Here is a 55,406-nt window from a genome sequence, read left to right on the forward strand (position 1 = left end):
GGTTCGCCCTGCTGCTCGCGCTGATCCGCAGGTGGGAGACGGCCGACGCGCCGGAGCCCGTGCGGCAAGGAGGTGTCCCGTGAGCACGTACCTGGTGGCACTGGTCGGCAGCCTGCTGGTGCTGGCGGGCATCGTGGAGCTGCTGCGCAGGCGCCAGCTCGGCGAGAAGTACGCCGTGCTGTGGCTCGTCGTCGGTGTGTTCCTGCTGGTGTTCACCGCCATCCCGGGCCTCGCGATCTGGCTCGCGCGTGCGCTGGGCGTCGCGGTGCCCACGAACCTGTTGTTCTTCGTGGGCATCCTGTTCCTGGTCGGCGTGGTGCTGCACCTGTCGTGGGAGGTGTCCCGGTTGGAGAACGAGACCCGCAAGCTCGCCGAGGACCAGGCGATCCTGCGCCTGGAGGTCGAGCGGATGCGGGAGGAACGCGAGCAGTCGTGAGCACCGTCGACATCATGATGCCGTTCTACGGAGACGCCGCGATGATGCGCGCGTCGGTGCGGAGCGTGCTGGAGCAGGACGACCCGCGCTGGCGGCTGACCGTCGTGGACGACAACCCCGCCGACGACCCCGCCGTCGCGGAGTGGTTCGCCGGACTCGGCGACGACCGCGTCCGGTACCTGCGAAACCCGGAGAACCTCGGGCTGACCGGCAACTTCAACCGGTGCCTCGAACTGGTCGAGCACGAGCTGGCCGTGCTGATCGGCTGCGACGACCTCATGCTGCCGAACTACGTCGGTGTCGTGCGGGGCGTGCACGTCGACCACCCGGACGCGGGCATCATCCAGCCGGGTGTGCGGGTGATCGACAGCGCGGGCGACGAGACGAAAACGCTCGTCGACGAGGCCAAGCGCCTTCTCTACACGCCGAGGTTCGACCGGCGCCTGACACTCGCGGGCGAGGAGCTGGCGGTCAGCCTGCTGCGTGGTGACTGGCTGTACTTCCCCGCGATCTGCTGGCGCTCCTCGGCGCTCAAGGAGCTGCGGTTCCGCTCCGACCTGCGGGTGATCCAGGACCTGGCGCTGCTGATGGAGCTGGTGGTGCGCGGCGAGCGGCTGGTCGCGGACCGGACCGTGTGCTTCTCCTACCGCAGGCACGACGCGAGCGAGTCGTCGTCGACCGCCTTCGACGGGTCGCGGTTCACCGAGGCGGGCGCGTTCTTCGCGGACGTGGCCGAGACGATGGCCGCCCACGGCTGGCACCGCGCCGCCCGGGTCGCGCGGCTGCACCTGTCGTCGCGGATCTTCGCGCTGACCAACCTGCCGCAGGCGCTGCGGGCGCGGAACGGGGTCAGGCCGCTGGTCCGGCACGCCTTCGGCCGGTGATCAGCCGGTCGTGCCGCGCTCGCCACAAGCGGTGATGCGGTACAGCTTGTTGGCGCCGTCGCTGTCGACCAGCTCGAAGCCCGGTGCCGGACCGGGGTCGGCCAGGCCGCGGTAGTAGCGCCAGTACCCGTCGTACTTGCGGAACGCGGCGGCGCCGACCAGCAGGTAGTCCGCGCCGAGGTGCCGGACCGCCTCGCACACCACCGGCTCGGTGGTGGCCTCGTTCAGGTGCGCCGCGATGATCCGCTGTTCCCTGCTGTGCTCGGTGCGGAAGTGCGGGAAGAGCACCTCGCGGTCGGCCAGCGCCCACAGCATCGCGCTGCCGTTGAACGGGTTGCCCGCGACCACCGCGTCCTCGGGGATCTCCTCGGCGACCCGCTGGTAGAACCGCGCCATGTCCGTGGTCACGAGCTTGCTGCTGTCGGACACGACGTAACCCGCGGCGACCCGTTTCTGCCGGTCGCCGGGGTAGAGCCCGGCGGTGACGACCAGCAGCAGCACGGTCAGGCCGACAGCGACGGTCGTGCCCGGCACCCGGCGCAGACGCGTCGGCGACTCGCTGATCCTGGCCGCCAGCAACAGGATGCCGCCGACCGCGAGCGGGACCGCGGTGATCGGCACCATGGCGGCGAGGCGGTGCGAGTCGTTGTACCAGAAACCGGTGAACATCCTGGTGTCCGGCCGGTTGATCGACGCGGCGAGCACGTAGAGGAACGCGGTGGCCGCGTGGCCGGCGACGACCAGCCAGAGCACCCTGTACCGCCGCGCGGCGACGATGCCCGCGATGACGACCGCGGACAGGATCCACAGCGCGTCGCGCTGGTTGGTGGCGTTCAACGCGACGTCACCCACCGCGTTGGCGGGGGTCTCGTACGGCGGCCAGTAGGTCTGCCGGACGTCGGCGAACGCGGGGGTCGTGGCCGCCCAGTACCAGCCGGCCGCGAACACCAGCACGAACGCCGCGAACTCGGCGACACCGCGCCACGTGCGGCCGTCGCGGTGCAGCCGCCAGCCGCGCGCGCCGATGGCGGCGGCGATCGGGATCAGCGACAGGACGCCGACGGAGAACAGCACGTTGGGGTGCGTCAGCCCGGTCGCGACGAGCACCACCGGCAGCGTCAGCCAGGCACGGCCGCGGCCGACGGCGTCGTCCTTCGTCCAGCCGGTGATCGTGAAGACGAGTGCGAGCACGGCCGGTGCCATCGCCATGCCGAGGAGGTTCGGCCACAGGACGCCGAACCCGAGCAGGTCCCACGGGAACGCGGCGAACCCCATGCTCAGCACACCGGTGACGGCGAGCGCGGCGGTGTTGCGGCCGAACAGCTGGCGGACGAGCAGGAGGCAGGACAGCGGCCACAGCACGATCGCGGCCACCACGCTCACGAGGTTCGCGGCCACGGGGACGCCCGCGCCGGTCGTCATGACGAGCAGCGAGCCGAGGTCGTGCCACGCGGCGGGGTAGAACACGCTGGGCACGTCCGGGTTGCCGAACGTGGCGATGGTCAGCGACGACGCCTGGTGCGAGTCCAGGATGTAGGCGAGGGCGTTGTAGTGGAACAGCGCGTCGTAGGTCTGTGACAGCGCGTCCGGGGCGGGGATCGACCGGACGATCGTGAACGCGCCGAGCGCGAGGGCCGGCGCCAGCCCGGCGAACCCGGCGATCGTGACGGGCCGGGGGTCCGCGTCGGCCGCGAAGATCGCTCTTCGGCGCAACGGGATGGCGACCGCGGCGACGACCGCGATGGCCACCGCGCACACGATGAGCACAATCCCGGGCGACCAGCCGACGCCGATCATCTCGACCAGGATGGCGGTGCCCCCGACCAACGCGATGCTGGTGACGGGTGCGATCGCCCACGCGGCGATGCCGCGCAACCCCGTCAGGTAGCTGATCGCCGCACCGGGCAAGAGCAGCCACGCGACCGTGACCAGGGCGTACGGCACGGCTTCGAACCAGTTCATCGCGGTGCGACCTCTATTTCCTCGCTGGGGATCCAGCCCTCGGGCGCCGCCGATTCTAGGAAGGCACCACCCCGTGCCCCTCAGGACGTTCGGCAGAGCGCCGCGGTTCGCATGAACCTTTCCCGCACTTTTGCACTTGGATCACGTTCGGGTGAAACGCCGTAACGCATTGGGGCGATAGGGGGCACGAATGGATGAAATCGGCCCTGTGGTCGATGCATGAATGGGGGCGTCCATGGCGAAGACGCTGCGCGGTGTCACGTTGTTCTCCGTCCTGGCGGCGGTCGCGGCCACGCTGACCGTGCTTCCCGCCACCCCCGCCGCGGCGGCCACCCTGCCGAGGGACTTCGTGCTCCGCGACATCGCCACCGGCCTCGCCGGCATCTCCGCGGGCGGTCTCGGCGACGGGCTCACCGACTTCGCCTACCTGCCGGACGAGAGCATCATGGCGGTGGGCAAGTACGGCAAGGTCATGCACGTGCCCCGCTCGGGCGCCCCGCACCAGATCGCGATGATCCCGACCAACGGCACCGGCGACCTCGGCCTCGCGGGCTTCGCCATCGCACCCGACTACGCGACGAGCAGGACCGTCTACACGGCACGCGCCGTGCACAAGACCGGCCCGGGCACCGGCGCGAACGGTGTGCTGCGGGTCAGCCGGTGGACCGTCACCACCGACCAGGCGGGCACACCGACCGGGCTGACCGGCGAGCAGATAGTCGTCGAGACGTTCGCGGACGCCACGATCCACGGCATCTCCGGCCTCGTCGCGGCGTCCGACGGCACCCTGTGGGTGACCATCGGCGACAGCGCCAAGATCGGTTCGCCGCTGGGCCTGCGCTCGCAGAACCTCGACGGCCTGCACGGCAAGGTGCTCCATGTCCACCCGGACGGCACCGGCGTGCCGTCCAACCCGTACTACAACCCGGCCGATCCCGGCAGCGTCCGCAGCCAGATCTACGCGAGCGGGTTCCGCAGCCCGTTCCGGCTCTCCCTCGACCCGGTCTCCGGTCAGCCGGTGGTCGGCGACGTCGGCAACGGCACGTACGAGGAGATCAACTTCATCAAGTCCGGCAACAACTACGGCTGGCCGTGCTGGGAGGGCGGGGTCAAGACCGGGTTGAACTCGGCCCCGGAGTGCGCGGGCGTCACCACGGCGATGCCCATGCACGCCTACCGGCACAGCACGTCGCCGTACGGCATCAACGCGAGCGTCACCGGCGGCGTCGTCTACACGGGACAGTCCTATCCGGAGCAGTACCGGGGCGCCTACTTCTTCGGCGACTACTCCGACCGCCTGCTGTGGTCCCTGAAGTTCGACGAGAAGGGCGTGGTGACGAGGGCGGCCGAGGCGGGCGGTCTCGGCGTCGAGATCGGCGCGCCGGTCAAGTTCGCCACCGTGCCCACCGGCGGCGACATCGTCTACGCCGACATCCACTCCGGGAAGCTGCGCAGGCTCGTGTACTCGCCGGGCAACGTGGCGCCGGCACCCGAGATCACCGCGACGGTCGACGCGGCCACCCGCACGGTCGCCTTCGACGCGAGCAGGTCGACCGACCCCAACGGCGACCCGCTCACCTACACGTGGGCCTTCGGCGACGGGGGGACCGGCACGGGCGAACGCGTCAGCCACACCTACGCGGCGGGGGAGAGCTTCGAGGTCACGCTGACCGCGAGCGACGGCACCGCGACCGGTGCCACGACCAGGACCGTGTACCCGGGCAACCACCCGCCGACGCTCACCGTGCAGGCGCCGGACCCGTCGCGGACCTTCGCCGTCGGCGACCTCGTCCAGGCGCAGGGCACGGCGACGGACCCCGAGGACGGGGCGCTGACCGTGGTGTGGGCGATCCAGATCGTGCACTGCTCCTCACCCGCCGAGTGCCACCAGCACCCGGGCGCCCGCCAGGAAGGGCCGAACTTCGGCATGGAGTTCGAGGGGCATCCCGGTGACAGCAGGCTCGAGGTCACCGCCGTCGCCACCGACTCGAAGGGCGCGGCGACCGAGCGGACGTTCGTCGTGCACCCGAAGCAACGGCGCGTGACGCTGCGCAGCACCGCGGCCGCCGACTTCACCATCAACGAGGAGCACACCAGTTCCGGGCTGTTCACCGTCGGCACCCCGCTGACGATCGTCGCACCCGAACTCGCGCAGGACGGCTTCTCGACGTTCAGCCAGTGGGCGGAAGGCCGGACAGAGCGGGTGCGCGAGGTGACGTTGCCCGACGCGGACCAGGTGTACGAGGTCATCTACTTCTCGCCGATCGACCGCCGGTACAACACCGACGCGGCGATCAGGACGATCCTCGGCACCCCCACCGGGCCGGAGCAGGGGGACGCGAACGTGCGCTGGCGGACCTACACCAGGGGCCGCATGTACTGGTCGCCGTCGACCGGCGCGCACGCCGTGAACGGCGCGATCCTGTCCAAGTTCCTCTCCGTCGGCGGGCACCTGGTGCTGGGACTGCCGACCACCGACGAGACCGCGGGCAGGGACGGCGGGCGGTACAACCTGTTCAGCGGGAACCGGGGCGTCTACTGGCACCCGAACACGGGCGCGCACTTCGTCGTCGGCGCGATCCACACGCGGTACCGGGCGCTCGGCGCGGAGGCGTACCTCGGCTACCCGACCACCGACGAGGGCGACACCGCGAGCAGGACCGGCCGCTACAACCACTTCCAGCGCGGCACGATCCTGTGGTCGTCCGCCACGGGCGCGTTCGCCGTGAAGGGCGCGATCCGGGCCAGGTACGCCGCACTGGGCTACGAGCGGTCCTACCTCGGCTACCCGAGGTCGAACGAGTACTCCGTGACCGGCGGACGTCGCAACGACTTCCAGCACGGCTACATCTTCTGGAACCGCACCACCGGCCAGGTAACCGACCGCCGGTACTGACCATCGAAGGGGTAATTCGTTGGGGCGTAAGAGAAACACAGTACTGATCGGGGTGGCGGCAGTCATCCTGCTCGGCTCGCAGGGCACCGCTTCGGCCGAGCCCGCCGCACCCGTGGAACACGCACCGGTCGCGGCGAGCACGGACGGCATGACCCCCATGACGATCGCCGACGCTCGGAAGAGCTTCCGGCAGGAGGCCGCCACGACGGCCGCGCCGCGGGCGAGGACCGCCTCCGTCGCACCGACAGCGGTCGGTTCCGGCGGTTCGGCGTTCACGTCGATGACGCCGACCCGGGTGCTGGACACCCGCAACGGCACTGGAGTCCCGGCGGGTGCGGTGCCAGGCGGCGGGGTCATCACGGTCGACCTGTCTTCGCGGGTGCCCGCGAACGCGACCGCCGTCGTGCTGAACGTGACCGGTGTGCAGCCGACACTGTCCACTGTGATCACCGTGTGGCCGTCCGGGGAGACGCGGCCGACCACGTCGACGCTCAACCTGCGCGCCAAGGAGATCCGCGCCAACGCGGCCACGGTCGCGCTCGGCCCGGACCGGAAGATCCAGCTGCGCAACAACTCCGGCAGCGTCCACCTCGTGGCCGACCTCGCCGGGTACTACGCGCCAGCGACCGGTTCGCGGTTCACCTCGATGGCGCCGACCCGCGTGCTCGACACCCGCGTGTCGGGCGGGGCAATCGGTCCAGGGCAGACGCGGACCATCAACCTGTCCACGCGGGTGCCCGCGACGGCGACGGCCGTCACGTTCAACCTCACCGGTGCGAGCGCGACGCTGAGCACCTTCGTCACGGCGTACCCGGCGGGACAGTCGCGGCCGCTCGCGTCGAGCCTGAACCTGGTGCCGGGGCAGATCACCCCGAACCTGGTGACGGTCGCGCTGGGCACCAACCGCAGCGTCACGCTGCACAACAACTCCGGCAACACGCACCTGGTGGCCGACCTCGCCGGCTACTACGCCACGGACCGGGGCAACCCCTTCTACCAGATGTCCCCGTTCCGGGTGTACGACACGAGGTACGGCGAGCCCCTGTACCAGGGCGAAACCGCCATCTTCGAGTTCACGACCGAGGTGCCGCCGTCGGCGACGTCGCTCGTGTTCAACCTGACCGGCACCGCCCCGTCCGCCTCGACGTTCGTCACGGCGTACCCGGGTGGTGGCAGCAGGCCCAACGCGTCGAACATCAACCTCGCCAAGGGACAGACCGCGGCCAACATGGCGGTGGTGGCGTTCGGCCCCGGCCGTGAGATCTGGATGTACAACAACACCGGTGTCGTCGACGTGATCGTCGACGTGGCGGGCTACTTCGCGCCGCCACCCGCCGCGTGCACGACCGACTGCGTCCACTCGTGGGGCAACAACTCCGACGCCCAGCTGGGTGTCGGCACGACCGGCGGCTACTCCGGCGAGCCCGGCAGGGTCGACGGCAACAGCGGGTTCACCGCCGTCAGCGGTGGGATCTACAACGGCTACGGTCTGCGCGGCGACGGGACCGTGTGGTCGTGGGGCTCGAACAGCCTGCAGCAGCTCGGCAACGGCACCCAGTGGGGCCTGTCGAGCGTGCCCGTGCGGGTCGGGTCGCTGACGAACATCCGCCAGATCTCGGCGGGCGGGTACAGCACCTACGCGGTCGACAACAACAACAAGCTGTGGGCGTGGGGCTACAACGGCAACGGCGAGCTCGGCGACGGCACCGTGAACCAGCGCAACGCGCCGGTGGCGGTGAACATCCCGAGTGACGTCCAGCAGGTCGCGGCGGGGCACCTCACGGCGTACGCGCTGCGGGCGAACGGCACCGTGTGGGCGTGGGGCGCCAACGGCGGCTCGCTGGGCAACGGCGCGTACGGCACCGGGTGCAACACCATGCCGGTCGGCCCGGGATGTCGTGCGGTGACACCGATCCAGGTGCCCGGCCTGAGCGGTGTCGTCTCGATCGCCACCAGCTACAACGCGGCGTTCGCGGTGAAGTCGGACGGCACGGTGTGGACGTGGGGCTTCAACGCCGAGGGTGAGCTGGGCATCGGCACCGCCGGTGGTCCGGCCTGCTACAACGACCACCTCGCCACGAACTGCATGGAGATGTCGCCGGTCCAGATCCCGGGCCTCACCGGGGTCAGCGAGATCGTGACCGGTGGCACGACGGCGACGTACGCGCTGATGGCCGACGGCACCGTGCAGTCGTGGGGCTTCAACGCCTCGGGTCAGCTCGGCAACGGCACGACCGGTGGCGAGTGCATGGACGCCACGCAGCCCAACTGCGTGCGCACCACGCCGGGGCCGGTCACCGGCCTGACCGACGTGGTCGACGTCGCCGCGGGTGACGCGTTCGCCATGGCACGCCGCTCCGACGGTTCCCTGTGGACCTGGGGCGTGCACGACCGTGGCCAGCTCGGCGGTGCCTGGTCCCCGACCGACGTGCCGACGCAGGTGCCCGGCGTGACCGGAACACAGGCGATCGGCGCGGGCCTGTCGACCGGCTACGCGGTTATCTGACGCGACAACAGCTGAAAGGCGCGCCCGGCGACGGGCGCGCCTTTCCACGTTTCTGGGGTGGTTCAGCAGGCCGTGATGCGGTACAGCCGCGCCCGGAGCCCCTCGTGGTCCACCTCGTCGACGCCCGGGTTGGTGAACAGCGAGTCCAGCCCGTCGAACTGGACGTTCCGGTCGTGCACCTGCCTGCCCTCGAAGTCCAGGACCCAGTACGCGCGCAGGTCGCGGACGATCGAGCACACCTCCGGGTCGTCCTCGACCTCGTCGAGGTTGTCCATCACGTACTTGACGTCCGGCGGGATGGTGCCGCCGACGTGCGGCGTGAGCATCCGCCTGCCGGAGAACGCGTACGCGAGCGCGGTGCCGGTGAACGGGTTGCCGATGATCGACTCGCCGTCCGGGATCGTGTCGTCGAGGCGTTCCATCAGCGCAAGCTCGTCGGTCGCGACCACGATCGAGTCGTCGTGCAGCGAGTACGTCGACTGCCCGCGCGCCACCTCGTAGTTCACCGAGCTGTACTGGCCGGCGACCGCCATCACCGCGGCCACGACGAACGCCACCGCGGCGGCGACGGGATTGGCCGCGGGCGTGCTGCGCACCCGCTCGAACGACGGCTTGCGCGCGGCCAGCCAGTCGACCGCGACGGTGTACAGCCACACGGCGGCGACCGTGGAGACCACCACGGTGATCACCGGCAGCTGCCCGGCGAGCCGGAACGGGTCGTTGTACCAGACCCCGGTGATGAAGTTGCGCAACCTGCCGCCGGGCGCCGCCGCGACGACCACGTACAGCCCGGCGGCGATCACGTACATGCCGAGCAGCCACCAGGTGATCTGCCGCCGCATGACCAGCCCGATCGCGACCAGCGTCAGCAGCAGCACGATCCACGTGGGGCCCTGGAAGGAGAACCCGGCCGCGATCACCTTGCCGATCGCCTGCGGGATGGTCTCGATGGGCGGCCACCAGCCGCCGTTGGCGCTCGGCCGCGCGCGCATCCAGATCACGATGCCGACGGCGACGTAACCCACCATGAGCACGACGCCGGCCCAGTACCGCAGCTCGGCCGCCTTGCCGATGGCCTTGACGCGGCGGCGGTACCGCACGAGCGTCACGACGAGAATGGGGATCGCGAGCAGCAGGAGCACCAGGAGCGTGCTCGGATGGGCGAGCGCGATGCCGGGCACCGCCAGCGCGAGCATCAGCATGGCGAGCCAGCGGGGCGTGCCGCCGCGCACGCCGACGCCGGTGGCCATCGCGACCAGCGCCAGCCCCGCCGGCAGCAGCGCGATGGACATGAAGAACGGGTACAGCACCCCGAAGTCGACCATCAGGTACGGGAACGCGCCGAACACCGACGACAGCGCGCCGGCGAACAGCACCGCCACCGGGCGCATGCCGGTCACGCGCGTGGTGAGGAAGATGGCGCCGATCGGCCAGACCAGCGCGCCGAACACCAGGGTCACCGCGTTCACGGCCTCGGGCAGCGAAGCGCCGGTGAGCTGCGCGACGAGGCTGACCAGGTCGTGCCACGCGGCGGGGTACATGGACGGCCGGGCGCCGTTGCTGTACATCCCGCCGAGCGTGAGGCTCGACGCGGAACCGCTTTCGAGAATGAAGCGGACCGCGTTCAGGTGGAAGATGTTGTCGTAGGTCTGCGAGAAGTTCCCCGGCGCGCCGATCATCTTCGTGAGGCCGCGCGTGATGACCACCGCGGGGATCAGCAGGGCGCCGAGGTGCACCAGCAACTGCCACCGGCTCCGCACCGGCTTGCGCTGGTGGTGCTTGCGGTGCCCGGGAAGGAGCGGACGCAGTAGCAGCCCGACGCCCGCGAGGACGACCGCTGCCACGGCCACGAGCAGTACGTTCCACCGCAGGCCGACCATGTTCGCGAAGACGGCCACGACCGCCACGATGCTGATCGACACCGGCGCGGCGACCCCGACGGCGACGAGCCCGGTGACCCGCCAGCAGCGCGCCACCAGGTAGCCGGGCAGGAAGACGACAGCGGCGGTGACGATCACGGCTGGGGCCAGCTGCCACCAACTCATGTGTGTCTGCTCCTTAGCACGCTCACGGGACCAGGACTCCAGCCCGGAGCCGCGCGCAGATTAGCAATCGTCCTTACCAGCCCGGACGCTCGGTACGAGAAGCCCGGGAACGGTGCGGTACCACCGTCCGGACCGGTACGGCCGGGAATGCGAAAGAAAGAGCACTCGCCATTAGGACAATGGGGTGGGTGCCTGTTCTCACTATCTGGGGCGCCGCGCGTTCTCCGTGATCCAGGCGGCTGCCCGCCGACCGCTGTTCGCCATGGAGGCGTTCTCGTGGACCCACTTCACGAGGCGCTCGCCCTCCGGCCGGTCGCCCTCCAGCATCGCGATCATCTGTTCCGCGACCGACTCCGGCGTGTAGTCGGCGACGAGCCCGAGCCCGTTGTCCCTGATCAGAGTCGCGCTGGCGCCCACACCGGCGAAGATCGACGGTGTGCCGCACGCGGCCGCGGCGTAGAGCTTGGTGGCGATGGCGAAGTCGTAGCCACGGTCGGGCACGATGCTCGCCAGCGCGCCGACCGCGCCGCTGATCCAGCGCCGCACCTCGGCGGGGGGCACCACGCCACCGAACGTCACGGCGTCCGGCGCGAGCTCCGCGGCGAGCTCGCGCAGCATCGGTTCCTCGTTGCCCTGCCCGAAGAACCAGAGCCGTGCCTTCGGGTACTTGTCCAGGACGATGGCCATGGCGCGCACGAAGACACCGGCACCGAGCAGGTCCGACATGGTGCCGGTGTAGACGAAGTACGGGACGTCCGGTGCGGGTGTGTCGTCCGTCGGGTGGAACAGGTCGGTGTCCACGCCGTGGGGCACGACCTCGACGTCGCGGGCACCGAGGTCGCGGGCTCGCCCGGCGACCTGTTCCGACACCGCGACCACGCCGCGTGCGCGCCGCATCGCGAACCGCTCGAAGGCACGCATCACGCCCGCGACGAGTTTCGGGGCCCCGATGGCGACGAGCGCGTCCGACCAGACATCCGCCGCGTAGTAGTACAGCGGCTTGCGCCGCACCAGGCAGACCAGCGCGGCGAGGGCACCCGTGGTCGGCGGCGGCTCGGACACCACCACGTCCGCCGACCGGAACAGCAGCCGGGGCACCATCGGGAAGTCGTAGCTCGCGTACTGGACGTAGCCGCGGACGTTGCCGCCCGCGTCGCGCAGCACGGGCCACCGCACGACCCGGTAGTCCGGGAACTCCTGGGTGCCCGCGTTCGCCGGTGGCTTGGTCGTGAGCACCGTGACCTGGTGGCCCGCCGCGGCCAGGCCGTCGGCCAGGGCCTTGAGCCGGAACGCGGCCGCGGCCACCTCCGGGGCGAACAACCGGGTCACGATGACGACCTTCATGCGAGGACCGCCGCCGAGCTGGTGAGCAGCTGCTCCGCCGTGCGCAGCGTGTTCTGCCCCTCCTGCAGCGTCACGATCTCCATGGCGTGGCCGAGCACCGCGTCGCGGAACTTCTCGTGCTCCACGCGCAGCGGCTCCCGCTTCTGGATCGCGAACCGGGTCACGTCGCCCTCGGACACGCCGCGGAAGTTCGCGACCGAGTCCCACTCGGTGTTGACCACGCCGTTGGCGTAGAAGGTGAGGTCGGCGGTCAGGGTGTCCGCGACGAACGCGCCCTTCTCGCCGGTCACGACGGTGAGCCGCTCCTTCATCGGGGACAGCCAGTTCACCAGGTGGTTGGTGACGGTCCCGTTGGCGAGCCGGCCGGTGGCGGCCACCAGGTCCTCGTGCGGGCGGCCGGACCGCAGCGCGACCTGCGCGGAGACGGTCAGGTATTCCGACTGCGCGAGCCACGCGGTCAGGTCGATGTCGTGGGTCGCGAGGTCCTTGACCACGCCGACGTCCGCGATGCGCGCCGGGAACGGGCCCTGGCGGCGGGTGGCGATCTGGTAGATGTCGCCGAGGTCGCCGTTCGCCATCCTGGTGCGCAGCGACTGCAGTGCCGGGTTGTACCGCTCGATGTGCCCGACCGCGCCGACCACACCACCGTCCGCGAAGGCCTTCACCAGGCGCTCACCGGCCTCCACGCTGTGCGCGATCGGCTTCTCGATCAGCGTGTGCACCCCGGCCTCGGCCAGCGCGAGACCGACTTCCTCGTGCATGCCGGTGGGCACCGCGACCACGGCGGTGTCGATACCGGCCCTGATCAGCTCGTGCACGTCGTGCAGCACGGGCAGGCCGCCCGCCACGCCGTGCGGGTCGCCGGTGGCGTCCGCGACCGCGACCAGTTCCAGCCCGTCGACCTCGCGGACGACACGGGCGTGGTGGCGGCCCATCATGCCGAGGCCGATGAGGCCAACGCGAAGATCGGTCATCTCAGGCACCTGCCTTGGCGAGGGTGTTCACCGCGTGCACGATCCGGTCCCGGTCCTCGTCGTCCAGCGACGGGTGCACCGGCAGCGAGACGACGGTCTTCGCCGCACGCTCGGTGTTCGGCAGCTCCTCGGTGCGCCGGAAGGACTCCAGGCGGTGGTTCGGGATGGGGTAGTAGACGCCGGACCCGATCTGGTGTTCTTCCCTGAGCGCCGCGACGAAGCCGTCGCGGTCGTCGGCCACCGTGATCGTGTACTGGTGGTAGACGTGCACGGCGCCGTCCGCGACGGCGGGCACGCCCACGCCGGACATGTGCGTGTCGAAGTGCCGCGCGTTGGCCTGGCGCTGCTCGGTCCAGCCGCCGACCTTCGTCAGCTGCACACGGCCGATGGCGGCGTGCAGGTTGGTCATGCGGGCGTTGAAGCCGACGATCTCGTTCTCGTACTGCTTGAGCATGCCCTGGTTGCGCAGGAGCCGGAGCGTGCGCTCGCGGTCGGCGTCACCGGTGGAGATCATGCCGCCCTCACCGGACGTCATGTTCTTGGTCGGGTAGAGGCTGAACATCGCGAAGGCGCCGAACGTGCCGACCTTCTTGCCGCCGAGGCTCGCGCCGTGGGCCTGCGCGGCGTCCTCGTAGACGGCGAGGCCGTGCTCGTCGGCGATCGCCTGGAGCGCGGACATGTTCGCGGGGTGGCCGTACAGGTGCACCGGCATGATGCCCTTGGTGCGCTCGGTGACCTTGCTCGCCACACTCGCCGGGTCGAGGCAGTAGTGCTCGAGCTCGATGTCGGCGAACACCGGGGTGGCACCGGTCAGCGCGACCGAGTTGGCGGTGGCCGCGAAGGTGAACGACGGCACGATGACCTCGTCACCGGGTCCGACGCCCGCGGCCACGAGGCCCAGGTGCAGGCCGGCCGTGCCCGAGTTGACCGCGACCACGGGGCGGCCGTCGAGCAGCTCGGCGCCGAACTCCTTCTCGAACTCGGCGACCTCGGCACCCTGTGCCAGCATGCCGGACCGGAGCACAGCGTCGACCGCCGCCCGCTCCTCGTCGCCGATGATCGGCTTGGCGGCCGGAATGAACTCCTTGCTCACGACTCTCCCGTTGTCGGTCCGCGGAACGGTCGAAGCCACTGTATTTGGCGACGGATTCGATCTGTCGCCAGGGGGTTTCCATCTGGTATGTGGAGCCGGCCAGGCCGATAGGGCGGCGGGCCGCCGATCCCGTTAGGCTGCCGAGCCATGTCCGAAGGTACGGGGCGGCCGCGCATCCTGTGTGTCTCGTTCTCCGACATCAACCGCGACGCACGGGTGCTGCGCCAGATCGAGGTCCTCGCCGAGCTGGGCGACGTGACCACCGCCGCCTACGGTGCGAAGCCGCCGGGGGCCGCCGACCACCTCGAGGTGGACGAACGCCTGCCGTCCCTGCCGCAGACGCCCGCTGGGGTGGCGTTGCTCGCACTGCGCCGCTTCGACGACGTCGAGCTGGCCGCGCCCGCGCTGCGTGACCTGATCCGCGTGGTCGGTGACCGGACGTTCGACCTGGTGGTGGCCAACGAGGCGCGCGCCATGGCCGTCTCCCACCACGTCGCGAAGGGTGCGCCCGTGCTCGCGGACATGCACGAGTGGGCGCCGGAAGAGCGTGCGCACGTGCGGGTCTGGCGGCTGCTGGTCAAGCCGTTCATGACGCACCAGTGCGCCAAGTACCTGCCGAAGATGGCCGGTGGTCTCGTGGTGAACGACTCCATCGGCAAGCTCTACCGCGAGCGGTTCGGCGTGGACCTGCGCACGGTCCGCAACACCGGCGCCTACCGCGACAAGCAGCCGACCGAGGTGCTGGACGGGCGCATCCGCCTGGTGCACAGCGGTGGCGCGGTTCCCGGCCGCAACATCGAGACGCTCATCGAGGCCGTCCGCGCGCTGCCGGAGAAGTTCACCCTCGACCTGTACCTGGTGCCGGCCCGCGACGACGGGAAGTACCTCGACACCATCCGCGCGTCGATCGTGGACGAGCCGCGGATCACGCTGCACCCGCCGGTGCGGCCGGACGAGCTGGTGGACACGCTGAACGCGTATGACGTCGGCATCTTCAGCCTGCCGCCGCTCACCCCGAACCACCGGTTCATGCTGCCCAACAAGATCTTCGACTTCGTGCAGGCACGGCTGGCCGTGGTGTTCAGCACGTCGCCGGAGACCGACCGGCTGATCGACGAGCACGAGATGGGCGCCATCGCCCCCGGGTTCGACGCCGCGGCCATGCGCGACACGCTGGCCGGGCTCACCGAGGAGAAGGTCCGCGAGTACAAGCAGAACGCCCACACGGCGGCGAAGGTGCTGAACTCGGCCGAGGACTCCGCGGTGGTCCGCGAGGTCGTCGGCGAGCTGCTGGGGACGCGGTGACCGTGCCCGCGAGAGAACCGGCACAGCCGTCGGTTCTGCACGTCAACGACGCCGCGTTCACCGCGCGGCGCATGATCGGCGAGGCGGTCCGGCGCGGCTACGAGTGGCACTTCATGCCCAAGGCCGCGCCCGCGCAGGAGTGGCGCGGCATCGCGGGCACGGCGCGGCGCGCGGCGATCGGCGGTGTGTGGGTGGCGCGGTTGCGCGTGCGGGCGCTTCGCCACGACGTCGTCCACGTCCACTCCGCGTCCACGCTCGCCCACTCCCGGCTCGGTGCGCCGCGGTACGTACTGCACTGCCATGGCACCGACGTGCGGACCACGCAGTACGACCCCGCACGGCAGGCGGGCATCCGAGGTGGCCTGCGCGACGCCGAGGCCGTGTTCTTCTCCACTCCCGACCTCGCCGAGCACGTGCTGCCGCACCGCGCCGACGCCGTGTACCTGCCGGTACCGATCGACGTGTCCGCGGTCGCGCAGTGGTCGCCGGCCGACGGCCGCCCCCAGGTCGTGTTCGCCTCGCGGTGGACACGGGACAAGGACAGCTCGGATCCGGACGCGAGCCAGGTCGCGGTGGCCAGGGCGGTCGTGGCCGCGGTCGGGGACATCGCCGACGTGGTCGGCCTGGACTGGGGTGACCAGGCCGCCGACGCCGCGGCCGCCGGCGTGCACCTGGTGCCACGCGGTGACCACGCGGCCTACCTGGCGCTGCTGTCCGGCGCGCACGTGGTGATCGGGCAGACGGCCGGGATTCTCGCGGCGAGCGAACTGGAGGCTCTCGCGGCGGGTGCGCCGCTGGTGACGCCCGTCCCGCTGCCGCTCTACGACGACGTCCACCCGCCGGTCTACGGCGGCAGCGTCGCCGAGGCGGCCGACGCGGTGCGCGCGCTGCTGACCGGCGGTGAGAAGCACGACCCGGACGCGGCCCGCGCGTGGGTGCGGGACGTCCACGGTGTCGAGCAGGCCGTCGACACCGTCGCCCGCGTCCACCGCGACGTGGTGGCGGCCCGCCGGTGACCGTGGTCGACGAGAAGCAGGGCCCCCTGCACCGGATGCTGCGCCCGGTCCGCCTGGACCGGCCTGTCAGCACGTCGCTCGCCCGCGGTGGCGTCTACAGCACGGCCGGGCTGATCGCGCAGGGCCTCCTGCGGTTCGCCACATCGCTCCTGGTGGGGCACCTCGCAGGCAAGACCGTTCTCGGTGAGGTCGCGTCCGCGATCGCCATGTCGCTCACGCTCGCGCTCCTCTGGCCGACCACGACCGGCAGCGCGGCCTCGATGTTCCTGGCACGGGCCCGCGGTGCCGACAAGCCGGAGGAACTGCGGTCCACGGCCGCTCACCTGCGGATGCGCACCATGCAGACCGGGCTGCTGCTCGGCGCGGTCGCCATCCCGCTGTGGGTGCTGGTCGACGGCGGCTCGTGGCAGGGCGCGCTCAGCGTGGCCGCCCTGACCATCGCCTACTCCGGCTACAGCTTCACCCGCGGTGTCCAGTTCGGTGCCGGACAGGTGCTCCGGGCGACCATGTGGGACCTCACGAGCGTGGTCCTGGGCCTCGGCTGCCTCGTGATCCTGCTGCTCGCCGGGGTGCGCAGTACCGCGCTGGTGATACCGCTCGTCATCACGTACGGCCTCTACACGCTGGCCGGCTGGCCGTACGGCGCCGGGGGCAGGGCGGGCCGTGCGCGGCGACGCGAGCTGGACGGCTTCGTGGTGCTGGGGGCCATCGGGTCGCTCGCCAGCACCGGGTTCCTGCAGCTGTCGCAGGTGACGGCGAAGCTGGCGGCCGGTGACGCGGAGGCCGGTCAGTACGCGTCGGCCATCGCACTGGCCACCCCGGCCTCGCTGCTGGCGGCGTCGCTGACGCTGGTGCTGTTGCCGTCGCTGTCGGAGGCGTTCGGGCGCGGTGACATGGCGGCCTTCCGTGCGCGGACGAACACGGCCACCCGCGGCCTGGCGGTCACCATGGTCGCGATCTTCTGCTCGATCATGGTGTGCAGCAGGCTGATCGTCAGCGTCGTGTGGGGCTCGGAGTTCGCGGGCGCGCAGAAGCTGCTGCCTGTGCTCGTGATGGCCGTGCTCGCCACGAACCTGTGCGTGGCGTCGGTGAACGCGCTGAACACCCGGTCGCGGCGGGGCATGCTGATCAACACGGCGTCGAGCCTCGTCGGCATGACCGTCGGCGTGGTCGTGTGGCTGGTCCTCGCGCCCCGCCTCGGTACGTACGGCGTGGCGATCGGCTACCTGTGCGGCACGGTGACCATCGCGGCGGTGCCCATCACGTGGGTGTGGCGCAAGGACGGCCACCGGTGGAGCCTCGTGTTCGTCAAGGTGGCGCTGGGTGTGGCCGTCGCGACCGGGATGGTCGTCGCCCAGCACGTTGCCGGGCTGCCGCTCTACCTCGACCCCGTGTTCGCGCTCGGCTTCCTCGCGATCTGGTGGCTCCTCAACCGGGCCGACGTCGCCAGGCTGCCGATCCCGGGCCTGCGCCGCTGACAACGAAAAAGGCCCGCCGAGCGGCGGGCCTTTCCGGTTCGTGAGCGTCAGAGGTCCTTCTTCTTGTAGAGGAAGAACGACGACTGCAGGTTCACGTCCGACGGCGGGTCGACACGGCGGTCGAGCACCCATTCAGGACGGTTCTCCTCGACCCACTTGGTGAAGTCGCGGTGCCGCTCGTGGGAGACCTGCTCGTCGTCCACCGTGGCGTTGCTGCAGATGATCACGTAGCGCTCGGCGCTCTCGAAGACCCGCGTCATGTAGTTCTCGAAGAGGGCGTCCTCCACCAGGTGGAAGATGACCTCCATCGACAGCGCGAGGTCGCCGCGCAGCCAGCCGGCCGGGTCGGCCAGCGCCGACGGGTCGTAGGCGATGAAGCTCTTCGTCGGGTCGTCGCGGAAGCGCTCCATGCACAGGCGCACCGCGGTGGCCGACGGGTCGAGACCCAGGTAGCGGGGGTACTTGGCGAGCCCCAGCTGGTTGCCGTCGCCGCAGCCGAGGTCGACGACCGAGGTCACGCCCAACTCGGCGACCCAGTCGTTGACGATCTCCGCCTTCCACTCGGCCTCGCGCCCGTAGGAACCGGCACCGGAGGTACCGCCCTTGGCGTAGCGGTCCTCCCAGTACGTGGTGGTCCCCTTGAAGGTGCGTTTGCGCACCTGGAGCACCAGCGGGTTCTTGCTCAACGTGCTCAGAACGGAACGAAGGCTGCTCACGACGGGGAACCCTAGTGCAGACGCCAGAAGATCATCCCTCGGCGTCGGGCGTCAGCACTCCGTCACGCTCGGTGTACGTGGCGCCGGTCAGCGGGCACACCCAGTGCTCGCCCTCCTGCCGCAGCGGCGCACCGGCCTTGCCGACCCAGCCGATCCGCCGGGCTGGCACCCCGACCACCAGCGCGAACGCGGCCACGTCCTTCGTCACGACGGCACCGGCCGCCACGGTCGCCCACGCACCGACCGTCACCGGCGCTACGCACACCGCGCGGGCCCCGATGGCGGCGCCCTCCTCGACGGTGACGCCGACCGCGTCCCAGTCAGACGCGCTCTTGAGGCTGCCGTCCGGGTTGACCGCACGCGGGTAGGTGTCGTTGGTGAACACCACGGCCGGGCCGACGAACACACCGTCCGCCAGCCGCGCGGGCTCGTACACCTGCGCGAAGTTCTGGATCTTGCAGTTGTCGCCCATCCGCACGCCGGTGCCGATGTAGGCGCCCCTGGCGACGATGCAGTTGGCGCCGAGCGTGGCGTCCTCCCGCACCTGCGCCAGGTGCCAGACCTTCGTGCCCTCGCCGAGCTTCGCGCTGTCCGCGACGTCGGCGCTGTCCGCGACGAACGCCATGGCTCAGGCCTTCCCGATGACGCGGTAGGTGACGCCCGGCCAGGCGTCCGCGGAACTCACCCGGCGGCCGTCGACGAACGTCGTGACGCCGGGCAGGTCGGCGGGGGTCAGCGTCCTGTACTCGGCGTGGTCGGCCTGCACGACGGCGGCGTCGACCTTCTCGCCGAGGTGGTAGGCCTCGAAGCCGAGCTTGGCCAGCTCCTCGTCGGTGTACATCGGGTCGTGCACCAGCACGGTCGCGCCCCGGTCCTTCAGCGCCCGCACGGTCGCGAAGACTCCGGAGAACGCGGTCTCCTTCACCCCGCCGCGGTAGGCGGCGCCGAGGACGGCCACCCGCTGGCCGGACAGGTCGCCGTGCGCGCCCTCCAGCAGGCCGACCGTGTAGTCCGGCATGCCCGCGTTGGCCTCGCGGGCCGCGCGGACGACCGTGGCCTCCGGGTCGTTCCACAGGTACAGCCGCGGGTACACCGGGATGCAGTGCCCGCCGACGGCGATGCCCGGCCGGTGGATGTGGCTGTACGGCTGGGAGTTGGACGCCTCGATCACCTGGTAGATGTCGATGCCCGCGGTGGCGGCGAACCGGGCGAACTGGTTCGCGAGGCCGATGTTCACGTCGCGGTACGTCGTCTCCGCCAGCTTCGCCAGCTCGCTCGCCTCGGCGGAGCCCAGGTCCCACACGCCGTTGCCGCGCTCGAGGTCGGGCCGGTCGTCGAAGTCGAGGACGGCCTCGTAGAACTCGCGGGCCCTGGCGGCACCCGCCTCGGACAGGCCACCGACCAGCTTCGGGTACTTCCGCAGGTCGGCGAACACGCGGCCGGTGAGCACGCGCTCGGGGGAGAACACGAGGTGGAAGTCGGTGCCCTCGGTCAGCCCGGAGCCCTCCTCCAGCATCGGCTTCCAGCGGTTGCGGGTGGTGCCGACGGGCAGCGTGGTCTCGTAGGAGACGAGCGTGCCCTTCGTGAGGTGGCGGGCCAGCTCCCTGGTGGCCGCGTCCATCCAGCCGAAGTCCGGCCGGGCCTCGTCGTCGACGAACAGCGGCACGACGAGCACGACGGCGTCGGCGCCGGGCACCGCGTCGCCGTAGTCGGTGGTGGCGCGCAGCGCGCCGGAGGGGACCAGCTCCGAGAGCCTGTCCTGCAGCTCCGCTTCACCCGGGAACGGCTCGACGGCCTTGTTCACCAGGTCCACCACATCGGCGTTCACGTCGACACCGACGACCTCATGGCCCTTCGACGCGAACTGCACGGCGAGCGGCAGCCCGATCTTCCCGAGCGCGATGACAGCAATCTTCACCGAGACAGTCCCTTTTCGTGGATTCGCGGAGCTCGCGGAGCGAACATCCGGCACAGTCGCGAATGCTGTTGCAGCCTAACCTCACCCTGTGCTGTCGCTTCCCGGCCCGCCGGTAGTCTGGTTCGCGCGATCTGGCGGGCATCGGGAGGCGACGTGGCGGACCAGCGTGACGTGTGGCTGGTGGTACCCGTGTACAACGAGGGCCCCGTCGTCGCCGAGGTCATCAACGAGGCCCTGCGGGTGTTCCCGAACATCGTGTGCGTCGACGACGGCAGCAAGGACAACTCCGCGGAGCAGATCCGCCGCACCGGCGCGCATCTCGTGCGGCACCCGGTGAACCTGGGCCAGGGCGCGGCGATCCAGACCGGCGTCGAGTACGCCAGGGCCCAGCCAGGCGCCGCGTACTTCGCCACCTTCGACTCCGACGGCCAGCACCTCGTCTCCGACGTGGAGCGGATGGTGCAGCGCCTGCGTGACGAGCCGCTGGACATCCTGGTCGGCACCCGGTTCCACGGGAGCACCGAGCACATCCCGTTCCTCAAGCGGCTGGTGCTCAAGACCGTCGTCGCGCTGTCGCCGCGGCTGCGCAAGCTGCACCTGTCCGACGCGCACAACGGCCTTCGCGTGTTCAACAAGAAGGTCGCGGGCGACATGAACATCACGCTCAACGGCATGGGCCACGCGTCGCAGATCGTGGAGATGATCGTGCGTGAGCGCTGGCGGGTCGCGGAGGAGCGGGTGACCATCCAGTACACCGAGTACTCCATGGCCAAGGGCCAGTCCCTGATCAACGGCGTGAACATCATGTTCGACACCGTGCTGCGCACGAACGCCAGGAGGTGACGTGATGATCCAGTTCCTGCTCATCCTGGCCGTGCTCATCCTGCTGGTGACGTTCCTGCGGCACCACGGCACCACCCTCGCCGGCGCCGGTGTGAAGATCGGCTTCGCGTTGTTCATGTTGTTCGGCGTGCTGGCCGTGCTGCTGCCCGCGGAGGTCAGCCGCCTCGCCCAGGTGATCGGCGTCGGCCGTGGCACGGACCTCGTGCTGTACGGGATGGTGGTCGCCTTCGGGTTCGCCACCATCAACACCTACCTGCGGTTCAAGGAGCTGGAGCTGCGCTACGCGCGGCTCGCCAGGGCGATCGCCCTCCGCAGCGCGGAACCCCCGTCGCCCCACCCCACCGAGACCGGGGACGCCGACCAGCAGGTGTCCTGACGGTCAGAGCTGCTTGCGGAAGTAGTCGACCGTCCTGCGGATGCCCTCGTCGAGACTGACGTCCGGGCGCCACCCGAGCTCGGCCGTCGCGGCCTGCGCGTCGAGCGCGGAGGCACGCAGGTCACCGAGGCGGGCGGGGGCGAACACGGGCTTGTCGTCCGCGTTCGCCGCGCGGGCGACAAGCGTGTGCAGCTCACGGTCGCTGGTCTGCACACCGGTGCCGATGTTGTACCGCTTCCCGCCGCCGACCTCGCCGGACGCCGCCACGAACGCGGCCACCACGTCACCGACGTACACGTAGTCGCGGGTGTTGCCGCCGTCGCCGAACAGCGTCGTCGGGCGGCCGGTCAGCAGGGCGTTCGCGAAGATGGCGACGACACCGGCCTCGCCGTGCGGGTTCTGGCGGGGGCCGTACACGTTCGCGGGCGCCAGGTGGGTGCAGTCGAGGCCGTACAGCTCGCGGTAGGTGTTCAGGTACACCTCCGCGGCGATCTTGCTCGCGGCGTACGGGGCCTTCGGGTTCAACGCGGCGGTCTCGGCGACCGGCAGGTCCTCCGGCGTGCCGTAGATGGAGCCACCGGACGACGCCAGAACGACCTTGCGCACACCGGCCCCGCGGGCCGCCTCGGCCACCGCGATGGTGCCGAGCACGTTGCGGTTCGCGTCGTCGAACGGGTCGGCGACGCTGCTGCGAACGTCGATCTGGGCGGCGAGGTGGAACACGACCTCGGGGGCGGCCTCGGCGACGACGTCGGCCAGCGCGGGGTCGGTGATGCTCAGCTCACGCACCGTGAGCCTGCCGGTGTCGGCGGCGTCGGCCAGGTTCGCGGGGGTGCCGCGGGAGAGGTCGTCCACGACGGTCACGTCATGCCCGTCGGCGATCAGCCGGTCTACCAGGGTCGACCCAATGAAGCCGGCGCCGCCGGTGACGAGTGCGCGCACGGCGTCTCTCCTTCAGGAAGATCTTGGACGCCACATCATATCCGGCGGCCGGGCGCCACCGTCGTGACCTCAAGGTGATCGAATCGTGGTGGCAGGTACGCTGGCTCACCGACAGCCGCCGTGCCCCCTGTGGAGGTCTGGACTCGTATGCCCGGTAGCAGCCCGACAACCGGAGAAGCCGCCGCGACGGTCCAGCCGTCGGAACGGGCGGCGGCGGAACCCAGTCCGGCGGTTCGGGAACCGAGCAGCCGCCTCGTCGCCCAGCGCGGGTTGTTCCGCGGTCCCGACCCGGTGTGCCCGGACGACCTGTACCTCCAGGTCGAGCACGGCAGCGCGGTGCGGGAGCGGCAGCGGCTGCTCGTGCACGCCGGCTCCTCGGTCACCACCGACACCTACTTCGGCCGCTTCCCGGCGAGCTACTGGCAGCGCTGGACCGTCGTCGACCAGGTCGACGTCGAGCTGACACTGACCGGTTCGGGCCGCGTGTCGCTGGTCGCGTCCGACCCCGCCGGGGAGACCCGGGTGGTCGCCGCCCAGGAGCTGACCGGGCTGCGGAGCGAGTCGGTGACGCTGACCGTCGCGCTCGACAAGTTCGTCGACGGCGGCTTCCTGTGGGTCGAGATCACCACCGGTGACGACGAGTTGGACGTGGAGCGGCTGCGGTGGACCGTCGCCGCGCCCGAGCGGCTCCGCCAGACCTCCGTCGTGATCTGCACGTTCAACCGCGCGGACGACTGCACGAAGACGCTCCAGTCGCTGGGCCGCGACCCCGAGAGCCTCGCCGTCCTCGACGCGATCTACGTGGTCGACCAGGGCACGGACACGGTCTCCTCCCGGGACGCGTTCCCGGAGATCCAGCGGACGCTCGGCAACCGGCTCCGCTACCTCCAGCAGCCCAACCTCGGCGGCGCCGGCGGCTTCGGCCGCGGCATGTACGAGGTCACCGAGCGGGGCGCCGACGGCGCGAACGTGCTGCTCATGGACGACGACGTGCTGTGCGAGCCGGAGATCGCGATCCGGCTGAGCGCGTTCGCGAACCGCACCACGGAGCCCACGCTGGTCGGCGGCCAGATGCTGCGGCTGCTGCACCCGACGGTCCTGCTGGCGGGCGCCGAGTACGCCGACTTCGCGCAGCTCACCCCCGGCAAGGTCGTGCGGGGCGCGCTGGACGACGTCGACCTGCTCGCCGAGGAGGTCGACGACGACGGCGTGCCGACCGGCATGGTCAACCGCGGTGACCGCCGGGTCGACGCCGACTACAACGCCTGGTGGTCGTGCCTGATCCCGGCCGAGGTCGTCGCGGAGATCGGCCTGCCGCTGCCGTTGTTCTTCCAGTGGGACGACGTCGAGTACGGCTACCGGGCCCGGCACAACGGCTTCGCCACCGTGACCCTGCCGGGCGCGGGCCTGTGGCACGCGGACTTCGACTGGAAGGACGCGGACAAGTGGAACGAGTACTTCGCCGTCCGTAACGCCCTGATCGTGTCCACGCTGCACTCCGAGACCGACCCCAAGCAGTCCGCGCGGGTCCTGGTCGCGCGGATCACCCGCAACCTGCTGTCGATGGAGTACGGCCTCGCCGCCACCCTGATCAAGGCCGTCGAGGACTTCCTCCGGGGCCCGGAGTTCCTGCACGACGGCGGCCAGGCCGCGGCGAAGGAGATTCGCCGGATGCGTGCCGAGTACCCGGACACGGTCATGCACCCGGCGGGGGACGTGCCGGGCCTGAAGTCCGGCTCCGTGTCGATGGTGCAGGCGGGCCCGAAGCCCAGCAAGACCCGCCTGGTGATGCTGAAGCGCCTGATCTACCTGGCCATGGGCCGCACCGTGCACCAGCTCGGCGCGGTGAACCGCAAGGACGCCACCTGGTGGCACCTCTCGCAGTTCGACACGGCCATCGTCACCGACGGTTCCCAGGAGGGCGTGCGCCTGCGCAAGCGGGACCGGGAGATGACCATCAAGCTCGCCAAGGACGCGGCACGGGTCGTGCGCCGGCTGATGAACGAGCTCCCGCGCCTGCGTGCGGAGTACCGGGCCGCGGTGCCGGAGCTGGTCAGCCGGGACAACTGGCGTCGCCTTTACGACCTGTGAGTGGGACTGTCTATGGCCAACCCGGAATCGACCGAGGGCGAGGACTACACGGCTCGGCTCAAGCGACTGGAGCTGCCGCTGTGGAAGCGGGTGCTGGACGTCCAAGCGCCCTACCGGTGGAACGTCCGTCGCCTGTTCGGTGACCGCGAGGTGCTGGACGTCGGGTGCGGCATCGGCCGCTGCCTGGCCCACCTGGCACCGCGCGGCGTCGGTGTCGACCACAACAGGTCCTCGGTCGAGACGTGCCGTGAACGCGGTCTGACCGCGTTCACCACGGACGAGTTCGCCGCCACCGAGTACGCGACGCCGGGCCGGTTCCGCGGCCTGCTGGCCGCTCACCTGGTGGAGCACATGCCGAGGCCGGAGGCGGTCAAGATCCTCTCGGGCTACGTCGACTACCTGTCGGACGACGCGCGTCTGGTGCTGATCTGCCCGCAGGAGCGTGGTTACGCCAGCGACACCACGCACGTGGAGTTCACGGACTTCGACGCGCTCGGCGACGTGGCCCACCAGCTGGGCTTCAAGGAAACCCGCAGGCAGTCCTTCCCCCTTCCCCGTTTCGCCGGCAAGGCGTTCACCTACAACGAGTTCGTGCTGGTCGCCGACCGCGTGAACTAGCCATGTACCGAGGAGCAAGAACCGTGGCCGAGCAGGCGACCCCCGAGACCGACCGCGTGCTGCAGCGGGTGATCCTGCCCCGCGACCGCGATCCGCTCGACGTCCGACCGCTGTACCTCGACGAGCCCGAGAACGTGCACAGCCACGTCTCGTCCCGGCGCGAGGTGGTGATCCCGCCGTCGGCCAGGGTCTCGTTCGCGTCGTACTTCAACGCCTTCCCGGCGAGCTACTGGAAGCGCTGGACGACGGTCACCGACGTGACCCTGAAGGTGCGGATGAAGGGCGCGGGCCGGATCGAGCTGTACCGCTCGAAGCCGAACGGCGACATCGTCCACCTGACCGGTGCGCCCGTGCACGCCGAGCAGGACTGGGAGACCTTCGAGTTCCGCACCAGCCTCAAGCCGTTCGAGGACGGCGGCTGGCTGTGGTTCGACGTGTTCACCGAGAACGTCGAGCTGACCGTGTCCGAGGCGGTGTGGCTGTCCGACCAGCCGATCCCGATGAAGAGGCTCGCGGTCGGCACCACCACGTTCAACCGCCTCGACGACTGCGTCGTGTCGCTGCTGGCGCTGGCCGAGGACCCCGCGGTGCTCGACGTGATCGCCAAGGTCTTCGTCGCCGACCAGGGCCCGAAGAAGATCCGCGAGCACGAGCGGTACGAGGAGGTCAAGGCCGCGCTCGGCGAGCGCCTCTCGATCATCGAGCAGGGCAACCTCGGCGGTTCCGGCGGCTTCACCCGCGCGCTGTTCGAGTCGATCGAGCACACCAAGCCGGGCACGGTCGACCAGATCCTGCTGATGGACGACGACATCGCGCTCGAGCCGGACTCGATCCTGCGCTCCAACATGTTCGCCCGCGCGGCGGCCAAGCCGGTCATCGTCGGCAGCCAGATGCTGAACCTGCAGGCCAAGTCCCGTCTGCACACGATGGGCGAGGTCGTCGACCTGGCGTCGTGCGTGTGGCGGGCCGCGCCGGGCGCCATCACCGACCACGACTTCGGCACCGGCTCGCTGCGCGAGACCCGTGCGCTGCACAAGCGCATCGACGCCACCTACAACGGCTGGTGGATGTGCCTGTTCCCGCGTGAGGTCGTGGAGAAGGTCGGCCTGCCGCTGCCGCTGTTCATCAAGTGCGACGACGCGGAGTACTCGCTGCGCGCGCTGGCGCACGACATGCCGACGGTGACCCTGCCGGGCTCCGCGGTGTGGCACGAGCCGTGGACCGACAAGAACGACACCAAGGACTGGACGGTCTACTTCCACCTGCGCAACCGGCTGATCATGGCCGCGCTGCACAGCCCGTACGACATGCGCAAGACCCTGCTCAAGCAGGGCGCGCGGTCCGCGGTCCGGCGGCTGCTGTCGATGGAGTACTCGACCGCGGCGCTGGAGCTGAAGGCGCTCGAGGACTTCATGGCGGGCCCCGACCGGCTGTTCGACAAGCTCGGCACCGCGCTGCCCGAGGTCCAGGCCGTCCGCAAGCAGTACACCGACGCGCAGTTCCTGCCGTCCGCGCGGGAGTTCCCGCCGCCGAGCTTCGACATGGTGAAGGCGGAGCAGATGCTGCACCCGCCGGTCAACCCGGCGAAGATCGCGCTGCGGGCGGGCAAGGCGCTGGTCCACAACCTGCGCTCGCCGAACCCGGAGGCCGCGGACCGGCCGCAGGTCAACCTGCCCGCGAACAGCGCGCTGTGGTTCCTGCTCGGCAACCTGGACAGCGCGACCGTGTCCAACGCGGACGGCAGCGGGGTGGCGTTCCGCCGCCGCGACCCGAAGGTGTTCCGCGAGCTGGCGGTGCGCACCACGCAGACCTACCGGCGCCTGATCGCCGAATGGCCCGCGCTGGTCGAGCAGTACAAGGCCGCTCTGCCGGAGCTGACCTCGACGGTGTCGTGGCGGAAGGCCTTCGAGGACTGACCCCGGGCATGAGAAAGGCCGCCGGGTACCAGCCCCGGCGGCCTTTCAAATCGCAACTTGGCGAGATCAGACGGCGCGCACGCCGGTGGCCTGCGGGCCCTTCTGGCCCTGGCCGATCTCGAACTCCACGCGCTGGTTCTCGTCCAGGCTGCGGAAGCCGCTGCCCTGAATCTCCGAGTAGTGCACGAAGACGTCAGCGCTGCCGTCGTCCGGCGCGATGAAGCCGAAGCCCTTCTCGGAGTTGAACCACTTCACAGTTCCCTGTGCCACTACATATCTCCTGATACTGCTATGCAAGCCGCCGCGGTCGCGACAACCCTTGGCCGTTCAGACGGCGACTCGCCCCTCAGGAGCCAACTCGCGCGCCCGCAATCGTTCGCGAGCGTGATCGAACACGAACTCATTACGACCATGGACAGTGAACCACAGGAAGTGGAGAGAACGCACTAGAAGGGTTGCGGCTCTTCACTCCCTGGGAGACGCTCGTAGGGTGAGCGAGCTCGCTAGTGACCAGCCCCGATCGATTGCACTGAACCTGGACGACGCAGGCGTCTCCGTGGACCTCCCCAAGCCCTCTCACCAGGAGGATCAGGTCTACGGCGTGCCGTACCGGCCCGTCGAGTTCCGCGACGACGATCTGCCGACGGCCCTCGAACGTTCCGCCGCGTGGCTTCGGCGCACACAGGAATGGCTGGGCGAACCGGTGGACGTCATCGCCATCCACCTGGACTACGACGACAGTGGCGATTCCCCGTACTACGACGTGAAGCTCCTCTGCAACGAGGAAGACCTCGCTGGCGCACCGATCGCGCTGCGCGCCGCCAAGCAGCCCAAGTAAACCCGTTTCCCCTGGTCAGCCGCGCGGAGTCGCGTGGCTGACCAGGCTCGCGCCGCGTGCCCACACGTCCGGCCAGCCGCCGCGCCACGACACGACCGCGATCGCGGAGGTCTTCAGCTCCACCGGTTCGCCGGTCAGCACGCCGACCAGCTCGGACAGGCCCGGGTTGTGGCCCACCAGCGCGACCGTGCCCAGGTCGTCGGGCACCTCGTCCACCACGGACATCAGGTCCTGGTGACTGGCCGCGTACACCCGTTCGTCGTACCGCACCTCGCCCGTGGCCAGCCCGGAACGGGTGAACGTCTCCCGAGCCCGAACCGCCGTCGAGCAGAGCACGAGGTCGACGGCGCCGACGTGCTCGGCCACCCACTGACCGATCAGGGGCGCCTCCCGCCGCCCGCGCGGGTTCAACGGCCGCTGGTCGTCGGCCACGTCGTGACTCCAGTCCGACTTGGCGTGCCGGATGACGACCAGTGTCCTGTTCATGAGTTCATTAGAACCGGTCTTCTCGCGCTTTGTGCAACGTCCCGGCCGGGAGGCGGACTAGTACCAGCGTTCCAGGACCTGCGCCACGCCGTCCTCCGCGTTGGGGGCCGTGACCTCGTCGGCGACGGCCAGGAGGTCGTCGTGTGCGTTGGCCATGGCGACGCCGTGCCCGGCCCAGCTCAGCATCGGCACGTCGTTGGGCATGTCACCGAACGCGACCACCCGCTCCCGGTCGACGCCCAGCGCCTCGCACACCCACTCGAGGCCGGACGCCTTCGTCACGCCACGCTCGGAGATCTCGATCAGCCCGCTGTTCGACGAGTAGGTGACCTCGAGTGCCATGTCGGCGAGCACGGCCTCGACGACCCGCGCCATCTGGCCGCTGGTCATCCCCGGGTGCCGCACAAGCAGCTTCGTCGCCGGCTTGCCGATCACCTCGGCGCGCGGAGCCAGGTCCGGTGAGTCGGTCTCGCCGTTCGGGTTGCCCCACGGGTTGCGGAACCCGTGCTCGATCGCGAACGGCTCCGGCTGGTGGCGCCCGACCACGGTCCGTTCCGCCGCGATCCGGATGTCCGGCAGCGCCGCATCGACCGCCCGGACGATGTCCCGCAGCCGCAGCGGCGACAGGTCCCGCACGTGCAGCACCTCGTCGGCGCCGATGTCGTAGACCGACGCGCCGTTCGCGCACACCGCGTACCCGGACAGCCCCGCGGCCCGCGCCACCCTCGGGATCCAGCGCGGCGGCCGTCCGCTGACCAGCACGAACGGGGTACCGGACGCGAGGACACGCGAGATCACCCGCGCGGTGCGGTCGGTGACGTGCTCGGTCGGGTCGAGGAGGGTGCCGTCCACGTCGGAGGCGATGAGATCGGGTCGGTGCACAACCCCATCCTCCCTGGCCCGAATGGACTACGGTGCGTTTCGTGAGCTACCCACCACAGGGTTATGGACCACAGGGGTATCAGCCGTACGGGCCGCCCCCGCCTGGTTACGGTCCGTACGGGTACGGGCCGCCGAGCCCCGCGCTGGGCTACGTCACCGCGGTCGCGTTCGTGGTGCTCGGTCTGCTCTCGCTCATGCTGGCCATCAACGGGTGGGACGGCACCAGCGACAACGGCACGCTCCTGCTCGCGCTGGCCGGGGCCGCCTTCACCGAGGACGTGACCGGCAACGTCGACTTCGCGATCTCCGCGACGATGTCCGTCGCCTGCACGGCGCTGCTGTTCGGGCTGGTGATGTTCTCGCGGATGGAGTGGGTGCGCTGGGTCCTCGCCGTGGTGGGCGGCCTGGTGACGGTGTACTACCTGTACGCGGTCATCTGGATCCTCTCCGAGGATCTCGCCGAGTACGTCGCCATGGCCCTCGTGTCCTGGGTCCTGTGGCTCGCGGCGACCGTGGTCGCGGTGCTCCCGGCGACCGGCCGCGCCATGCGCGAACGCGCCGGTCCGCCGCCGGGCCCGGGTTATCCGCAGGCGTACTGACGGGGTCCTCGGCTACGGTGCACGGCGTGCGTGTCGGCATCGTGATCCTGCCCGAGTACCGCTGGCTGTTCGCCGAGCAGAGGTGGCGCGCGGCCGAGGCCTACGGCTTCGACCACGCGTGGACCTACGACCACGTCGGGTGGCGGTCGCTGGTCGACGGACCGTGGTTCGACGCCGTGCCGACTCTGACCGCCGCGGCCATGGCGACCAGCCGGATCCGGCTCGGCACGCTGGTCGCGTCGCCGAACTTCCGGCATCCGGTGCCGTTCGCCCGCGGCCTGCTCTCGCTCGACGACGTCTCCGCGGGCAGGCTGGTCGTCGGCCTCGGCGCGGGCACCATCTCGGGCTACGACAACGTGGTGATGGGCGGTGACAGCCTCGAAGGGCTGCCGCCGAGGCAGCGCGTCGACCGGTACGGCGAGTTCGTCGAGCAGCTCGACTCGCTGCTGACCGCCGAACGCACGTCGATCAGCGGCGAGTACTACACGTCGGTGGACGCCCGGTCCGCGCCCGGCTGCGTGCAGCGGCCGCGTGCCCCGTTCGTGCTGGCGGGCAACGGCCCGCGTTCGATGCGGATCGCCACCCGGTTCGGCCAGGGCTGGATCACCACGGGCAAGGGCGGCGACGACATCGAGGCGTGGTGGACGGGGGTCGCCGAACTGGCGGCGCGGTTCACCGACATCCCGGGCAGCGAGGGCATGGACCGCTACCTGAGCCTCGATTCGGCGCCGGTGCTCTCCCTGTCGAGCGTGGAGTACTTCCGCGAGGCCGCGGGGCGCGCCGCCGAGCTGGGCTTCACCGACATCGTCACGCACTGGCCGCGTGAGGAGGGCGTCTACGCGGCCCGCGTGAGCACGTTGGAGGCGGTCGTCTCCACCGTGCTGCCGGAACTGCGGGCCGCGGCCGGCTGAAGATCTTCTCGAAAGTGACCCAGCGCACGGGAACGTCTGGAGGCCCCACGGCGTCTCTACTAACGAGGCGAATGCCGGAGCTAGGGGAAACGCCAGGGGATGAAGGCCCTCGTACCAGGGGAGGTACGGGGGTCTTCGACATTTCTGGGTACCCGGTCGCCATGGACACCGTGCACGCACTGCTCGACAAGGCCGGCACGACCTACGCGGAACAGGCCGGCATCAAGCTCGCCGACAAGCCGTCCCCGCTCTACCGCCTGTTGGTGCTGAGCACGCTGCTCTCCACCCGCATCAAGGCGGACATCGCCGTCGCCGCGGCGAAGGAGCTGAAGGGCTACGGCACGCCGCGCAAGATGCTCGACGCGACCTGGCAGGACCGGGTCGACGCGCTCGGCCGCGCCCACTACGTCCGGTACGACGAGTCGACCGCGACCGCGCTCGGCGACGGCGCCCGGCTGCTGCTCGACGAGTACGGCGGCGACCTGCGGCGCGTCCGCGGCGACGACGTGGCGAAGCACCTGCGGCGGTTCCCGAGGATGGGGCCGGTCGGCGTCGACATCTTCTGCCGCGAGGCGCAGGTCGTGTGGCCCGAGCTGCGGCCCTACCTGGACCGCAAGACCCTCGACGGGGCGAAGAAGATCGGCTTGCCCGCCGACCAGGACGAGCTCGCCGGGATGGTCGGCGAGAACGACGTGCCGAAGCTCGCCGCCGCCCTGGTGCGGGTCAGCCTGGACAAGAAGCTCGCCGACGCCGTCAGGGGTGACCGATAGTCGGCATGTCGTGCCACGCAGGTAGCCTGAGTCGCCGTGAGCGCCCCAGCAGACAACTCTGACAACTACTCCGGCTACGACCTCGTCATCGTCGGCTCCGGGTTCTTCGGGCTGACGGTCGCCGAGCGGGTCGCGACACAGCTGAACAAGCGGGTCCTCGTGCTGGAGCGCAGGTCGCACATCGGCGGCAACGCGTACTCCGAGCCGGAGCCCGAGACGGGCATCGAGGTGCACAAGTACGGCGCGCACCTCTTCCACACCTCGAACAAGCGCGTGTGGGACTACGTGAACCAGTTCACCGAGTTCACGAACTACCAGCACCGCGTGTTCGCCCGCGTCAAGGACCAGGTCTACTCGTTCCCGATGAACCTGGGCCTCATCAACCAGTTCTTCGGCAGGTCGCACACCCCGGACGAGGCGCGTGAGCTGATCGCCAAGCAGGCGTCCGAGTACCGCACCGAGGACGCGCAGAACCTCGAGGAGAAGGCCATCTCGCTGGTCGGCCGGCCCCTCTACGAGGCGTTCATCAAGGGCTACACCGCCAAGCAGTGGGAGAACGACCCCAAGGAGCTCGGCGCCAACATCATCACGCGCCTCCCGGTCCGCTACACGTTCGACAACCGGTACTTCAACGACACCTACGAGGGTCTGCCGGTCAACGGCTACACCGCGTGGCTCGAGAAGATGGCCGAGCACGAGAACATCGAGGTCCGGCTGAACGTCGACTACTTCGACGTGCGCGACCGGATCCCGGCGGGCACCCCGACGGTCTACACGGGCCCGCTCGACCGGTACTTCGACTACTCGGCGGGCAGGTTCACCTGGCGGACCGTCGACTTCGAGTCCGAGGTCGTGCCGACGGGTGACTTCCAGGGCACCTCGGTCGTCAACTACAACGACGAAGAGGTCCCCTACACCCGGATCATCGAGTTCCGGCACTTCCACCCGGAGCGCAAGCACTACCCGGCCGACAAGACGGTCGTGTTCCGGGAGTTCTCGCGCTTCGCGAAGGACGACGACGAGCCGTACTACCCGATCAACACCCCCGAGAACCGCGAGAAGCTGGAGCAGTACCGCGAGCTGGCCAAGAAGGAGGCCAAGGAGCGGAACGTGATCTTCGGCGGTCGTCTCGGCACGTACAAGTACCTCGACATGCACATGGCCATCGGGTCGGCGCTGTCGGTGTTCGACAACAAGGTGGCGCCGCACCTTTCCGAGGGCGCGCCGCTCGACGGTTCCCTGGACGGCTGATGACCACCACCGCTCCGGCCCGGCAGCGTGCTGCCGAACCCGGCACCCCGCCCCCCGAGCCGGAGCGTTCGGCCGAGGTCCGGGCCCTCGCCGCGGTCCAGCGCACGATCGGCGGGAAGCCGGTCGTGCGCGCCGCGCGTGGCCTGTCGCTGTTCGGCGAGCACGCCGCGGGCTGGTTCGCGGTCGGCCTGGTCGGTGCGGCGGTCGACCGCGACCGCCGCAAGGACTGGCTGACGGGCGCCGCGGGCGTGGTCGCCGCGCACGCCGCGTCGATCGCGGTCAAGCGGGTCGTGCGCAGGCAGCGGCCGATCGACGAGTCGGTCGAGGTGCTGGTCAAGACGCCGTCGTCGCTGTCGTTCCCGTCGTCGCACGCGACGTCCACGACGGCCGCGGCGGTCGTGTACTCGGGCCTGACCGGGCGGAACCTGGTGCCCGCGCTGGTGCCGCCGATGCTGGTGTCACGGCTGGTGCTGGGCGTGCACTACCCGAGCGACGTGCTGGCGGGCGCGACGCTGGGCGCGGTCGTCGGCGGGGTGGTCCGCCGCGTGCTCCGGAAGCGCGCCAGATGAGTAGCACGGCGGAGGACGCGCAGGTGCGCTCCGCCGACGCCCCCCGCGGCGGGCTCGTGCGGGGCGTGATCCGCACGGCCCGGCCGCGCCAGTGGGTGAAGAACGTCCTGGTGCTGGCGGCGCCGTTCGCCGCGTACGCCGCGAACCCGGTGTTCCGGATGGACGTGGTCGTCGACGCCGCGATCGCGTTCGTGGCGTTCTGCCTGGTCGCGTCGGCCGTGTACCTGGTGAACGACGCGATCGACGTCGAGGCCGACCGCGCCCACCCGACCAAGCGCAACCGCCCGATCGCGGCGGGTATCGTGCCGGTGCGGGTGGCGTACGGGCTCGCGGTGTTCCTGTTCCTGGCGTCGTTCGCGGTGTCGCTGGTGTCGAGCTGGCGGCTCCTGGTCGTGATCGGCGTCTACGCGGCCGTGCAGATCGGCTACTGCCTCGGGCTCAAGCACCAGCCGGTGATCGACCTGTGCATCGTCGCGTCGGGCTTCCTGCTGCGCGCCATCGCGGGCGGCGCCGCGGCCGGGCTGCCGTTGTCGCAGTGGTTCCTGCTGGTCACGGCGTTCGGTTCGCTGTTCATGGTGGCCGGCAAGAGGTACGCGGAGATCGTTCTGTACGAGCGCACGGGGGCCAAGATCCGCGCGTCCCTGTCCAAGTACTCGGCGAGCTACCTGCGCTTCGTGTGGGCCACGTCCGCGGCCATCATGATCATGACGTACGCGCTGTGGGCGTTCGAGATCCGCCAGCGCACCGGCACCAACTCGGTGTGGGCGGTCATCTCGATCGTCCCGATGGTGGTCGCGGTCCTGCGCTACGCGGTCGACGTGGACGGCGGCAACGCGGGTGAGCCGGAGGAGATCGCGCTGCGGGACCGGGTGCTGCAGGTCCTCGGCGCGTCGTGGGTCGTGTGCGTGGCCCTGTCCGCGTTCCTGTAACCCGCTACCGGCATCGGTGGTCAGGCCACGCCCGGTGTCACCACCGGCATACCCGCCAGCAGGGCGGCGTCCCGCAGGCGTTTGTCGTAGGTGACGAACGAGGTCAGCAGGTCGCCGACCGAGAACGCGGCCGCCAGGTGCAGCGCGTCGAGCGTGCGCAGCGTCGGTGGGCCGATGGTCTCGGCGACGTCCACGAGCCAGCCGTCCACCGGGATGACCGGGAGGTCGGCGAGCAGCAGTTGGGCTGCTGCCACGCTGTCCGGCACCATGCGGCGGCACACGCGCAGCAACTCGACGCGGCCGATCACGCTGGTCGCGAGCGGCACCTCCTGGAGCAGCAGCCAGTGCTCCAACGCGCCGGACTCCGCCTCTTCGATGACCAGCTTGACCAGCGCGGACGTGTCGAGATAGATCACCGCCGCTCCGTGCGCATGTCGTCGATGACCTCGCCGCTCGCCGGGCTGCCCGGCGGTGGCAGCACGCGGCGGGGCAGCCGGACGCTGCCGCTGCCGCTGCGCGGAGGCAGCAGCTTGCCCTCGGCGATGAGCCGTTCCACGCCGTCGCCGCTCGGCCTGGGCACGATCATCGCGATCGTCCTTCCGTTCTTGGTGACCTCGACCGTGGCGCCGAGTTCCACCTTCTCCAGTACGTCCTTGAGGTTGTCCCGCAGTTCCCGAATGCCGACCCGTGCCAAGTCCCCGTTGGGCATGTAAGAAGTGTACGCAGTTGCGTACAATGTGTCCATGCGTTCGCGATCACGAACGTTCCTGGCCGAAGTGGACGATCCGCTGCCTCGTGCCGGGCACTGGGCCATCATGTGGGGCACGCGAAATCTGTCGGGAGGCGTGCATGACGGCTGAGTTCGATCAGCTCGTGGCCGAGTTCGAGGCGTTCCAGGCCCGGATCCACAACGTGGACGACCGGTTCGAGCAACTCGCGGGGATGAGTTCGGAGCTGGCGTCTCTGGAGGTCAGCTCGTCGTCGCCGGACCGGTCGGTCACCGTGGTCGCCGGGCCGGGCGGGTCGGTGCTGGACATCAGGCTGACCGAGGACGCGCTGCGGCTCGGTGCGCAGCGGCTCGGCGCGACGATCATGTCGACCCTCCAGGACGCGCTCGCCGACGCCGCCAGGCAGCAGGCGGGGATCGTGCAGGAGTACGCCGGGGACGAGGCACCGGTGCTCGACCAGGTGCTGGAGACGCAGGCCGAGGTCCTGGGCGTGCCCGTCGAGGAGCTGCGGGAGAAGGTGCGTCCGCGCGGCGACGAGAACAGCGACGACGGCGACGACGGCGACGACGGCGACGACGGCGAGCCGCCGGTGCTGCGTGACAGCTTCTCGGTCCGGAGTGGAACCGATCACTCGTCGGGCGACTCCTACCTGCGCAACCTGTCCGACGACGAAGAGGACTGAGATGGCGGACGGCTTCAACGTCAACCTCGACGGCATCGACAAGTACGCGGGCAAGCTGAGCGGCGACAAGGCCCTCGTCTCCGAGGTGCAGGGGCTGGTGTCGCAGTCCGACGTCGGCGACGAGTCGTGGGGCATCGTCGGGCTCTTCGTGAAGTCCACCTACTCGGGCATGCTCGGCGACCTGAACAACCTGCTCGGCGACATGTCCGAGGGCCTGCAGGGCGGCGCGGACAAGATGACCGACACCGCGGCCGACTACCGCGCGGTCGAGGAGGCCGTAGCCGCGATCTTCAACGAGGGCGCCGCGGCGCTGGGAGGCAACTGACATGGGTGGCGAGAAGACCACCGGCCAGCTCTCCGGCATCACGATCAGCGAGGAGATGGGCTACGGCGAGAAGGTCGCGCGCGGGCTGCCCGTGGTGGGCGGCGCGGTCAGCGCGGGCATCGCCATGAGCGCGGGCGACTGGCGCGGCACGACGGTCGGCGCCGCCTCGTTCATCCAGTCCTGCAAGGACGCCGCCACCGGCATCGCCACCGACCCGCTCGGCTGGCTGATCGGGCAGGGCCTGAACTTCCTCATCACGGTCGTCCAGCCGCTGCAGGACCTGATCCACATGGTCAGCGGCGACGGGCCGGCCCTGATGAACGCGGCGTCGAACTTCAACGCGATCGCCAAGGGCCTCGCCGAGTACGGCGAGAAGTTCGTCTCCGACGTCGGCGAGTCGCTCAAGGAGTGGGGCGGCACTGCGAAGGACGCCGCCCAGAAGCGCATGGAGCGGTTCGCCACGGGCATCGGCGGCACCGCGGGCCAGTCCGGGGACATCGCGCAGCTGCTGCAGATCTCCAGCATGATCATGACGGTCATCGAGGAGTTCATCAAGGCGCTGCTCACCGAGTTCGTCGAGTGGCTGATCCTGATCTGGATCCCGGCGCTCGCGGCGGCGGCCCCGACGTTCGGCGGCTCGGTCGCGGCGGCGTGGACCGGCACGTTCGCCAAGGGCACGCACACGACCGTGAAGGCGACCAAGCAGGTCAGCAAGCTGCAGAAGATCCTCAACATGCTCAAGCAGCTGCTCGACAAGCTGAAGACGCTCATGGCCAAGACCAAGGACTTCTTCAAGCAGGCAGGTACCGCGAGCAAGGCGTTCGGCCAGACCGCGCGCATGCAGGCGAAGCTGGGCGCCCGTGAGCGCGGGGGCAAGCTGCTCGACGACCTCGACGCGGTGAAGACGTTCCCGCAGCGCCTCGGCGAGAAGGGCCTCGACAGCCTCAAGGGCCAGTACACCGACCGCGGCAAGATCGCCCGCAACGCCAACAACGGCTACAAGGCGGGCGAGTACGGCAACACCGGCTCCGACCAGTCGGTCGAGGAGACCTCCGAGGACCTCACCATCTAGTGGACCTGATCGCGACGTGGGACTGGCGGGCGTGGAGCCTGCTGGTCCTGTTCGTCGTGGTCGTGGGCGCCTTCGTGGCCCGGTGGCTGTCCGGCCTCGCGTTCCGGTACCTGCTGGTCGGCGGCCTGGCCCGGCGACACGGCTGGCAGGTCGACCTGCCAGGTGGCGACGGCGGGCGTGCCGCGTTCGACGATCGGGAGCGGCGGCGGCGCAGGCGGGCGTGGGCGTTGCTGCGCAAGGGCCGGATCAGCGAGGGCTACCGGACCGGCGTGTTCGGCAGGACACAGGCCGGGGCGTGGCACACCGAGATCACCGTGACCGGCGTGTGGCGCGGCCGGCGGTTCGTCGCGTCGCAGCTGCGGCGGTACGAGCTGTCCAGCGGCAACGAAGGGGTGCACCGGAAGACCCGGCGACGGGCGACACTGCGCCTGACCTGCACGTTCCCCGTCCAGGAGGTGCCAAGGTGGCGGCGTCGCCGGGTCACCGCCGACGGTGGCGGGTTGTCCGTCGAGCTGGGGCCCTGGCTGCGGCGCGGCAGTCTGCTCGCCGCGCTCGACCACCTGAGCACGCTCGCGGACGGGCGCTAGCGTCAGATCGGCAGGCGGCGGAAGATCGGGCGCGGGACGTGCCGCAGGATCGAGAACAGCACGCGCAGCGGCGCGGGCGCCCACACCAGTTCCCTGCGCTTGGTCACGGCGTTCACGACCACGTCGGCCACCTGGTCCGCGGTCGCCGACAGCGGGGCGGGCTTCATGCCCTCGGTCATCCTGGTGCGCACGAACCCGGGGCGGACCACGGTGACCGTGATGCCGTCGCCGCGTAGCGCCTCGCCCAGCCCCAGGTAGAAGCCGTCCATGCCGGCCTTCGTCGAGCCGTACACGAAGTTCGACCGGCGCACCCGCTCGCCCGCGACCGACGACAGCGCGACGATCCGGCCGTGCCCCTGCCCGCGCAGGCGCTCCGCGAGCAGCACGCCGACCGACACCGGCGCGGTGTAGTTGACCTGCGCCAGCTCGATCGCGCGCGCGTGGTCCTGCCACGCCTGCTCCGCGTCGCCGAGCAGGCCGAACGCGACGACGGTGACGTCGATGTCGCCGTCGCCGAACGCCTTGTCGAGCACGGCGGCGTGCGACGCGGTGTCCAGCGCGTCGAACTCCACGGTGGACACCGTGGCGCCGGCGGCACGCAGCTCGTCGGCGGCCTTGTCGAGGCGCTCGGACGGCCGGGCGGCGAGCACGACGCGCAGCGGACGGCGCTGGGCGTACTTCTTCGCGACCGCGAGGCCGATCTCCGAGGTGCCGCCCAGGAGCAGCAACGACTGGGGGTTCCCCACGGCATCGATCACAGCAAACCCAACCTTCTCGACATGTCCGAAGCGAACTTTCCTTGCGGGTCGACAGAAGCGCGGATCTTGCGCCACTCGTCGAGCCGCGGGTAACCACGTGCGATCACCTCGGGCGTGGCGCGGGACTCCTTCGCCAGGTAGTGCCGGCCGCCCGCGGCGAGCACCAGCTCGTCCAGTTCCTCGCAGAACTCGTGCACGCCACCACCGACCGGCAGGTCGACGCACAACGTCCAGCCCTCCATGGGGAAGGACAGCGGCGCGCGGTTGCCCTCGCCGAAGCGCTTGAGCACGTTCAGCGCGGAGACCTGGCCGGTCTCGGTCATACGCCGGACGGTGTGCCGGATGACGTCCTCCGCGCCGAACGGGACCACGTACTGGTACTGCAGGAAGCCGTGCGGCCCGTAGCCGCGGTTCCACTCGCCGACGATGTCGAGCGGGTGCAGGAACTGCGTGATGTTCTGGACCGCGCCCAGCTTCGTCGGCGACTTGCGGTACCACAGCTCGCTGAAGATCCGCCCGGTCAGCTTGTTGAGCAGGCCGGGTGGGAACACGTCGGGGACGGTCAGCAGCTGCGGTGCGTCGAACTTGAGTGGGTGGCGCCGGAGCCGCTTCGGCAGGTCCTCGACCGTCGCGTGGTTGGCGCGGGTGAGGATGCCGCGGCCCAGGTGCGGCCCGGTGGTGACGGCGTCGAACCAGGAAACGGACTCGACGTATTTCTCGTCGTCGACGCTCTGGCGGGCCATCAGCTCGTCGAGGCCGCCGAGCTGCTCGGTGTCGACGACGAAGTACGCGGTCTCGACGTGGTTGAGGTGCAGGGTCGCCTTCAGCACGATGCCCGTGAGGCCCATGCCGCCGACGGTGGCCCAGAACAGGTCGTCGTCGGGGGTGAGGGTGGCGATCTCGCCGTCGGCGGTGAGCAGGTCGAGCGACCGCACGTGGTCACCGAAACTGCCCTCGACGTGGTGCGCCTTGCCGTGGATGTCGCTGCCGATCGCCCCGCCGACGGTGACCTGCCGGGTGCCGGGCAGCACGGGGAGCCACAGGCCGAACGGCAGCAGCGTCCGCATCAGCGTGTCGAGCGAGACGCCCGCGTCGACCTCGACGGTGCCCGCGTCGGCGTCCACGCGATGGATGCGGTCGAGCGCGGTCATGTCGACGACGGTCCCGCCCCCGTTCTGCGCCGGGTCCCCGTAGCTGCGGCCGAGCCCGCGGGCGATCACCCCACGCGGCCCGGCGTTCTTCACGGCGTCCGCGATGGCGGCGAGGTCGACGGTCCGGACGACCCGCGCGCTCGTGGGGGCGGTCCGGCCCCAGCCGGTGAGCTTCTGTGGCTTCACCGCACCGAGGGTAACCGGGTCGTCGGGGGCTCCTACACTGGCTCCGTGACCGCCGTCGACACCCCGCCGCGCCTGGTGAGCCAGCTCGCGCGGTTCGTGCTGATCGGCGGTTTCTGCGCGCTCGTGGACTACGGCGTGTACCAGGGGCTGCTGGCGCTGGAGCTGTGGGTCCACCTCGCGAAGGCGCTGAGCTTCGTCGCCGGGACGACGACGGCGTTCTTCCTGAACCGGCGGTTCACGTTCGCCGCGGGGCGCGGCGGCATCGGGCAGGCGGGCGGGTTCGCGCTCCTGTACACGGTGACGTTCTTCGTGAACGTGGGCGTGAACGCGCTGATGCTGCAGGTGCTGCCCGAGGGCGGCTGGCGCATCACGGCGGCGTGGGTCGTGGCCCAGGGCCTGGCCACGGTGATCAACTTCGTGATGCTGCGCACCGTGGTGTTCCGGACCCGCTGAGCCGGTGGACGTCCGCGATTTCCGGCGTCTGTGTCACCGGGCTGCCGAACGCACCGGTGGCGAGGTGGCCGGGTTCCGCATGGCCGAGAGTGTCACCCCCAACTTCCACCAGGGGTTCATCGCGTACCGGGGACGGACGGTTGCCGTGGTCCGCGGCCGGGAAATGCCGGTGATGGCGATCGCCGAGCCGCGGGTGGCCGGGAACGGTGGTGTCGAGGGCGCCGGGCCGCTGACCTTCGTCGAGGCTCCCGAACTGGCGGTTTGCCTGGCAGAGCTGTCCGGGTGCCGAGTGCTCACCGTGGTCGAGCTGAACGGTCCCTTCGACGCCGTGGCGTGGCCACGTGTCTCGGCGGGCGATGTCGCGTACTGGCGCCCGGGCACGCTCGGCGAAGCGCTCTTCAACTACTGGGACTGAGCCGCTCAAAGACTGATCGCGGCCTCCGGCCCCCGAAGGGCGCTTGCCGGCGTTGGACGCCGTGAACGCGCCTGCTCTGGCCCCGTGGCGCTAGTTCGCGAAGCCGTGTTTTCTGGCGTGGTCGCTGCCGTAGACCTTCGTCATGGGCGGCAGCACGTCCAGGTGTGCGGTCACCACGTGCGAGAAGTTCACCGTCACCGTCGAGCCGTTCGCCAGTTTCGGGCGGCCGACCGCCGCGCTGCCGAGCAGGTCGGGCAGCTTCTCCTCCAGCTCGCGGGCGCCGTCCTCCGACAGTTCGAACACGATCGGCTCGCCGCCGCCCGTGACGTGCAGTACCAGTGCGCGTTTCGAGTCACTCATGCGTAAAGACCAGCAGGACCGCCACGCACCGGCAACCTGGGTTCACCGACAGCAAATCCGCTAGAAGCGGAAGAAGCGCTCCTTGCGACCCTGGCGCACCAGCTTCAGCCACTGCAGGAACGCCTTCGGGTCCTTCTTCGTCCCGATGAAGTACAGGCCGAACCGGAGGATCTCCAGCATGCCGATCTTCCGCAGGCCCGGCTGCGACAGCAGGTAGCCGCGGTTGCGGTACGTGTAGTACCGCTTCACGTCGCTCGCCGGGTCCTGCGCGTGCAGGCGCCCGCCGAGCATCGGCTTGAACTCGTCCGAGCCGTCCGGGTGGAGGTAGGCCACCCGCAGGCACGTGCCGAACGACAGCCCGGACCGCACGAGCCTGCGGTGGACCTCGACCTCGTCGCCGCGGAAGAACAGGCGGTAGTCGGGGACACCGATGACGTCCAGCGTGGACGCCCGGAACAGGGCGCCGTTGAACAGCGACGCGATGCCCGGCAGGAAGTCCGTGCCCAGCTCCGCAGCGCTGCGCTTCCACGTCAGGCCGCGGCGCAGCGGGAACGCGAGCCGGTCGGGGGTCTCGATGTTCGTCACCACCGGCGAGATCTCCGCCAGGTCCCGCTTCTCGGCCTCGCCGAGCAGGACCTCGAGCACGTGCTCGTCCGCGGGCCTGCCGTCGTCGTCGGCGCACCAGATCCACTCAGCACCCATGGCCAGCGCGTGCAGCATGCCCAGCGCGAACCCGCCGGCCCCGCCCAGGTTGCGGTGCGACTCGAGGTAGGTCGACGGCACGGGGCAGCTCTCGACGATGTCCCGCGCGGACTCGTCCGGGCCGTTGTCGACGACGACGAGGTGGTCGGGCGGTCTGGTCTGCGCGCCGATCATCTTCAACGAGTCGGCGAGCAGCTCACGCCGGTGGCGGGTGACGACCACCGCCACCACCGCGTTCTTGGGCAACCGCCCGGCGGTTTCCATCAGACCTCGCTGGTTTTCGTCGTGAGTGCGGGCTCGACACCCAGCCGGGCACGGGCTTCCGCGCTCATGCTCTCGAACGGGTCCTTGCCCTTGTAGGCGGTGATGACCTCGCGCAGCGAGCCGTGCTGCTTCATGTGACCCTCGTCCATCCAGATGGCCGTGTTACACAGCTCGAACAATAGGTCGTCCTGGTGCGAGGCGAACACCAACAGGCCGGAACGCTTCACGAGATCCACCAGCCGGGTACGTGCCTTCGCGAGGAACGCCGCGTCGACCGCGCCGATGCCCTCGTCCAGCAGCAGGATCTCCGGGTCGATCGACGTGACCACGCCGAGCGCGAGACGGACGCGCATACCGGTCGAGTACGTCCGCAGCGGCATCTGCAGGTAGTCGCCGAGCTCGGTGAACTCCGCGATGTCGTCGACCCGCTTCTCCATCTGCTTGCGGGTCATGCCGAGGAACAGCCCGCGGATCATGATGTTCTCGAGGCCGGAGATCTCCGGGTCCATGCCGACGCCGAGGTCGAACACCGGCGCGATCTTGCCGACGATTCTCGACGACCCTCTCGTCGGTTCGTAGATGCCCGCCAGCAGGCGCAGCAGCGTCGACTTGCCCGCGCCGTTGTGGCCGACGAGCGCGACGCGGTCGCCTTCCTTGAGCGACAGCGTGATGTCGTGCAGTGCCTCGATGATCGGCACCTTCTGCTCGGTGCCGATCTTGCCGCCCACCTTGCCGAGGACGGCCTTCTTCAGGGAACGAGTCTTCGCGTCGAAGATCGGGAAGTCGACGGAGGCGTTCCAGACGTCGATGCTGACCATGTCGTTTATCGCCTCACTCAGACCCAGTAGGAGACCCGCGCGCGGTAGTTGCGCATGGCCACGAACGCCAGCGCCCACCCCACAACGGTAAACCCGCCGACGATCGCCCAGTGGTGCCAGCTCTGCGTGTTGCCGACGAGCGGGGCACGCAGGATCTGGACGTAGTGGTACAGCGGGTTCAGCTCCGCCACCAGCGCACGGTTGCTCGCCCCGTCGCCGAACTGCCTGGTGAGCAGGTCGGTGGTCCACACGATCGGCGTCATGAAGAAGATCAGCTGCACCAGGCTGTTGATGACTGGCGGGATGTCCCGGTAACGCGTCGAGATGATGCCGAACAGGATCGTGACCCAGCCACCGTTGACGGCCAGCAGGACGAACGCCGGGATCGCGAGCAGGATCGCCCAGGTGATGCCGGGCTCGACGATCCCGCTGCCCTCGGTGATCTCGTACGGGTGGTCCAGGCTCGTCCAGAAGATCGCCACGACGACGAAGTACACGGCCAGGTTGTGGGCGAACATCAGTGTGAGCCGCCACACCGTGCGCAGCGCGTACACCGTGAGCGGGGCGGGCAGGTGCTTGATCAGGCCTTCGTTGCGGATGAAGGTTTCCGTGCCCTCGAGCAGGCAACCACTCATGAAGTTCCAGACGATGAACCCGACCGTGATGTAGGGCAGGAACGTCTGGATCTGGTTGCCGAACAGCTGGGAGTAGAGCAGGCCGAGACCGATCGCGGTGACGGCCATCGACAACGTGATCCACAGTGGTCCGATGACGGACCTGCGGTAGCGCTGTTTGATGTCCTGCCACCCGAGGTGTCCCCACAGCTCACGCTGCTTGAAGCCCTCGACGATGTCCTCCCACGCACGCGACCAGCTACGGGTCGACGGAGGTGGTGGGGGCGCCTGCTCCTGCTCGGCAGTGCTCGTTACTGACACGGCTGTCGAGCGTACCGGCGGCCACCGTGCGTGCCGCAGGGGCTGCGCGCGGCGAAGGTTCGTTGCCACAAAGAGACCGTGCGCGGAGATGAAGATCGTTCGCCTGCTGGTAACTTTTGCCCTCATGGTCGACGTCGTCCCTGTGCGGAGCGTCATGCGCGCTCTCATTGACGTCTATGCCGAGCACCCCGAGCCACGGACCGTCGCTGTCGTCGGCAACATGCCGCTGTCGCCGGACGAGGAGCGGGCCAAGGCCATCGACGCCAGTGACCTGGTCTTCCGGGTCAACGGGTTCGTCACGGACGAGCCCGGTGCGCCCCCCACCGTGGGCAGCCGCACGCACGTTGTCGTGTTCAACCGCGCACTGCGTGCCACCAAGTACGTGTTCGAGAACTACCGCAAGCGGCTCTACCTCATGGTGGAGCCGGGCAGGCTGCACTGGGAGCCGGACAACCTGCCCGGCTGGTGGCCGGAGGACCTCGGGCTCGTGCCGGTCAACAACGCCGAGGTCACGCTGCCGCTGTCGGACGCGCTCGGCCTGCCGACCCGCAGCGAGGGCACGTGGGCGACCACCGGGACGATGGCGGCGTGGATAGCGCGGACCTGCTATCCGAACGCTGACCTCCTGCTGACTGGGTACTCGTTCATCGATGACCCGAACCAGACGCACTGGATGCACGCGGCCGGTGACTCCTGCGTCGTCGGGCCCGAGCACCAGATCGCAGCCGAGGGACGGCTGCTCGATTCGTGGACCAAGACCGGCCGCACCAGGCTGCTTCGCTGAGGGAAACACATTGCCGATCAACAGCTCCCGGGGACTCCGCAACCTGTTCGGAGCCCGCCGGATCATCTCCGACCGCATCAAGCGGCTGGTCAACTACCGCATCGACGAGCACCTGCGCGAGCTCTACGCCACCGTCGACCGGCTCGCGAGAGACCACTCCGATGTCGTCGAGGACATGCGCAGACGCCTCGCCGACCTCGAACGCCGCTACAACAAGATGGACAAGCTCCAGCACTGGACGGCCAACGAGCTGGAGCGCGTGATCCCGCAGGTCGCCGCGCAGGAGTCCCAGCTGGAGTCGCTGTGCGAGAAGATCGCGGCGGTGCCGGTCGGTGACCAGCCGCAGATCGACGAGTCCCGCTCGCTGATCGACGAGATCCGCCGCGAGCACAGCCAGATCAAGGTGCGCCTCACCGCGGTCGCGCAGTACGAGGACCGGCTCCGGAAGCTCGAAGATCGCGCGGAGTAACCGTTAGGGCCACGCCATCACGTTCCGTTGCCATTATTCACAGTTTAACGTTCAAGTGGCAATTGTTGACTGGTTGTCTTCATCAGTCAACTCTGTCGCTGGTTACTCCATTCGTGGACCCTGAACCGTGTATACAGGCGCGGAGGTCGGGGTCATGGTGGATGTCCAGTGGTGGTTATCGGCTTACGACAACCGAGTGCACGCGTTCGGCAACGAGGAAGCCGGACGCGACTTCGGTGAGGCGCTCTGCGAGCACTGCGTGCCGAACAACAAGCTCTCCTGCACCGACGACGGCGAACGGTGCCTGGCGTGCTTGCTGATCTTCGGCGACCTGCTCGCGGACACGTACGGAGACGCGGCCTGGCGGGCCTCCTGACCGGCACCAGTACCTTGGGGCCATGCGTGAAGTCAGGATCGGCAAGCACACGGTCGGGCCGGACCACCGGCCGTTCGTCATCGCCGAGATGTCCGGGAACCACAACGGCGACCTGGACCGCGCGATGGCGATCGTCGACGAGGTGGCGCGTTCCGGCGCGCAGGCGCTGAAGCTCCAGACCTACCGCGCCGACACGATCACGATCGACGTCGACGGACCTGCCTTCCGCGTCTCCGACGACCACTCGCTGTGGGGTGGCGAGAACCTCTACTCCCTGTACGAGAAGGCGCACACGCCGTGGGAGTGGCACGCCCCGATCTTCGAACGCGCGGCCTCGCTGGGGTTGACCGTCTTCTCGAGCCCGTTCGACCCCACCGCCATCGACCTGCTCGAGTCCCTCGACGCCCCCGCCTACAAGATCGCGTCCGCCGAGATCGTCGACCTGCCGCTGATCGAGCTGGCCGCGAAGACCGGCAAGCCGCTGATCATCTCCACGGGCACGGCGAACGTCGCCGAGATCCACGCCGCCGTCGAGACCGCCCGCCGCGCGGGCAACGACCAACTGATCGTGCTCGGCTGCACGGCGTCCTACCCGGCCGACCCGGCCGACAGCAACCTGCGGGGCATCCCGCTCATCCGCGACACCTTCGACGTCGTGCCCGGCCTGTCCGACCACACGATGGGCATCGGCGTGCCGGTGGCCGCGGTGGCCCTGGGCGCCTGCGCGATCGAGAAGCACGTGACCCTCAAACGCGCGGACGGTGGCGTCGACAGCGAGTTCTCCCTCGAACCCGTCGAGCTGGCGGCGCTGGTGACCGAGACGGAGCGGGCGTGGCAGGCGCTCGGCGTCACCCGCATCGGGCCGAAGGACAGCGAGCGGGAGACCGCCCGCCTCCGGCGGTCGCTGTGGGTGGTCGCGGATGTCGCCGAGGGTGACGCGGTGACGTCCGCGAACGTCCGCTCGATCCGCCCGTCGGGCGGGCTGCCACCCGCGGCGTTGCCGACCGTGCTTGGCCGCCGCTTCCGCGCCTCGGCGGCCAAGGGCACCCCGCTCACGTGGGACCTGGTGTAGGTCACCAGCTGAAGGTGTCCACGCACCACCTGTCGTCGACCTCGCGGCCGCCGACGAGCCCGGTGATCGGGCCGCGTTCCTCCTCGTAGCCCTCGAACTGGCCGTCGATGGTGCTATCGGTGACGAGTAGCGCGTCCGGGTCGATGAGCGAGAGCGGCACGGCCTTGCTGTCGTCGAGCAGCCGCTGGACGGACGTCTGGCCGCCGTCGATCTCGCCGCAGGACAGGTCGCGGATCTTGCCGAGGTCGCGTTCGTACACCGCGTCGAGGAAGGCGTTGAGGTAGCCGGCCGGATCGGCTGTGGGGTCCGCTGTGGGTTCGTCGCCGGGTTCGTCGCCGGGTTCGCTCCGCTCGGGCTCGCCCGCCTTGGGGGCCTGCTCCGTGCCGTCCTCCTCCGTGGCGGCGCCAGTATCGCCGCTGTCGCCGGAGTCTTCGCTGCTCGCCGAAGAGTCATTGTCGTCGCCGAGGAAGAAACCGGGGTTGACGAAACCGAGGATCCCGAGCCCGATCAGCGCGGCGATCACCACCACGAGCACGGGGGCGACGACGTTGCGCCTGCCGGAGGGGTACTGGTTGGGCGGATAGTTCATGGCGTCTCCCGTTCTTGTGGTTCCCGGGTCGGACGCACGCGGTGATGTTACGGATTCATCAGATTTGTCACGGCAAGTTGTCCACAGGCGTCGGACGCGCAAGCGCTTGCCAACACACACGTTGTCCACAGGGTGTGTCGTTGTCCACAGAGTTATCCACAGGCGAGTTGGGCGAGGCGTTCACGGGCGTAGTGCGGCTCGACCAGCCATCCGTTGGCCGCTTCCCACGCGTTGACCGCGGCGTGCGCGGCCGGCGGCAGCCCGATGCCCGGGATGTCCGCGAGGTCCAGCCACGGGTGGTCGACGCGGGCCTCGTCCCAGTCGAGGAACCCGATCCGGTCGCCGTCGACGCGGATGTTCGCGGCGCACGGGTCGCCGTGGACCACCGTCGACGGGCCGTCCAGCGCCCGCCACGCCGACCGGCACGCGTCGACGGCCTCGGCCGGCATGGCCGTCAGGTCGACGTCGCCGCCGCGGTCGGTGGTGAGCAGCTCGCGGGTGCCCGGGAAGTCGGGCCGGGGCGGCCAGCCCGCCGTCAGCTCGTGCAGCCGGCGCAGCTCGGCCACCACCGGAGCCCAGTCGGTCGGCTCGTTGCCGGGTAGCCAGCGCTGCACGACCACGCCGCCCACATGCGCGCGGCCGTCCGCGCGGACCACCTCGGGCACGACGAAGCCGTGAGCCGCGAGGTGGTCCAGCAGCGCCAGCTCCCACTCCAGCGACAGGATCGACCGCGCGGACCGGCGCGCCACCAGGTCGCCCTCGAGCCGGAACACCTCGTTGCGGTGCCCGCCGAGCCGCTCGAGAACCGCGGGCGAGCCCCACGGGGTGAGGTCCACGCCGCTCAGCCGAACTTCCGCACCAGCTCGATCACCCGGTCCACGTCGTCGTCCGACAGGTCCGGGAACAGCGGCAGCGACAGTTCCTCCTCGTAGAACCGCTCCGCGTTCGGGCACAGGCCGCGCTGGTAGCCGAGGTCCGCGAACACCGGGTGCCAGTAGACCGGGACGTAGTTCACCTGCACGCCGACGCCGTGCGCGCGCAGGTGGTCGAACAGCGCGCGCCGCCGCCCGTCGAGCACCCGCAACGGGTACAGGTGCCACATCGGGTCCGCGCCCGGCAGCGTCACCGGCGTCCGCACACCGTCCACATCGGACAAGCCGGCGGTGTAGCGGGCGTGGATCTCCGTGCGCCGCTCCTTGAAGTGCGCCAGGCGCTTCAGCTGGCTGGAACCCAGGGCGCACAACACGTCCGGCAGCCGGTAGTTCAGGCCGAACTCGTGCACCTCCTGGTGCCAGCCGCCCTCGTCGGGGAACCGCATGCGGGCCTTGTCGCGCACCAGCCCGTGGTTGCGGAACTGCGCCGCCCGCCGCGCGAGGTCCGGGTTCGGCGTCGCGACCGCGCCACCCTCGGCCGTCGTCAGGTTCTTGGTGGGGAAGAAGGAGAACGTCGTCAGGTCCGCCAGTGAGCCGACCGGCCGCCGCTGCCACGCGCCGCCGATCGAGTGCGCCGCGTCCTCCAGGAGCAGCGCGCCGCTGTCGTGCGCGACCTTGCACAGGTCGTCCACCGGCGCCGGGTGTCCCGCGTAGTCGACGGCCGACACCACGCGGGTCCTCGACGTCATCGCGGCCGCGGCCGCCTCCGGCAGCAGGTTCCCGGTCTCCGGCGACACGTCCGCGAACACGACCTTCGCGCCCTGCTGGATCGCGGTCGCGGCGGTCGCCACGAACGTCATCGGCGCGCACACGACCTCGTCGCCGGGGCCGATGCCCGCCGCCGCGTACGCCACGTGCAGTGCCGCGGTCCCCGAGGTCACCGACACCGTCGGCACCCCGCCTGCCAGCGCGGACAGGTCCTCCTCGAACCGGCGCACGGCCGGGCCGGTGGTCAGCCAGTCACCACGCAGGACCTCCGCGACCGCCGCGATGTCCTCCTCGACGATCGACTGACGCCCGTAAGGCAGCAGGTCACCCATACTGCGCCACCAACGTCCGCAGGTCGTCGTCGGTGAGCCACAGGTCGTTGGTGTCCGACCGGTACGCGAAGCCCTCCGGCACCGGCTTGCCCTCGGCGGGCGGCTCGTAGCCCCAGCCGGCGATGTGCGGCATCACGATGTACCGGTCGTCGAGCAGCAGCGTCCGGCGCGAGTCGTCCGGCGCGATCATCTCCTCGTGCAGCTTCTCACCGGGACGGATGCCGACCTCGGTCATCGGGCTGCTCGGCGCGATCACCCGCGCCAGGTCGACCAGCCGCATGCTCGGGATGCGCGGCACGTACAGCTCACCGCCGTGCATCTGGTCGAACGAGTTGACCACGAACTCGACGGCCTGCGACAGCGTGATCCAGAAGCGGGTCATGCGCAGGTCCGTGATCGGCAACGGCTCACCGCGCTCGGCGAGCGACCTGAAGAACGGGATGACCGAGCCGCGCGAGCCCATCACGTTGCCGTACCGCACCACGGAGAACCGGGTCGGGTGACCGGCCGCGTAGTGGTTGGCGGAGATGAACAGCCGGTCCGCGCACAGCTTCGTGGCGCCGTACAGGTTGATCGGGCTGGACGCCTTGTCGGTCGACAGCGCCACGACCTTCTTGATGCCGCAGTCGATGGCCGCCTCGATCACGTTCTGCGAGCCGGTGATGTTGGTCTGCACGAACTCGAACGGGTTGTACTCGGCCGTGTCGACCTGCTTGAGCGCGGCGGCGTGCACCACGTAGTCCACGTCGTGCATGGCGCGCTCGATGCGGCGCCGGTCCCGCACGTCGCCGATGAACCAGCGCAGCCGGGGGTCGTCGCCGAACATCTGGCGTGCCTCGTACTGCTTCAGCTCGTCGCGGGAGAGGATCACCAGGCGGCGGGGGTCCAGGTGCTTCAGGGCGTAGTCGATGAACGCCTTGCCGAAGGACCCCGTCCCGCCCGTGAGCAGGATGCCCGCCCCTTCGAGCAGCGCCATGGTCTTACCTCCGCGGTCCAGATCGTTGCCAGTGCGCCATCATGGCACCCGTGCGAGTGAACGCGGTCATCCAGGCACGGTTGTCCTCCACCCGGCTGCCCGGCAAGGTGCTGCGGCCGCTCGGAGGCAGGAGCGTCCTGGGCTGGGTGGTCCGCGCCGCGCGGGAGACGCACAACCTGGACGCCGTGATCCTCGCGACCTCCGACGACCCGTCGGACGACCCGGTCGCCGAGGAGGCCGCCCGCCTCGGCGCCGCGGTCGTGCGCGGCCCGCTGGACGACGTGCTGGCCAGGTACACCAAAGCCGTTCACGAGCACCCGTGCGACGCCGTGGTCCGGCTCACCGCCGACTGCCCGCTGCACGATCCGGCCCTGATAGCGCAGGTCGTGGGCATGTGGCGGGCCGACCCGACCCTGGACCACGTGTCGAACGTGCTCGTCCGCCGCTACCCGCGCGGCCTCGACGCGGAGCTGGTGCGCGTGCCGGTGCTGATGGAGCAGGACCGGGTGGCCGCGGGCGCGCACCGCGAGCACGTCACGTCGAACATCTACACGCAGCCGACGGTCTACCGGTGCGGTGGCGTCGTGCCCGGTGCGGACCACTCCGACCTGCGCGTGACGCTGGACACCGAGGAGGACGCGAAGCTCCTCGACGGGGTGGTCGCGGCGCTGGGCGACGGGGTGCCGGCCTGGGGCGACGTGGTGGCGCTGCTGCGGTCCCGGCCCGACCTGGTCGCGCTGAACGCGGACGTCGAGCAGAAGGCCCTATGACGTCGTTGCTGCTGCGTGCCGACGCGGCACCGGCCACGGGCGTCGGGCACCTGTCCCGCTGCGTGGCACTCGCGACCGCGGCCCGAGCCCGTGGGTGGGACGTGGCGTTGTGCGGGACGTTCACGGCGGGGCAGTGGCTGATCGGCGACCTGCCGGTGGTGCCCGCGCTCACGCCGGCGGACGCGGTCGTCGTCGACCACTACGGCATCGGCGAGTTCACGTTCGACGGTCTCGTGGTGTCCATGGAGGACGCCGAGTTCGGCCGGCGGCGGGCCGACATCGTGGTGGACGCGAACCTGTTCGAGGTGCCGCGGCCGGACGACGGGTCGCCGGTGGTGCTGCGCGGGCCCGCGTACGCGCCGCTGCGGGCGGAGATCCGCGCGGCACGGCGAGCGCGAGGTGGGGGCTCGGTGCCGCCGAAGGTCGTGGTGGTGATGGGTGGTGGCGCGGCCCCGTCGTCCGTCGCGGCGGCGTTGACCGCGTTGCGGGACACAGGGGTGCCCGCCGAGGTGGTGGCGATCTCGGCCGCCCCGGTGCCCGGGTTCGACGTGACGCCCCCGACGCCGTCGTTGCCGTCGTTGTTCGCGTCGGCGGACCTGGTGGTGAGCGCGGCCGGCGTGACGTTGCTGGAGCTGTGCTGCATCGGGGTGCCGACGGCGCTGGTGCGGATCGCCGACAACCAGGCGCCGGGGTATGCGGCGGCCGTCGAACGGGGCCTGGCGGCCGGTCTGGGCACGGACCCGCGCGCGCACGTGCCCGCGCTGCGTGACCTGCTGACGGACGCGTCGCTGCGGCACGCGCTGGCGGACCGGGCGAGGACGACCGTCGACGGCGGGGGAGCGGACCGGATCCTGGACGCGACGGGTTTCGACCCGACGGTGCGCCCGGCCACCGAGGCCGACGCGGAGCTGCTGCTGTCGTGGCGCAACGACCCGGAGACCCGCCGCTGGTCACGCACCACGGACCCGGTCCCCGCGGCGGAGCACAGGGCGTGGCTCGCCGGGACTCTGGCGTCACCCGACTGCCGGCTGTTCGTGGCCGACCACGGCGGTCGTCCGGTCGGCACGGTCCGCTTCGACCGGGACGGCGACACGTGGGAGGTCAGCCTCACGGTGGCCCCGTCGGCCCGCGGCCGCGGCCTGGCGGCGCCGATGCTGCTGGCGGCGGAGCGGGCGCTGGGACCGGCGGTGATCCGCGCGAACGTGCACCACTCGAACGCCGCGTCACTGGCCGTGTTCCGCCGGGCCGGGTACCGCCGCAGCGTCGGCGGCGAGTGGCGGTGGCTGGCGAAATCTCCCTCTCCGGAGTGAGCCGCCTCGGCCCCTGGCGTGATCCGCGGCGGTGGCTTCCGGCGCGAAGCTGGACCACATGCCGCAACTGTCCGAAGTGGAAAACCGGCTGCACGAGGTGCTCGGGGAGTTCCCCGACGCCACGCACCTGATCGACGCGGGCGGCAAGCGCATGCGCCCGCTGCTGACGCTGCTGGGTGCGGAGTTCGGCCCGTGCCAGGAGAACGTGGTCGACGCGGCGGTGCTCGCCGAGCTGATCCACGTCGGCACGCTGCACCACGACGACGTGATGGACAACGCCCCCGTCCGCCACGGCGTCCCGACCGCGAACGCGTTGTGGGGCAACAACCGCGCGGTGCTGCTGGGTGACCTGATGCTGGCGCGTGCCGCGGAGCTGGGTGCGGCGCTCGGCATGGCCGCGCTGCGCCTGCAGACCACGACGCTCGCCCGGCTGGTCCGGGGCCAGCTGATGGAGACCGTCAGGCCCAACACGGCCGACCCGATGGCGTTCTGCCTGGAGGTGATGGCCGACAAGTCGGCGTCGCTGATCGCGATGGCCGTCGAGCTGGGGGCGCGCGTGGCCTCGGCGCCGGCATCGGTGTGCGCGGCGCTGCACACCTACGGGGAGCACCTGGGGATCGCGTTCCAGCTGGTGGACGACGTACTGGACATCGTCGGTGGGGACTCGGGCAAGACGCCGGGGACCGACCTGCGTGCGGGGGTGGTGACCGTGCCCGTGCTCCACGCACTGGCCGCCGGGGACGCGGCCGCGGAGCGGTTGCGGGTGCTGCTGGTCGCGGGCGCGGTCACCGATCCCGACCTGCACGCGGAGGCGTTGCGGTTGCTGCTCGACGGGCCTGGGCCGTCGTTGACGCTCGCCGACGCCCGCCGGCACGCGGGGTTGGCCCGGGCGGCGTTGTCGTCGCTGGCGCCCATTCCGGCTCGTGCGGCTTTGGACGGTCTGTGCGATGCGGTGCTGGAGCGGGTTGTGTGACTTGTGGTTGCCGGTGCGTTGGGGTGGTGTCCTCGCCGGACGGGCTGATCTCGGGGAGGGGCCTCACGATTCTTGCTTGTTGAGATTTGGCGAGGATGGGTCTGCCGTCTTTGTGGGCTGCGCCCGGCTTGTGTACGGGGCTGGGGGCCGCTTCGCGGCGGGGCAGCGCCTTTCGTGACACTCAAGTGGGTGTGACGTGGTCCTCGACCAGTCCATATGGGACGCGCCACGGTCGGTGGGGCGTGCGACCATGCCGCCATGCCAGCACGTTTCAAGGACATCTGCCTCGACGCGGGTGATCACCACGCGCTCGCCGACTGGTGGTGCGTGGCCATGGGCTACGTGCGCAAGGACGAGCACGAGCCACCGGAGGGTGGCTGGGTGCGACCGCACGACTGGCCGGTGCCGATCGTCGACCCCAAGGGTGAGGGGCCGTTGTTCTGGATCGTCCCGGTGCCCGAGAAGAAGACCGCCAAGAACCGGATGCACCTCGACATCTACGGGGACCTCCAGGAGTTGCTGGCGATGGGGGCGACGGTGGTGCGCGGGCGGGACGACGAGATCGGGTGGGACGTGCTCGCCGATCCCGAGGGCAACGAGTTCTGCGTGTTCACCCCACGTTGACCGCGCTCGAGATCGTCGTCATCGTCGCGGCCGGGTTGTTCGCCGGGGGGATCAACTCCGTGGTCGGGTCGGGGACGCTCGTCACCTTTCCCGTGCTGCTGGCGCTCGGGTACCCGCCGGTCGTGGCGAACGTCTCCAACGGCCTCGGGCTCGTGCCCGGGTCGGTCGGCGGTGCGGTCGGGTACCGGCGTGAGCTGAAGGGGCAGACCACACGGCTCCTGCGGTTCGGCGCCGTCACCGGTCTCGGGGCGGTTGTTGGGGCGTTGTTGCTGCTCACTCTGCCACCGGGGGCGTTCGAGGCGGTCGTTCCCGTGCTGATCGTCCTCGCGCTCGTGCTGGTCGTGTTGCAGCCGTTCATCGCGCGCAAGCTCGCCGAGCGGTCGCCCGACCGGCATCCGCACGGCGGCGTGCCGCTGCTGGTCGGGGTGTTCCTCGTCGGGATCTACGGTGGCTACTTCGGGGCCGCGCAGGGCGTGGTCCTGTTGGCGCTCATGGGGATCCTCCTCGACGACTCGTTGCAGCGGCTCAACGGCGTCAAGAACGTCACCACCGCGATCGCGAACCTGGTGTCCGGTGTGGTCTTCGTGTTCGTGGCCGACGTGGACTGGGGCGTGGTCGGGCTGCTCGCGGGCGGTTCGGTCGTCGGTGGGCTGATCGGGGCACGGATCGGCCGTCGCCTTAGGCCGTTCTGGTTACGTGCGGCCATCGTGGTGGTCGGCACGGTGGCGATCGTGCAGTTGCTCATGCCGTGATTACTCCATTCGGATGGTTTCGTTGACTGATGTTCACCTCGACGTGATTGGGTATCGGAATGTCTCCAGCCACCCGCACAGAGCCTGTTGAGCTGACTGACGGTCGTGCGCTGCGCATGACCTTCGCGGAGCCACATCGCGTCGTCAGAGGCGGTGTCGTGGTCCTGCACGAGGAACGCGGGATGACCGATGCCATGCGTGCCCTGATCACGGGTCTCGCGGCGGAAGGCTGGCTGACGGTCGCGCCGCACATCTACCACGGCGACTCGACCGAAGTGGACGACGTCACGGCACAGGACCGGATCAGCGAGCTGTCCGGCGAGTCCGTGCTCGCGGACACCGACATCGCCTTCGGGTGGCTCGCGCAGCACGGCATCGACGCCGACCGGATCGGGGTCGTCGGGTTCGAGCTGGGTGGCGCCGTCTCGCTGGTGGTGGCCGCGAGCCGGGCGATCGGCGCGGCCGTGTCCGTCGGCGGTGGCGGGATCCTCAACCCGCTCTCGCCCGGCCTGCCCGCGCTCGTGGACGCCGCGCCGACGCTGCGCTGCCCGTGGCTCGGCCTGTACGGGGACAAGGTCGCCGACGAGGTCGCGTTGCTGCGGGACGCGGCCCGGCGTTCCGAGACGGCCAACGACGTCGTGCTGTACCCGGCCGCCGACCACCGGTTCGACATCTACCCGGACACGGCCGTCGAGGCGTGGCAGCGGGT

General features: G+C 70.2%; 60 protein-coding genes (2 of these 60 only partly in view). 36 read left to right on the plus strand and 24 right to left on the minus strand.

Annotated elements, in window-relative coordinates:
* The 3 genes in view from ACIBVP_RS14550 to ACIBVP_RS14560 are tightly spaced (each overlapping or abutting the next) and all read left to right on the plus strand, a layout consistent with a single transcriptional unit that may run on beyond the window.
* Positions 1-83, plus strand: the 3' portion of a protein-coding gene (locus ACIBVP_RS14550; RefSeq protein WP_396106596.1) for a glycosyltransferase family 2 protein. 676 nt of this gene lie to the left of the window's left edge; 83 of the gene's 759 nt are visible here — the last part of the coding sequence; its start codon lies off the left edge, out of view; the stop codon is at positions 81-83.
* Entirely contained in the window at positions 80-436 is a 357-nt protein-coding gene (locus ACIBVP_RS14555; RefSeq protein ID WP_396106597.1) for a DUF2304 domain-containing protein, read from the plus strand. The genes ACIBVP_RS14550 and ACIBVP_RS14555 overlap by 4 nt, the downstream gene beginning before the upstream one ends.
* On the plus strand, positions 433-1,320 hold the full coding sequence (locus ACIBVP_RS14560; RefSeq protein ID WP_396106598.1) for a glycosyltransferase family 2 protein: 888 nt from the start codon (positions 433-435) through the stop codon (positions 1,318-1,320). Before ACIBVP_RS14555 ends, ACIBVP_RS14560 begins: the two co-directional genes overlap by 4 nt.
* Here the strand turns inward: ACIBVP_RS14560 and ACIBVP_RS14565 are convergent, their stop codons facing one another.
* Positions 1,321-3,282: a DUF6541 family protein gene (locus ACIBVP_RS14565; protein ID WP_396106599.1), complete on the minus strand. Its 1,962-nt coding sequence runs from the start codon at positions 3,280-3,282 to the stop codon at positions 1,321-1,323.
* 235 nt (positions 3,283-3,517) lie between these two features.
* Between ACIBVP_RS14565 and ACIBVP_RS14570 the strand changes: the two genes are divergently transcribed.
* Both ACIBVP_RS14570 and ACIBVP_RS14575 read left to right on the plus strand, forming a co-directional pair.
* Complete coding sequence (locus ACIBVP_RS14570; protein ID WP_396106600.1) at positions 3,518-6,178, plus strand: PQQ-dependent sugar dehydrogenase; 2,661 nt, start codon at positions 3,518-3,520, stop codon at positions 6,176-6,178.
* A 52-nt stretch (positions 6,179-6,230) separates the two neighbouring features.
* Entirely contained in the window at positions 6,231-8,684 is a 2,454-nt protein-coding gene (locus ACIBVP_RS14575; protein WP_396106601.1) for an RCC1-like domain-containing protein, read from the plus strand.
* Between the two features lie 62 nt (positions 8,685-8,746).
* Here the strand turns inward: ACIBVP_RS14575 and ACIBVP_RS14580 are convergent, their stop codons facing one another.
* The 4 genes from ACIBVP_RS14580 to ACIBVP_RS14595 form a co-directional block, all read right to left on the minus strand.
* Positions 8,747-10,729, minus strand: coding sequence for a DUF6541 family protein (locus tag ACIBVP_RS14580; RefSeq protein WP_396106602.1), 1,983 nt, complete (start codon positions 10,727-10,729; stop codon positions 8,747-8,749).
* Positions 10,730-10,930: 201 nt separating this feature from the next.
* Positions 10,931-12,073: a glycosyltransferase family 4 protein gene (locus ACIBVP_RS14585; RefSeq protein ID WP_396106603.1), complete on the minus strand. Its 1,143-nt coding sequence runs from the start codon at positions 12,071-12,073 to the stop codon at positions 10,931-10,933.
* Positions 12,070-13,047: a Gfo/Idh/MocA family protein gene (locus ACIBVP_RS14590; RefSeq protein WP_396106604.1), complete on the minus strand. Its 978-nt coding sequence runs from the start codon at positions 13,045-13,047 to the stop codon at positions 12,070-12,072. The genes ACIBVP_RS14585 and ACIBVP_RS14590 overlap by 4 nt, the downstream gene beginning before the upstream one ends.
* 1 nt (position 13,048) lies before the next feature.
* Entirely contained in the window at positions 13,049-14,140 is a 1,092-nt protein-coding gene (locus ACIBVP_RS14595; protein WP_396106605.1) for a DegT/DnrJ/EryC1/StrS family aminotransferase, read from the minus strand.
* Between the two features lie 147 nt (positions 14,141-14,287).
* Here ACIBVP_RS14595 and ACIBVP_RS14600 point away from each other — a divergent pair, with 147 nt between their 5' ends.
* From ACIBVP_RS14600 to ACIBVP_RS14610, 3 genes are read left to right on the plus strand one after another with little or no spacing between them, the layout of a single operon-like run.
* Entirely contained in the window at positions 14,288-15,445 is a 1,158-nt protein-coding gene (locus ACIBVP_RS14600; protein ID WP_396106606.1) for a glycosyltransferase, read from the plus strand.
* 2 nt (positions 15,446-15,447) lie between these two features.
* The gene (locus tag ACIBVP_RS14605) at positions 15,448-16,461 is read left to right on the plus strand and encodes a hypothetical protein (protein ID WP_396106607.1); all 1,014 of its coding nucleotides are present in this window, start codon (positions 15,448-15,450) and stop codon (positions 16,459-16,461) included.
* Positions 16,458-17,939, plus strand: a complete 1,482-nt coding sequence (locus ACIBVP_RS14610; protein WP_396106608.1) for a lipopolysaccharide biosynthesis protein — start codon at positions 16,458-16,460, stop codon at positions 17,937-17,939. The genes ACIBVP_RS14605 and ACIBVP_RS14610 overlap by 4 nt, the downstream gene beginning before the upstream one ends.
* Before the next feature lie 47 nt (positions 17,940-17,986).
* On the opposite strand, the gene ACIBVP_RS14615 is transcribed toward ACIBVP_RS14610, so the two are convergent.
* From ACIBVP_RS14615 to ACIBVP_RS14625, 3 genes are read right to left on the minus strand one after another with little or no spacing between them, the layout of a single operon-like run.
* On the minus strand, positions 17,987-18,655 hold the full coding sequence (locus tag ACIBVP_RS14615; RefSeq protein ID WP_396106609.1) for a class I SAM-dependent methyltransferase: 669 nt from the start codon (positions 18,653-18,655) through the stop codon (positions 17,987-17,989).
* 31 nt (positions 18,656-18,686) lie between these two features.
* Entirely contained in the window at positions 18,687-19,280 is a 594-nt protein-coding gene (locus ACIBVP_RS14620) for an acyltransferase (protein WP_396106610.1), read from the minus strand.
* 3 nt (positions 19,281-19,283) lie between these two features.
* Entirely contained in the window at positions 19,284-20,573 is a 1,290-nt protein-coding gene (locus ACIBVP_RS14625; RefSeq protein WP_396106611.1) for a nucleotide sugar dehydrogenase, read from the minus strand.
* A 153-nt stretch (positions 20,574-20,726) separates the two neighbouring features.
* Between ACIBVP_RS14625 and ACIBVP_RS14630 the strand changes: the two genes are divergently transcribed.
* Together ACIBVP_RS14630 and ACIBVP_RS14635 are read left to right on the plus strand one after the other, a co-directional pair.
* Positions 20,727-21,416: a glycosyltransferase family 2 protein gene (locus ACIBVP_RS14630; RefSeq protein WP_396106612.1), complete on the plus strand. Its 690-nt coding sequence runs from the start codon at positions 20,727-20,729 to the stop codon at positions 21,414-21,416.
* 4 nt (positions 21,417-21,420) lie between these two features.
* Positions 21,421-21,792, plus strand: a complete 372-nt coding sequence (locus ACIBVP_RS14635) for a DUF2304 domain-containing protein (protein WP_396106928.1) — start codon at positions 21,421-21,423, stop codon at positions 21,790-21,792.
* A gap of 3 nt (positions 21,793-21,795) precedes the next feature.
* On the opposite strand, the gene ACIBVP_RS14640 is transcribed toward ACIBVP_RS14635, so the two are convergent.
* Positions 21,796-22,734: an NAD-dependent epimerase/dehydratase family protein gene (locus ACIBVP_RS14640; RefSeq protein WP_396106613.1), complete on the minus strand. Its 939-nt coding sequence runs from the start codon at positions 22,732-22,734 to the stop codon at positions 21,796-21,798.
* A gap of 147 nt (positions 22,735-22,881) precedes the next feature.
* On the opposite strand from ACIBVP_RS14640, the gene ACIBVP_RS14645 reads away from it, so the two are divergent.
* The 3 genes from ACIBVP_RS14645 to ACIBVP_RS14655 are packed head-to-tail and all read left to right on the plus strand — an operon-like array spanning position 22,882 to position 27,359.
* The gene (locus ACIBVP_RS14645) at positions 22,882-24,825 is read left to right on the plus strand and encodes a glycosyltransferase (RefSeq protein ID WP_396106614.1); all 1,944 of its coding nucleotides are present in this window, start codon (positions 22,882-22,884) and stop codon (positions 24,823-24,825) included.
* Between the two features lie 12 nt (positions 24,826-24,837).
* Positions 24,838-25,443, plus strand: coding sequence for a class I SAM-dependent methyltransferase (locus ACIBVP_RS14650; protein WP_396106615.1), 606 nt, complete (start codon positions 24,838-24,840; stop codon positions 25,441-25,443).
* Between the two features lie 23 nt (positions 25,444-25,466).
* Positions 25,467-27,359 carry a glycosyltransferase gene (locus ACIBVP_RS14655; protein ID WP_396106616.1) on the plus strand — a complete coding sequence of 631 codons (1,893 nt, stop codon included), beginning with the start codon at positions 25,467-25,469 and terminating at the stop codon, positions 27,357-27,359.
* A 66-nt stretch (positions 27,360-27,425) separates the two neighbouring features.
* Here ACIBVP_RS14655 and ACIBVP_RS14660 read toward each other — a convergent pair whose 3' ends face one another.
* Positions 27,426-27,629, minus strand: a complete 204-nt coding sequence (locus ACIBVP_RS14660; protein WP_184811055.1) for a cold-shock protein — start codon at positions 27,627-27,629, stop codon at positions 27,426-27,428.
* A gap of 220 nt (positions 27,630-27,849) precedes the next feature.
* Here ACIBVP_RS14660 and ACIBVP_RS14665 point away from each other — a divergent pair, with 220 nt between their 5' ends.
* Positions 27,850-28,197 carry a hypothetical protein gene (locus ACIBVP_RS14665; protein ID WP_396106617.1) on the plus strand — a complete coding sequence of 116 codons (348 nt, stop codon included), beginning with the start codon at positions 27,850-27,852 and terminating at the stop codon, positions 28,195-28,197.
* Positions 28,198-28,212: 15 nt separating this feature from the next.
* Here the strand turns inward: ACIBVP_RS14665 and ACIBVP_RS14670 are convergent, their stop codons facing one another.
* Positions 28,213-28,683 (minus strand): SixA phosphatase family protein, encoded by a 471-nt coding sequence (locus tag ACIBVP_RS14670; protein ID WP_396106618.1) that lies wholly within the window; start codon positions 28,681-28,683, stop codon positions 28,213-28,215.
* Positions 28,684-28,740: 57 nt separating this feature from the next.
* Entirely contained in the window at positions 28,741-29,565 is an 825-nt protein-coding gene (locus ACIBVP_RS14675; protein WP_396106619.1) for an HAD family hydrolase, read from the minus strand.
* 41 nt (positions 29,566-29,606) lie between these two features.
* Here ACIBVP_RS14675 and ACIBVP_RS14680 point away from each other — a divergent pair, with 41 nt between their 5' ends.
* From ACIBVP_RS14680 to ACIBVP_RS14705, 6 genes are all read left to right on the plus strand, one after another.
* Positions 29,607-30,164 carry a hypothetical protein gene (locus ACIBVP_RS14680; protein ID WP_396106620.1) on the plus strand — a complete coding sequence of 186 codons (558 nt, stop codon included), beginning with the start codon at positions 29,607-29,609 and terminating at the stop codon, positions 30,162-30,164.
* A gap of 26 nt (positions 30,165-30,190) precedes the next feature.
* Entirely contained in the window at positions 30,191-31,075 is an 885-nt protein-coding gene (locus ACIBVP_RS14685) for an LLM class flavin-dependent oxidoreductase (protein WP_396106621.1), read from the plus strand.
* Positions 31,076-31,236: 161 nt separating this feature from the next.
* Positions 31,237-31,845 (plus strand): endonuclease, encoded by a 609-nt coding sequence (locus ACIBVP_RS14690; RefSeq protein ID WP_396106622.1) that lies wholly within the window; start codon positions 31,237-31,239, stop codon positions 31,843-31,845.
* Between the two features lie 36 nt (positions 31,846-31,881).
* Positions 31,882-33,096, plus strand: a complete 1,215-nt coding sequence (gene glf, locus ACIBVP_RS14695) for a UDP-galactopyranose mutase (protein WP_396106623.1) — start codon at positions 31,882-31,884, stop codon at positions 33,094-33,096.
* Positions 33,096-33,665, plus strand: coding sequence for a phosphatase PAP2 family protein (locus ACIBVP_RS14700; protein WP_396106624.1), 570 nt, complete (start codon positions 33,096-33,098; stop codon positions 33,663-33,665). Before glf ends, ACIBVP_RS14700 begins: the two co-directional genes overlap by 1 nt.
* Complete coding sequence (locus tag ACIBVP_RS14705; RefSeq protein ID WP_396106625.1) at positions 33,662-34,594, plus strand: decaprenyl-phosphate phosphoribosyltransferase; 933 nt, start codon at positions 33,662-33,664, stop codon at positions 34,592-34,594. Before ACIBVP_RS14700 ends, ACIBVP_RS14705 begins: the two co-directional genes overlap by 4 nt.
* A gap of 20 nt (positions 34,595-34,614) precedes the next feature.
* Here the strand turns inward: ACIBVP_RS14705 and ACIBVP_RS14710 are convergent, their stop codons facing one another.
* Together ACIBVP_RS14710 and ACIBVP_RS14715 are read right to left on the minus strand one after the other, a co-directional pair.
* A complete protein-coding gene (locus ACIBVP_RS14710; RefSeq protein ID WP_396106626.1) occupies positions 34,615-35,010 on the minus strand; it encodes a type II toxin-antitoxin system VapC family toxin in 396 nt (131 codons plus the stop codon).
* Positions 35,007-35,303 (minus strand): type II toxin-antitoxin system Phd/YefM family antitoxin, encoded by a 297-nt coding sequence (locus tag ACIBVP_RS14715; RefSeq protein ID WP_396106627.1) that lies wholly within the window; start codon positions 35,301-35,303, stop codon positions 35,007-35,009. The genes ACIBVP_RS14710 and ACIBVP_RS14715 overlap by 4 nt, the downstream gene beginning before the upstream one ends.
* A gap of 140 nt (positions 35,304-35,443) precedes the next feature.
* On the opposite strand from ACIBVP_RS14715, the gene ACIBVP_RS14720 reads away from it, so the two are divergent.
* The 4 genes from ACIBVP_RS14720 to ACIBVP_RS14735 are packed head-to-tail and all read left to right on the plus strand — an operon-like array spanning position 35,444 to position 37,988.
* Complete coding sequence (locus tag ACIBVP_RS14720; RefSeq protein WP_396106628.1) at positions 35,444-36,004, plus strand: YbaB/EbfC family nucleoid-associated protein; 561 nt, start codon at positions 35,444-35,446, stop codon at positions 36,002-36,004.
* 1 nt (position 36,005) lies between these two features.
* Positions 36,006-36,329, plus strand: coding sequence for an ESX-1 secretion-associated protein (locus ACIBVP_RS14725; protein ID WP_396106629.1), 324 nt, complete (start codon positions 36,006-36,008; stop codon positions 36,327-36,329).
* Position 36,330: 1 nt separating this feature from the next.
* Positions 36,331-37,401: a hypothetical protein gene (locus tag ACIBVP_RS14730; RefSeq protein ID WP_396106630.1), complete on the plus strand. Its 1,071-nt coding sequence runs from the start codon at positions 36,331-36,333 to the stop codon at positions 37,399-37,401.
* On the plus strand, positions 37,401-37,988 hold the full coding sequence (locus ACIBVP_RS14735) for a hypothetical protein (RefSeq protein ID WP_396106631.1): 588 nt from the start codon (positions 37,401-37,403) through the stop codon (positions 37,986-37,988). The genes ACIBVP_RS14730 and ACIBVP_RS14735 overlap by 1 nt, the downstream gene beginning before the upstream one ends.
* A 2-nt stretch (positions 37,989-37,990) precedes the next feature.
* Here ACIBVP_RS14735 and ACIBVP_RS14740 read toward each other — a convergent pair whose 3' ends face one another.
* Both ACIBVP_RS14740 and ACIBVP_RS14745 read right to left on the minus strand, forming a co-directional pair.
* The gene (locus tag ACIBVP_RS14740; protein ID WP_396106632.1) at positions 37,991-38,746 is read right to left on the minus strand and encodes a decaprenylphospho-beta-D-erythro-pentofuranosid-2-ulose 2-reductase; all 756 of its coding nucleotides are present in this window, start codon (positions 38,744-38,746) and stop codon (positions 37,991-37,993) included.
* Complete coding sequence (locus ACIBVP_RS14745) at positions 38,743-40,083, minus strand: FAD-binding protein (RefSeq protein WP_396106633.1); 1,341 nt, start codon at positions 40,081-40,083, stop codon at positions 38,743-38,745. Before ACIBVP_RS14745 ends, ACIBVP_RS14740 begins: the two co-directional genes overlap by 4 nt.
* A gap of 45 nt (positions 40,084-40,128) precedes the next feature.
* Between ACIBVP_RS14745 and ACIBVP_RS14750 the strand changes: the two genes are divergently transcribed.
* Together ACIBVP_RS14750 and ACIBVP_RS14755 are read left to right on the plus strand one after the other, a co-directional pair.
* Entirely contained in the window at positions 40,129-40,536 is a 408-nt protein-coding gene (locus tag ACIBVP_RS14750; protein ID WP_396106634.1) for a GtrA family protein, read from the plus strand.
* 79 nt (positions 40,537-40,615) lie between these two features.
* Positions 40,616-40,951, plus strand: a complete 336-nt coding sequence (locus ACIBVP_RS14755; RefSeq protein WP_396106635.1) for a hypothetical protein — start codon at positions 40,616-40,618, stop codon at positions 40,949-40,951.
* Between the two features lie 90 nt (positions 40,952-41,041).
* Here the strand turns inward: ACIBVP_RS14755 and ACIBVP_RS14760 are convergent, their stop codons facing one another.
* The 4 genes from ACIBVP_RS14760 to ACIBVP_RS14775 are packed head-to-tail and all read right to left on the minus strand — an operon-like array spanning position 41,042 to position 44,030.
* Positions 41,042-41,311, minus strand: coding sequence for a hypothetical protein (locus ACIBVP_RS14760; RefSeq protein ID WP_396106636.1), 270 nt, complete (start codon positions 41,309-41,311; stop codon positions 41,042-41,044).
* A gap of 60 nt (positions 41,312-41,371) precedes the next feature.
* Positions 41,372-42,277: a glycosyltransferase gene (locus tag ACIBVP_RS14765; protein ID WP_396106637.1), complete on the minus strand. Its 906-nt coding sequence runs from the start codon at positions 42,275-42,277 to the stop codon at positions 41,372-41,374.
* Positions 42,277-43,095, minus strand: coding sequence for an ABC transporter ATP-binding protein (locus tag ACIBVP_RS14770; protein WP_396106638.1), 819 nt, complete (start codon positions 43,093-43,095; stop codon positions 42,277-42,279). Before ACIBVP_RS14770 ends, ACIBVP_RS14765 begins: the two co-directional genes overlap by 1 nt.
* Before the next feature lie 17 nt (positions 43,096-43,112).
* A complete protein-coding gene (locus ACIBVP_RS14775) occupies positions 43,113-44,030 on the minus strand; it encodes an ABC transporter permease (RefSeq protein ID WP_396106639.1) in 918 nt (305 codons plus the stop codon).
* 154 nt (positions 44,031-44,184) lie between these two features.
* Here ACIBVP_RS14775 and ACIBVP_RS14780 point away from each other — a divergent pair, with 154 nt between their 5' ends.
* The 4 genes from ACIBVP_RS14780 to pseI all read left to right on the plus strand — a co-directional run bounded on the left by ACIBVP_RS14780 (position 44,185) and on the right by pseI (position 46,731).
* On the plus strand, positions 44,185-44,814 hold the full coding sequence (locus tag ACIBVP_RS14780; RefSeq protein ID WP_396106640.1) for a hypothetical protein: 630 nt from the start codon (positions 44,185-44,187) through the stop codon (positions 44,812-44,814).
* Between the two features lie 10 nt (positions 44,815-44,824).
* Entirely contained in the window at positions 44,825-45,283 is a 459-nt protein-coding gene (locus tag ACIBVP_RS14785; protein ID WP_396106641.1) for a hypothetical protein, read from the plus strand.
* A gap of 154 nt (positions 45,284-45,437) precedes the next feature.
* A complete protein-coding gene (locus ACIBVP_RS14790; protein ID WP_396106642.1) occupies positions 45,438-45,659 on the plus strand; it encodes a hypothetical protein in 222 nt (73 codons plus the stop codon).
* 22 nt (positions 45,660-45,681) lie between these two features.
* The gene (pseI, locus tag ACIBVP_RS14795) at positions 45,682-46,731 is read left to right on the plus strand and encodes a pseudaminic acid synthase (RefSeq protein WP_396106643.1); all 1,050 of its coding nucleotides are present in this window, start codon (positions 45,682-45,684) and stop codon (positions 46,729-46,731) included.
* A 1-nt stretch (position 46,732) separates the two neighbouring features.
* On the opposite strand, the gene ACIBVP_RS14800 is transcribed toward pseI, so the two are convergent.
* From ACIBVP_RS14800 to pseB, 4 genes are all read right to left on the minus strand, one after another.
* Positions 46,733-47,320: a hypothetical protein gene (locus ACIBVP_RS14800; protein WP_396106644.1), complete on the minus strand. Its 588-nt coding sequence runs from the start codon at positions 47,318-47,320 to the stop codon at positions 46,733-46,735.
* Between the two features lie 152 nt (positions 47,321-47,472).
* The gene (locus ACIBVP_RS14805; RefSeq protein ID WP_396106645.1) at positions 47,473-48,156 is read right to left on the minus strand and encodes a phosphotransferase enzyme family protein; all 684 of its coding nucleotides are present in this window, start codon (positions 48,154-48,156) and stop codon (positions 47,473-47,475) included.
* A 5-nt stretch (positions 48,157-48,161) separates the two neighbouring features.
* Entirely contained in the window at positions 48,162-49,292 is a 1,131-nt protein-coding gene (locus tag ACIBVP_RS14810) for a DegT/DnrJ/EryC1/StrS family aminotransferase (protein ID WP_396106646.1), read from the minus strand.
* Entirely contained in the window at positions 49,285-50,268 is a 984-nt protein-coding gene (gene pseB, locus ACIBVP_RS14815) for a UDP-N-acetylglucosamine 4,6-dehydratase (inverting) (protein ID WP_396106647.1), read from the minus strand. Before pseB ends, ACIBVP_RS14810 begins: the two co-directional genes overlap by 8 nt.
* Positions 50,269-50,324: 56 nt before the next feature.
* On the opposite strand from pseB, the gene ACIBVP_RS14820 reads away from it, so the two are divergent.
* The 6 genes from ACIBVP_RS14820 to ACIBVP_RS14845 all read left to right on the plus strand — a co-directional run.
* Complete coding sequence (locus tag ACIBVP_RS14820; RefSeq protein ID WP_396106929.1) at positions 50,325-51,038, plus strand: cytidylyltransferase domain-containing protein; 714 nt, start codon at positions 50,325-50,327, stop codon at positions 51,036-51,038.
* The gene (locus tag ACIBVP_RS14825) at positions 51,035-52,348 is read left to right on the plus strand and encodes a GNAT family N-acetyltransferase (RefSeq protein ID WP_396106648.1); all 1,314 of its coding nucleotides are present in this window, start codon (positions 51,035-51,037) and stop codon (positions 52,346-52,348) included. Before ACIBVP_RS14820 ends, ACIBVP_RS14825 begins: the two co-directional genes overlap by 4 nt.
* A gap of 58 nt (positions 52,349-52,406) precedes the next feature.
* Complete coding sequence (locus ACIBVP_RS14830) at positions 52,407-53,321, plus strand: polyprenyl synthetase family protein (protein WP_396106649.1); 915 nt, start codon at positions 52,407-52,409, stop codon at positions 53,319-53,321.
* 258 nt (positions 53,322-53,579) lie between these two features.
* Positions 53,580-53,945: a VOC family protein gene (locus ACIBVP_RS14835; protein WP_396106650.1), complete on the plus strand. Its 366-nt coding sequence runs from the start codon at positions 53,580-53,582 to the stop codon at positions 53,943-53,945.
* On the plus strand, positions 53,942-54,697 hold the full coding sequence (locus tag ACIBVP_RS14840) for a sulfite exporter TauE/SafE family protein (RefSeq protein WP_396106651.1): 756 nt from the start codon (positions 53,942-53,944) through the stop codon (positions 54,695-54,697). Before ACIBVP_RS14835 ends, ACIBVP_RS14840 begins: the two co-directional genes overlap by 4 nt.
* Positions 54,698-54,813: 116 nt before the next feature.
* On the plus strand, positions 54,814-55,406 hold the 5' portion of the coding sequence (locus ACIBVP_RS14845) for a dienelactone hydrolase family protein (protein WP_396106652.1). The gene runs 31 nt beyond the window's last position; only the first 593 of its 624 coding nucleotides appear in the window; the start codon lies at positions 54,814-54,816; its stop codon lies off the right edge, out of view.

Source organism: Actinophytocola sp. NPDC049390 (assembly GCF_044466355.1).
GTDB lineage: Bacteria > Actinomycetota > Actinomycetes > Mycobacteriales > Pseudonocardiaceae > Actinophytocola.

Excerpts from the sequence above, each read along its gene's own strand:
- ACIBVP_RS14715 (WP_396106627.1), bottom strand. The coding sequence starts at position 35,303 with ATGCCCAACGGGGACTTGGCACGGGTCGGCATTCGGGAACTGCGGGAC.
- ACIBVP_RS14565 (WP_396106599.1), bottom strand. The coding sequence starts at position 3,282 with ATGAACTGGTTCGAAGCCGTGCCGTACGCCCTGGTCACGGTCGCGTGG.
- ACIBVP_RS14720 (WP_396106628.1), top strand. The coding sequence starts at position 35,444 with ATGACGGCTGAGTTCGATCAGCTCGTGGCCGAGTTCGAGGCGTTCCAG.
- ACIBVP_RS14725 (WP_396106629.1), top strand. The coding sequence starts at position 36,006 with ATGGCGGACGGCTTCAACGTCAACCTCGACGGCATCGACAAGTACGCG.
- ACIBVP_RS14635 (WP_396106928.1), top strand. The coding sequence starts at position 21,421 with ATGATCCAGTTCCTGCTCATCCTGGCCGTGCTCATCCTGCTGGTGACG.
- ACIBVP_RS14770 (WP_396106638.1), bottom strand. The coding sequence starts at position 43,095 with ATGGTCAGCATCGACGTCTGGAACGCCTCCGTCGACTTCCCGATCTTC.
- ACIBVP_RS14830 (WP_396106649.1), top strand. The coding sequence starts at position 52,407 with ATGCCGCAACTGTCCGAAGTGGAAAACCGGCTGCACGAGGTGCTCGGG.
- ACIBVP_RS14800 (WP_396106644.1), bottom strand. The coding sequence starts at position 47,320 with ATGAACTATCCGCCCAACCAGTACCCCTCCGGCAGGCGCAACGTCGTC.
- ACIBVP_RS14580 (WP_396106602.1), bottom strand. The coding sequence starts at position 10,729 with ATGAGTTGGTGGCAGCTGGCCCCAGCCGTGATCGTCACCGCCGCTGTC.
- ACIBVP_RS14790 (WP_396106642.1), top strand. The coding sequence starts at position 45,438 with ATGGTGGATGTCCAGTGGTGGTTATCGGCTTACGACAACCGAGTGCAC.
- ACIBVP_RS14570 (WP_396106600.1), top strand. The coding sequence starts at position 3,518 with ATGGCGAAGACGCTGCGCGGTGTCACGTTGTTCTCCGTCCTGGCGGCG.
- ACIBVP_RS14700 (WP_396106624.1), top strand. The coding sequence starts at position 33,096 with ATGACCACCACCGCTCCGGCCCGGCAGCGTGCTGCCGAACCCGGCACC.
- ACIBVP_RS14585 (WP_396106603.1), bottom strand. The coding sequence starts at position 12,073 with ATGAAGGTCGTCATCGTGACCCGGTTGTTCGCCCCGGAGGTGGCCGCG.
- pseB (WP_396106647.1), bottom strand. The coding sequence starts at position 50,268 with ATGGCGCTGCTCGAAGGGGCGGGCATCCTGCTCACGGGCGGGACGGGG.
- ACIBVP_RS14825 (WP_396106648.1), top strand. The coding sequence starts at position 51,035 with ATGACGTCGTTGCTGCTGCGTGCCGACGCGGCACCGGCCACGGGCGTC.
- ACIBVP_RS14760 (WP_396106636.1), bottom strand. The coding sequence starts at position 41,311 with ATGAGTGACTCGAAACGCGCACTGGTACTGCACGTCACGGGCGGCGGC.
- pseI (WP_396106643.1), top strand. The coding sequence starts at position 45,682 with ATGCGTGAAGTCAGGATCGGCAAGCACACGGTCGGGCCGGACCACCGG.
- ACIBVP_RS14705 (WP_396106625.1), top strand. The coding sequence starts at position 33,662 with ATGAGTAGCACGGCGGAGGACGCGCAGGTGCGCTCCGCCGACGCCCCC.
- ACIBVP_RS14600 (WP_396106606.1), top strand. The coding sequence starts at position 14,288 with ATGTCCGAAGGTACGGGGCGGCCGCGCATCCTGTGTGTCTCGTTCTCC.
- ACIBVP_RS14780 (WP_396106640.1), top strand. The coding sequence starts at position 44,185 with ATGCGCGCTCTCATTGACGTCTATGCCGAGCACCCCGAGCCACGGACC.
- ACIBVP_RS14620 (WP_396106610.1), bottom strand. The coding sequence starts at position 19,280 with ATGGCGTTCGTCGCGGACAGCGCCGACGTCGCGGACAGCGCGAAGCTC.
- ACIBVP_RS14765 (WP_396106637.1), bottom strand. The coding sequence starts at position 42,277 with ATGGAAACCGCCGGGCGGTTGCCCAAGAACGCGGTGGTGGCGGTGGTC.
- ACIBVP_RS14755 (WP_396106635.1), top strand. The coding sequence starts at position 40,616 with ATGGCCGAGAGTGTCACCCCCAACTTCCACCAGGGGTTCATCGCGTAC.
- ACIBVP_RS14645 (WP_396106614.1), top strand. The coding sequence starts at position 22,882 with ATGCCCGGTAGCAGCCCGACAACCGGAGAAGCCGCCGCGACGGTCCAG.
- ACIBVP_RS14650 (WP_396106615.1), top strand. The coding sequence starts at position 24,838 with ATGGCCAACCCGGAATCGACCGAGGGCGAGGACTACACGGCTCGGCTC.
- ACIBVP_RS14690 (WP_396106622.1), top strand. The coding sequence starts at position 31,237 with ATGGACACCGTGCACGCACTGCTCGACAAGGCCGGCACGACCTACGCG.
- ACIBVP_RS14810 (WP_396106646.1), bottom strand. The coding sequence starts at position 49,292 with ATGGGTGACCTGCTGCCTTACGGGCGTCAGTCGATCGTCGAGGAGGAC.
- ACIBVP_RS14670 (WP_396106618.1), bottom strand. The coding sequence starts at position 28,683 with ATGAACAGGACACTGGTCGTCATCCGGCACGCCAAGTCGGACTGGAGT.
- ACIBVP_RS14730 (WP_396106630.1), top strand. The coding sequence starts at position 36,331 with ATGGGTGGCGAGAAGACCACCGGCCAGCTCTCCGGCATCACGATCAGC.
- ACIBVP_RS14835 (WP_396106650.1), top strand. The coding sequence starts at position 53,580 with ATGCCAGCACGTTTCAAGGACATCTGCCTCGACGCGGGTGATCACCAC.
- ACIBVP_RS14590 (WP_396106604.1), bottom strand. The coding sequence starts at position 13,047 with ATGACCGATCTTCGCGTTGGCCTCATCGGCCTCGGCATGATGGGCCGC.